Origin of the sequence: Isoptericola sp. NPDC057191 (genome assembly GCF_042670225.1) — a bacterium.
GTDB lineage: Bacteria > Actinomycetota > Actinomycetes > Actinomycetales > Cellulomonadaceae > Isoptericola.
In genome coordinates this window covers 1-46,210 of record NZ_JBHUWC010000014.1, presented here as the reverse complement: position 1 = coordinate 46,210, position 46,210 = coordinate 1, and the positions used below count along the sequence as shown (strand labels likewise).

Sequence of the window (46,210 nt, the reverse complement as noted above, 5' to 3'; positions counted from 1 at the left end):
CCCACAACGTCTCGGGGATGGGTCAGGAGTGCGGCACCGTCGCGGTGATGAGGGTGCCGTCGTCGCGACGGTTGCCGGACAGCGCGCGCAGGCTCGGACGGCCCGGGCGGACCGGGCCCTGCCCGTCGAGGGCCACGCGCACGGCCTCGCCCGGCACCACCTTGACCTGCTCCCCGCGCACGGCGACCTGCGCGCCCTCGCCGGTCTCGGCAGTGAGCTCGAGCTCGTCGGCGCGGACGGTGACGCGCAGCCGCGAGCCGTGCCACGTGACCCGGAACGTCAGCTCGTCCCAGCCCTGCGGCAGGCGCGGGTCGAAGGACAGCTCGCCGTCGTGGTCCCGCATGCCGCCGAACCCGAAGGCGAGCGCCGACCAGGTGCCGCCCGCGGACGCGACGTGCACGCCGTCGGAGGCGTTGTCGTGCAGGTTGGCCAGGTCCACCAGGAGCGAGGAGACGAAGTACTCCAGCGCCAGCTCGTGGTAGCCCACCTCGGCCGCGACGATCGACTGCACCACGCCGGACAGCGTCGAGTCCCCCGTGGTCAGCGGGTCGTAGTACTCGAAGTCGGCGAGCTTCTCCTCGGCCGTGAAGTGCTGACCCTGCAGGAACAGCGCCAGCACCACGTCGGCCTGCTTGAGCACCTGGTACCGGTAGATGACCAGCGGATGGTAGTGCAGCAGGAGCGGGCGCTTCGTGACCGGTGTCGCCGCGAGGTCCCAGATCTCCCGCTCCAGGAAGTGCGAGTCCTGGGGGTGGATGCCGATGCTCTCGGCGTACGGGATCGACATGTGGTCGGCAGCGCGCGTCCACTCGGTCGTCTCGTGCACACCGAGGGACAGCCGGTCGGCGAGCTTCGCGTAGTCCTCCGGGTACTCCTCGCGCATCCGTTCCACGACGAACGCCGCGGCGCGCAGGTTGAACCGCGCCATCACGTTGGTGAACAGGTTGTCGTTCACCACGGTGGTGTACTCGTCGGGACCGGTGACGCCGTGGATGTGGAAGTTGTCGTCGCCGTTCGCGCGCCAGAAGCCGAGGTCCTCCCACATGCGCGCCGTCTCCACCAGGACGTCCACGGCCTCGCGGCGCAGGAAGTCGGTGTCGCCGGTGGCCCGCACGTACTGCACCAGGGCGAAGCTGATGTCCGCGTCGATGTGGTACTGCGCCGTGCCGGCGGCGTAGTAGGCCGAGGCCTCCTCGCCGTTGATGGTGCGCCACGGGAACAGCGCACCCTTCTGCGACAGCTCCTGCGCGCGACGGCGGGCGGCGTCGAGCATCTGGTAGCGGAAGCGCAGCGCGTTGCGGGCGTACCGGGGGCTCGTGTAGGTGAGGAACGGGAGCACGTAGACCTCCGTGTCCCAGAAGTAGTGCCCCGAGTAGCCGCTGCCCGTCAGGCCCTTGGCGGGGACGCCCGACCCCTCCGCGCGCGCGGTCGCCTGGGCGAGCTGGAACAGGTTCCAGCGCACCGCCTGCTGGATCTCCGGGCGGCCCATGATCTCGACGTCGGACCGCGTCCAGAAGTCGTCGAGCCACGCGCGCTGCTGGTCGAGCTGCACCTGGACCCCTCCCGCGCGGACGCGGTCCAGCGTGCGGCGGCAGCGTTCGACGAGCTCTCGCGTGGGGACCCCGCGCGAGGTGTGGTAGCTCACCACCTTGGTCAGGCGGATCGGGTGCCCGGCCTTCGCGTCCACGCGGAACACGTGCTTGGCCAGGTCGTCGTCCACCTGGGTGCGCACGTCCCACTCGTCCTCGGTCTCGAGGTGGTGGTCGGCCGCGACCGCGAGCGTCATCCCGGAGTTGGTGCAGCGGTAGGACAGGACGAGGCGCTCGTCGTCGCCCCAGCGGGTCTGCGGCTGCAGCACCCGGCCTCCGAAGGCCTCCGCCTTGCGCGGGTCGAAGCCCTGCCCGAGGGACGCGGCCGGCACGTGGTACTCGTCCTGGCCGTCCTGGCGGTTGAGGATCTGCGACGAGATCGCGACAGGGGCGTCGGCGTCGAGCAGCGTGACCTCGAACGTCATCACCCCGAGGTGGCGCTCGACGAACGAGACCATGCGCTGGGAGCTCACGCGCACCCGCTTGCCCGACGGCGTGCGCCACAGGATCTCGCGCCGCAGCACGCCGTCGCGCAGGTCGAGCGCCCGCTCGTAGTCGATGAGGTCGGCCACCGGCAGGAGCAGCGGCTCGTCGTCGACGTAGAGCCGGATCACCTTGGTGTCCGGCGCGTTGACGATGGTCTGCCCCACCTTGGCGAAGCCGTACGCCTCCTCGGCGTGCCGGATGGGCCACGTCTCGTGGAAGCCGTTGACGAAGGTGCCGTGCGAGTGGGACTCGCGCCCCTCCTCGACGTTGCCGCGCATGCCGAGGTAGCCGTTGCCCACCGCGAACAGCGACTCGGTGACGCCCAGGTCCTCGGCCGAGAACTCGGCCTCCACCAGCCGCCACGGCTCGGCCGGGAAGCGCAGGCGGTCCACGGACCGCTGCTCGTCGGCGGTGCGCCTGATCATGCCTGTGCCTCCGGTCCGTCGACGGAGCGGGCGGGGGCGTCGAGCACCGACGCGTCCAGCTCGCCGAGGTCGCCCACCACGCGGTCGGCGCCGTGGGCGGTGAGGGCCTGCGCCCCGACCCCCCGGTCGACACCGAGCACCAGGCCGAACGGCCCGGCTGCTCCGGCCTGCACGCCGGACAGCGCGTCCTCCACGACGACCGCCTCGGCGGCGGGCACCCCGAGCAGCGCGGCGGCCCGCAGATAGGTGTCGGGGGCCGGCTTGCCGGCCAGGTGCTCGCGCGCCGCGACGTTGCCGTCCACGACCACGGAGAACCGGTCCGTCAGCCCGGCCGCGGCGAGCACCGCAGGCGTGTTGCGCGACGACGAGACGACGGCGACCTGCGCGCCCGCCGCGGTCACGGCGTCGAGGAAGCGCACCGAGCCGGGGTAGGGCGCGATGCCCTCGTCGGCGAACATGCGGTTGACGATCTCGTCCTTGCGGTTGCCGAGCGCGCTCACGGTGTCCTCGCCCGGGGCGTCGTCGGCCGTGCCGCGCGGCAGCTCGACGCCACGCGAGGCGAGGAACGTGGCGACCCCGTCGTAACGGGGCTTGCCGTCGATGTGCGCGAAGTAGTCCGCGGCGGTGTACGGGGCGAGGCCACGCGCCTCGCACCAGGGCGCGAAGAGGCGCTCCCACGCCCGCATGTGCACCTCGGCGGTCGGGGTGAGCACGCCGTCGAGGTCGAACAGCACGGCTCGGAGGCTGGTCACGGGCGTCCTTCGCAGGTCGGGGGCAGGTCGTACGACGACGGCTCACGGTCCGACGGGACCGGGCAGACGCCGAGGTTCAGCCTACGCAGTCGAGGGGGCCGGCCGGGACCCCTCGGGGCGCCTCGGCGAGATCTCCTCGGATCCGTCCCCGATCCGTCCCGGCCTCCTCAGACCTCCGCCCGCTCCCCGAGCGCCTCGGCCACGCGGCCGAGGTTGGCCAGCTCGGCGCGGTGGGTGTCGACGGGCTCCAGCCGGCGGCGCGGCGCGGCGAGGAGGGTCACGTCGGCGAGTCCCGCGGCGGGGAGCCCGACGCGCCGCCACGGCTCGGCGACGAGCCGCACGAGCTCCCCGAGCTGGGGGCCGGAGCACTGCGAGACGGTCGCGGGCGGCAGCCCCGCCCACAGACCGACGCCGCGCTCGGTGGCGCGCGCGAGCAGCTCCCAGGCGCGCTCGTTCCAGCCGCCGGGGCCCAGGTCGGCGAGGGCGATCCCCACGGCGTCGGCCCCGGCGAGCGCCACCGGCGGCACCCCGACCCAGGTCCCCCCGAGGTGCACCACGACGCGCGCCCCGGCGTCGTGCGCGGCGTCGACGACCGGCCGCAGGCCGTCGACGACGTCCGGCCCGGCCACGGCGCGCAGGCGCGAGAACCCGGAGAAGCTGGGCAGCACGCCCGCGTGCACCTGGCCGAGCAGCGGCTCGGTGAGCTGGAGGACCGGCGTCGCGCCGGGCACCTGCACCCGGACGGTCGCCAGGTGGGTGCGCACCGCCTCCGCCAGCGCGAGCGACAGGTCACGACGGGCGCCGGCGTCGGCGAGCACACGGTCACCGCGAGCCGACCAGAGCTCCGCCGCGAGGGTCCACGGACCGACCACCTCGACCGCGAGCGGGCCGGTGTGCCCCACCGCCGCCACCGCGAGCGCGGACAGGTCCTCCCGCAGGAGCGTCTCGGCACGTCGCAGGTCGACGCCGGGGTGGTCGGCGAGCTTCCACCCGTGCGGGCCGAGCTCGACCGGCATCTCCGCGAGCAGGGCTGCCGTGCGGCCGACCGGGTCCGCGCCCGGGCCGCGACCGGTGAGCTGGGCGAGGAACGGCACGGGGTCGACACCCGTCGGCAGGGACGCCAGGTCGTCGAGCACGGTCTGCTGGGCCACGAGCTCGTCGCGCGCGCCGCCCGGCCACGGGCCGTGCCCGGAGACGGCCGTCACAGGGCCGCCCCGGGAGTCGTCAGTTTTTTCACCACCACGTCACCTCCTCCGCCGCGTCACGCCGCGGCGGCTCGCTGCTCTCGTAAGACAGGAGCGGCCGTCGTCGGCGCTCACCAGGAGCACCGTATCGGCCGGACGAAGGAGTCCCGATGTCCGTGATCCTCGACCAGGCGCCCGCGTCACCCGCGGGCCCGGCCTCCCCGCTGCCCGCGTCGCTCCCGGCCCACCTGCCGTCGGCGGCCCGCGCGGTGGCCACGCGCGTGCACGCGAACGCGATGCCGTCGGGCGCCGAGGCGGTGCTGCGCCGCCAGCTCGCGCCCGGCTTCCGCAACCACGACGTGCTGCCGGGCTGCAACGGCGGCCCCGACGCCCTCGTCGCCACGATGCAGTGGTTCCACGACGCCTTCGACGAGCAGCACGTCGAGGTGCTGCACGCCGTGACGGAGGGCGACATGGTGGCCCTGCACGTCGCGTTCAGCGCCCTGCACTCGGGCTTCTTCCTCGGCGTGCCGCCGTCGCACCGGCGCTTCACGGTGCGCGAGATGCACCTGGTGCGCGTGGTCGACGGGCTCGAGGAGGAGCACTGGGTGACGCGCGACCAGGTGTGGTGGGAGCACGAGCTGCGCCGCTGAGCGCATCCGGCCCGGGCATCCGGCCCAGGCACCCGCCCAGGCACCCGACCCCCGGCGGCGCTCGCGGGCGGAGCGCCGTGGGAGACTGCGGGCATGCGGATCACCGTGCGCAACGCCCGTTTCCAGCAGCTGCAGACGTTGCTCACGAACCGCACCAAGCGGGGTCGCGCCGGGGAGTTCCTGGTGCAGGGCGTGCGGCCGATCACGATGGCCGTGGAGCACGGCTGGCAGGTGCGCACCCTGCTGCACGAGACGGACCGGCGACTGTCGTCCTGGGCGCAGGACCTGCTGCAGGCCACTGGCGCCGAGACGATCGCGATGGCGCCCGACCTGCTCGCGGAGCTCGCGGAGAAGGACGCCGGCGCCTCCGAGCTGCTCGCCGTCGTCGCGATGCCGGCCGACGACCTGGACCGCGTCCCCGTCGGTCCGTCCTTCCTCGGCGTGGTGTTCGACCGGCCCACGCAGCCGGGCAACGTCGGCGCCGTGGTCCGCTCCGCCGACGCGTTCGGCGCCGACGGGCTCGTCGTGACCGGGCACGCCGCCGACCCCTACGACCCGAAGTCGGTGCGGGCGTCGACCGGCTCGCTGTTCGCGCTGCCCGTGGTGCGCGCCGCCGCCCACCACGAGGTCCTCGAGTGGGTGGGGCGGCACCGCGCGGCGGGGACGCCGGTGACCGTCGTCGCGACCGACGAGGACGGCGACGCCGCGCCCGCCGACGTCGACCTCACCGGTCCGGTGCTGCTGGCCGTCGGCAACGAGACCGCCGGGCTGTCGAAGGGGTGGCGGGAGGCCGCCGACGTCACGGTCGCCATCCCGATGGCCGGTTCCGCGAGCTCCCTCAACGCGTCCAACGCGGCGTCCATCGTGCTGTACGAGGCGCACCGCCAACGGCTCGCGCGCGCCTGACCGGACGGCGCCGAGGCACCCGGGTCGCGCGGCACCCGGGTCGCGAGGCGGCCGGGTCAGCCGCGCCAGGCGCGTGCGACGGTGCCCTGCCCGAGCACGCGCGTCCCGCGGTAGACGACCAGCGACTGGCCTGCCGCCACGCCCCGCAGCGGGCGGCCGGTGAGCTCGACGTCGATCGACGCGGCACCGTCGGCGTCCGTCGTCGCCCGCACGCGCGCAGGGACCGGCGCGCCGTGCGCGCGCACCTGCACCTCGACGTCGTCGAGCCAGCCGGGCCCCGCGTGCTCGACGGGCGTCGTGAACCACACCGCCTTGCCGGCGGACACCCGGTCCACGCTCAGCAGCTCGGCCGGTCCGACGACCACCGTGTTCGACGACGTCTGCACGTCCACCACGTACCGTGCGCGGCCGTCGGCCGCCGGCCGGCCGAGGCCGAGGCCCCTGCGCTGCCCGACGGTGAACGCGTACGCGCCGTCGTGCTCGCCCACGACGTTCCCCGCCGTGTCGACGACCTCCCCCGGTCGCGAGCCCAGCCGGTCGCGCAGGAAGCCGGGGGTGTCGCCGTCGGCGACGAAGCAGATGTCGTACGAGTCCGGCTTCGCGCTCACCGACAGGCCGCGCCGCTCGGCCTCCGCCCGGACCTCCGCCTTGGACGCGAACCCACCGAGGGGGAACATCGCGCGCGCCAGGCGGTCGGGGCCCATGACGGCCAGCACGTACGACTGGTCCTTCTCGTCGTTGGGCGAGCGGTGGAGCTCGCGGGTCGCCGACCCGTCCGCCCCCTCGCGCGTCACGACCAGGGCGTAGTGCCCGGTGGCGACGGCGTCGAAGCCGAGGGCCGTGGCCTTGTCCAGGAGTGCCTCGAACTTGATGTGCTCGTTGCAGCGCACGCAGGGGTTGGGGGTGCGACCCGCCTCGTACTCGGCCAGGAAGTCCGCGACCACCGTCTCCTCGAACCGCTCCGAGAGGTCCCACACGTAGTACGGGATGCCGAGCACGTCCGCGGCCCGGCGCGCGTCGCCGGCGTCCTCGATGGAGCAGCAGCCGCGCGAGCCCGTGCGGAACTGGTCCCGGTTGCGGCTCAGCGCCATGTGCACGCCGACGACGTCGTGCCCCGCCTCCACGGCGAGCGCCGCGGCCACGGCCGAGTCCACGCCGCCCGACATGGCGGCCAGCACCCTCATGCCGCACCCCCCGCCCGCACCGGCGCCGGGCCCGAGACGAGCCCGGCCGCGCGGGCCCGCTGCACCACCTGGGGCAACGCCGCGACGAGCCGGTCGACGTCGTCGGGCGTCGACGTCGCGCCGAGGGAGAACCGCAGCGCGCCGCGCGCCTCCAGCTCCGGCACACCCATCGCGAGCAGCACGTGCGACGGCTGCGGCACGCCCGCCTGGCAGGCCGAGCCTGTCGAGGCCTGCACGCCGGCCGAGTCCAGCAGGTACAGCAGCGAGTCGCCCTCGGCGCCCGGGAAGGTGAAGTGGGCGTTGCCGGGCAGGCGGGCCGCGGCCCCGTCGGGGGTCGCCGGGTCGGGGCCGCGCAGCACGGCCTCGGGGTCGGCGGCGCGGACACCCGCGACCAGCGTGTCGCGCAGCGCCGCGAGCCGCACCGCGCGCTCCGGCCGCTGCTCGACCGCCTCGGCCAGCGCGACGGCGAAGGAGCGGATCGCCGGCACGTCGAGCGTGCCGGACCGCACCCCGCGCTCCTGACCGCCACCGTGCACCACCGCCTCCAGCGGCAGGTCCCGGCGGGCCAGCAGCGCGCCGACGCCCAGGGGGCCGCCGATCTTGTGGCCCGTGACCGTCATGGCGTCCACGCCCGAGGCCGCGAAGTCGACCTCCGTCTGGCCCACCGCCTGCACGGCGTCGGTGTGCACCGGCACCCCGTGCTGGTGCGCGAGCCGCACGACGTCGCGCACGGGCTGCAGGGTGCCCACCTCGTTGTTGGCCCACATGACCGAGACGAGGGCGACCTCGTCCGCGTGCTCGGCGAGCTCGGCGCGCAGCGCCACGAGGTCCACGCGGCCCTCGCCGTCCACCGGCAGCAGCACGATCTCCGCGCCCGCGTGCCCGGCGAGCCAGAACGCGGGGTCCAGGACGGCGTGGTGCTCGACGGCGGACACGAGCACCCGGCAGCGGCGCGGGTCCTGTCGGCGCCGGCCCCAGAAGATGCCCTTGATCGCGAGGTTGTCCGCCTCCGTGCCGCCCGCGGTGAAGATCACCTCGCTGGGGCGCGCACCGAGGGACGCCCCCACGGACTCGCGCGACTCCTCGACCGTCCGCCGCGCCGCCCGGCCTGCCGAGTGGAGCGAGCTCGCGTTGCCCGTGCGGCCCGCCTCCGCGACGTACGCCTCGAGCGCCGCGCGGGACATGGGCGTCGTGGCGGCGTGGTCGAGGTAGGCGCCGGCCGGCGCCTCGGGGGTGGTCACGGTCCCCCAGTCTACGAACTGTCCCGCACGGCAACGAGCGTGCTGACTTCGTCCTCATTCGGGCGGAATGAGGACCAAGTCAGCACGCTCGTTGCCTCAGGGGCGGTCAGCGTCAGCGGTGGCGCGGCCACGGGAACGGCCCCGGGCCGTCCCAGCCGCCGCTCCCCTTCCCGCCGCCGTTCCCGTGACCGTTCCCGTGGCCGTTCCCGTGCCCGTTCCCCTGGCCCGGGTGCTCGCCGCGGCCGGCGCGGTAGACCTGCACCGTGGCCGGGCGGGGGCCGCGCCACGCACCGGCCGGCGCGGCCTCGCCCTCGGCGAGGTAGTCCGGGAAGTAAGAGTTCGGCGCGTCGAAGGTGCCGTCCTCGCCGGGGTGCTGGACGTTGACGTAGACCATCTGGTCGCGCGAGTCGACCACCGGTCCGCACGTCTCCGCGTCGCGCGGCACGGACAGGAACTGCTCCACCCGGCCGCGCTGGCGCCCGGTCAGCGTCACCTTGAACAGCCCGTCGCACTTCTGGATGGTCGACGGCGCGCCGTCCGTGGAGATCCACAGGTTGCCATCCGCGTCGAACGCGAGGTTGTCCGGGCAGGAGATCGGCGAGACCTGGTCGGCCGGGAAGCCCGAGAAGTACGTCGACCCGTTCACCGACGGGTCGCCCGCCACGAGCAGCAGGTTCCAGGTGAACGTGGTGGACGTCTGGTCGCCGCGGTCCTCGATGATCTCGACCACGTGGCCGTCGCGGTTCGTGGTGCGGGGGTTGGGCTCGGTGGCGCCCTCCTTGCCCGCCTTGCCGCGGTCGGAGTTGTTGGTGCACGCCACGTAGATGCGGCCGGTGAGCGGGTTGGGCTCCACGTCCTCGGGGCGGTCCATCTTCGTGGCGCCGACGGCGTCCGCGGCGAGGCGCGTGAAGACCAGCACCTCCTCGACCGTCATGCCGGCCACGCGGGACTGCCCGTCCTGGACCAGCGGGACCCACTCGCCCGTGCCGTCGAAGCCGCCGTCGGACGGGACCGCGCCCGTGCCGTCGATCTCGGACACCGGGGAGTCGCCGGTGAACCGCGCCACGTACAGGTCGCCCTCGGACAGCAGCGTCTTGTTGTGACGGCGCGCCCAGCGGCTGCTGCCGGAGCGGAAGCGGTCCTTCGAGACGAACTTGTAGACGTAGTCGAAGCGCTCGTCGTCGCCCATGTACGCCACCGCGTGGCCGCGCTTCGAGAGGATGACGTTGGCGCCCTCGTGCTTGAGCCGGCCCATCGCCGTGTGCTTCACCGGCGCCTCGTCGGGCTCGTACGGGTCCACCTCCACGACCCAGCCGAAGCGGTGGCTCTCGTACTCGTAGCCCGGGTTGCGGCCGTCGAAGCGCGGGTCGTCGAGCTCCCACCCGTAGCTGGTCGCGGCGTCCTTCAGGCCGTACCGCGCGTCGCGCGGGTCCTTGCCGTTGACGCGGAAGTTCGCGTTGTAGTTCTCCTCGCCGGACACGACGGTGCCCCACGGAGTCGTGCCGCCCGCGCAGTTGTTGAGGGTGCCGCGCACGCGGGTACCCGTCGGGTCCTCGACCGTCTTGAGGAGGTAGGAGCCGGCCGCCGGGCCGTCGACCCGGAACTCGGTGTCCACGGTGATGCGGCGGTTGAAGCGGCTGATCCGCGAGTACGTCCACGGCGACCCCTCGCGGTCGCGGCGCACCTCGACCACGGACATGCCCCAGGCGGCGCGCTCGATGGCGCGGCGGGTGGCGGCGTCGTACGACGCGTCGAACATGATGCCCGCGTTGGTGTACTCGTGGTTGCTCACCAGCAGGCCGCGCTTGCCGCGGTGCGTCTTCCCGGGGCGGACGTCGTCGGGGTCGGCCGGCAGGATGTCCAGGTAGTCGACGTTGTAGCCGAACTGCTTGGCCTGCTGCTCCGGCGTCTGGTGCGCGGCGTCGAACGCGCGGCCGCCGGGCAGGATCGGGTCGCCCCAGCGGATGATCGGCGACCACTCGTAGCCGTCCGGGACGACGAAGGCGTCGACCGCGGCGTCCTGCGGGGTGATCGCGCCGAAGGCGAGGCCCTTGCCGGCCCCACGGCCCGTGGCGGTGGCGGCGCTCGCGCCCGGCGCCCCGGCCACCTGGGCGCCGACGACGACGGTGGCGGCCGCGGCGGCCAGGCCGCCCAGCATGACGCGCCGGGACAGCGCCCGGGAGGCGACGTCGCGGAAGTACTCGTTCGCGGACTCGTTCGGTGCCGGGTGCGAGCACGCGTCGGCGCACTTGAGCCGGCAGGTGACGGCGCTGCGCTTGCCGCGCGCGTAGTGGGGGCTGTGAGGCGTGGCCGCGAGCTCCAGCAGCGGGCGCGACTCGGGGGCGATCGTCATCGGGCACTCCTGAGGGTGTGCAGTGCAGGACAGGGGGTGACCTGCCCGAACGTAGGGAGCACCGATGGCGCGCGGCCGTCGTGACACCGTCCCTCAGGTGAACAGCAGGTGACGCCCAGGACCCGGCGTCAGCCCAGCGACGCGACCCACTCGGACGTGCCGTCGTCGAAGCCCTGCTCCTTCCAGATCGGCACCTCGGCCTTCAGCTCCTCGACCAGGTCCGAGGCCGTGGTGAACGCGGCCTGCCGGTGCCCCGCGGCGACGGCCGCGACGACGGCGACGTCACCGACGGCGAGGTCGCCGGTCCGGTGCACGACGGCGGCCCGCACGCGGTCACCCGTCGCCGCGGCCGTCCGCCGCGCGACGCGCTCGGCCACGGCGCGCAGCACCGTGGCGGCGTCCGGGTGCGCCTCGTAGTGCAGGCGGTCCACGCGACGTTCCTGACCTGCCGCACCGTCGTGGTCGCGCACGTAGCCGGTGAACGTCGCGACCGCGCCGCACGCGTCGTCGCGCACCAGCGTGCTCAGCTCGGCGACCAGCGTGTCGAGCGGGGTGTCGACGACGTCCGCGCGCAGCACCACGGCGTCGGGCCCGGCGCCGTCGCCGGCGGGGGTGGCGGAGACCGTCGCGGAACCCGTCGCCGCCGAGACCGCGGGGACGGGATGGTCGCCACCGGCGAGCTGGTCGACGGCGTGCGGGAGGATGTCGGCGAGCGCGTCGAGGCCGTCGACCACGCCGCCGACGGAGCCGGGCAGGTTCACCACCAGCGTGCGGCCGGCCACGCCTGCGACGCCGCGGGACAGGGCGGCCGCCGGCACGGCGCGCTTCGCGGGGTCGACCGGGGCGAGCGAGCGCGCCCGGACGAGCTCGGCGATGCCCGGGACCTCACGGTCCAGGACGGCGAGCGTGGCCTCCGGCGTGCGGTCGCGCGGGCCGAGACCGGTGCCGCCGCTGGTGACGACCAGGTGCGGCGTCTGCTGCGGTGCCGCGGCGAGCAGCGCCGCGATCGCCTCGCGCACCGGCTCGCCGTCGGGCACGACGACGGGAGGCGACGTGCGCCAGCCGCGCGCCTCGAACCAGGCCACCGCGGCGGGCCCGGAGCGGTCCTCGTACTCCCCCGCCGCCGCGCGGTCCGACGCGACGACGACGGCGACGCGGCGCTCCGGCCGCGCCTCGCCGTGCTCGCCCTCGTGCCTGTGCCCGTGCGTCCCGCTCATGCGCCCTCCCCGTCCGGCGTGGCGGCTGCGCGCGTCCAGTCGCCCGACTTGCCGCCCGACTTGGCCACGACCTGCACGTCCGTGAGCACGGCCGCCTTGTCGACCGCCTTGATCATGTCGTAGAGCGTCAGCCCCGCGACGGTGACGGCGGTGAGCGCCTCCATCTCGACGCCCGTGCGACCGGTGGTGCGCACGGTCGCGGCGATCTCGACCGCGCCCGAGCCGTCGGCGGTCGGCACGACGTCGATCTCGACGCCGGAGATCGGCAGCGGGTGGCACAGGGGCACGAGGTCGGGCGTGCGCTTGGCGCCGAGGATCCCCGCGATGCGGGCGGTGGCGATCGCCTCCCCCTTGGGCAGGTCGCCCGTCGCGATGCGCGCGACCACGTCCGGCCGCGTGCGCAGGACGGCGGTCGCCGTCGCCTCGCGCCGGGTGACGTCCTTGGCGGACACGTCGACCATGTGGGCCGCGCCGTCGGCGCGGTAGTGGGACAGGCCCTGGTCCGGGGTGGTCGGGTCGGTCAACGGAGCTCCTGGTAGTCGACGGGGTCACCGGCCGCGAGGCGGGAGACCCCGGGCGGCACGTGCACGAGGATCGTCGCGGCGGCGAGATGGGTCAGCAGGTGCGAGCCGGGGCCGCCGCTCATCCGGACCCGGCCCTCGGCGTCGAGCACGCCGCGCCGGACCTGGTGCAGCGCCGGGGGCGAGTCGAGGGGTTCGGCGAGCGGCGCGCGGCCGGCGGGGCGGCGCGCGGGCGTCGCGCCGGTCGCGGCGGCCAGCAGCGGCCGCAGGAACAGCTCGAACGACACGTACGCGCTCACCGGGTTGCCCGGGAAGGCCACGAGCGGCACCTGCACCCCCGCGGAGCTGTCAGCACCAGGTGAGGGCATACCCGCACGTGGCTCTGACAACTCTCCGAGGGTGACGGTGCCGAGGCCCTGCGGCCCGCCCGGCTGGACGGCGACGTGCCCGAACCAGGCCCCGGTGAGCGTCTGGCGCACCACCTCGTACGCCCCCGCCGACACGCCGCCGGTCGTCACGACGAGGGTGACGTCGTGCGGGGCGTCCGCGAGGACGCGGAGCAGCGCGTCGGGGCGGTCCGGCACGACCCGCGTGGTGACCCGCGCGCCGGCCTGCGCCAGCGCGGCGGTGAGGGCGGCGCCGTTGGCGTCGTGCACCTGGGCGGGGCCGAGGGTCGCGCCGGCGGGCGCGAGCTCCGAGCCGGTGGAGACGAGCAGGACGTGCGGGGGCGCCGCGACGTCGACGGCCGGGACGCCGGCCGCCACGAGCGCGCCGAGCTGTGGCGGGCCGAGCGGCGTCCCGGCCGCCAGGAGCACGTCGCCCTGCGCGACGTCGGACCCCGCGGTCCGCACGAACGTGCCGGGCGCCACGGGGACGTCGAACCGCACCGTGGCGGCCGTCCCCGGGTCCGGGAAGCGGGGCGGGTCGGCGGCCTCGATCTTCACGACGGCGTCGGCGCCGGCGGGGACCGGCGCACCGGTCATCACGGGGGCCGCGGTGCCCGGCTCCAGGGGCGGCGGCTGCGTCCCGGCGGGGACGGGCGCCACGACCGGGAGGATCACCGGGCCGGACGCGGCGACGGCGAGGTCGGCCGAGCGCACCGCGTAGCCGTCCATCTGCGCGTTGTCGAAGCCCGGCAGAGCGACCGCCGCCACGGCGTCCCGCGCCAGCACGCGGGGGGCCAGCGCGGCGGCCGTCGCCGTCTGCGCCAGCAGCGTCGCGACGTCCACCCGCACCGTGTCCCGCTCGCGCGCCGCCGCCAGCGCGGGCTCGACCAGCGCGGCCACCGCCGCGGCGTGGTCGGCCACGGACCGCCGCGCGCGCATCCCGTCCTCCTGCACGGACGTCAGCCTATGGTCTCCCCGAACACACCCGCAGATGCGGGACTATGCTGCGTCCTGTGCCGCACATGCGAGTCTCCGAAGCCTCCGTCTATCTCGGCGTCAGCGACGACACCGTGCGCCGCTGGATCGACCGCGGCCTGCTCGGCTCCACCACGGACGCGTCGGGACGCAAGGTCGTCGACGGCTACGAGGTCGCCATGGTGGCGCGCGAGCACGCCACCGTGCCGGCGCTGCCGGGCGGCATGAAGAGCTCCGCGCGCAACCGCTTCGTCGGGCTCGTCACCGACCTGCAGGTGGACACGGTGATGGCCCAGGTCGAGCTGCAGTGCGGCCCGTTCCGCGTGGTGTCGCTCATGAGCAGCGAGGCCGTGCGCGACCTCGGGCTGGAGCGCGGCTCCGTCGCGGTCGCGGTCATCAAGTCGACGACCGTCGTCATCGAGGCCGAAGCATGACCGGCCCGGGACGGGCGATCAGCCTGCGCCGGCCCGCAGCGGCCGGGGTCGCGATCCTGTCGACGGCGGCAGCGGTGGCGGCGCTCGCAGGCTGCGGCGCCCAGCCCGGGGACGACGAGGCAGCGGCGCCGGGCGGCGGAACGACGACGCTCACCGTGTTCGCCGCGGCGTCGCTCAAGGCCTCCTTCGAGGACCTCGCCGAGCAGTTCGAGGCCACGCACGACGGCGTGGACGTGCAGCTCAGCTTCGCCGGGTCGTCCGACCTGGTCGCCCAGATCCAGCAGGGGGCACCGGCGGACGTGTTCGCGTCCGCCGACACGGCGAACATGGACAAGCTGGCGGCCGACGACCTCGTGAGCGAGCCCCGGGACTTCGCCACCAACACCCTGGAGATCGCCGTGCCGCCGGGCAACCCAGCCGGCGTCGAGGACCTCGCCGACCTCGCGGACCCGGACGTGAAGCTCGTGCTGTGCGCACCCGCGGTGCCCTGCGGGGCCGCGTCCGCGAAGGTCGCCGACGCCGCGGGCCTCGACCTGCGGCCGGTCAGCGAGGAGCAGAGCGTCACCGACGTGCTCGGCAAGGTGATCGCGGGCGAGGCGGACGCCGGGCTCGTCTACGTCACCGACGTCGCCGCCGCGGGTGACGACGTCGAGGGTGTCGAGCTCCCGGAGTCGTCCAGCGCCGTGAACACCTACCCGATCGCCCCGGTGGCCGACACGGACCAGGCGCGGCTCGCGCACGACTTCGTCGACCTCGTGCTCTCCGACGACGGGCAGCAGACCCTGGCCGGCTACGGCTTCGCCGCGCCCTGACGGTCATGCCGACCACCCGCGCCCCGCGCACCCGCCGCCCCGAGACCGCCGTCGGCCTGCCGCGCTGGGCCTTCGTGCCCGCCGCGCTGGGCGGCCTGTTCGTGGTGCTCCCGCTGGTCGCGATGGCCACGCGGGTGGACTGGTCGGGCTACTGGTCGCTGATCACGAGCGAGTCGGCGCGGGCGGCGCTGGTGCTGAGCCTGCAGACGTCCGCCGCGAGCACCGCCGTGTGCCTCGTGCTCGGGGTCCCGATGGCGCTGGTGCTGGCGCGCTGCCGCTTCCCCGGGATCGACCTGCTCCGCTCGCTGGTGATGGTGCCGCTGGTGCTGCCGCCCGTGGTGGGCGGCATCGCCCTGCTCTACACGTTCGGGCGCCGCGGGCTGCTGGGCGAGACGCTCCAGGTGGCCGGCCTGCAGATCGCGTTCTCGACCACCGCGGTGGTGCTCGCGCAGACGTTCGTCGCGCTGCCCTTCCTGGTCACGAGCCTGGAGGGCGCGCTGCGCACGGGAGGCGCCCGGTACGAGGCGGTCGCGGCGTCCCTCGGCGCCCGCCCGACGACGGTGCTGCGCCGCGTGACCCTCCCCCTGGCGTGGCCGGGCCTGCTGTCGGGGGCGGTGCTCTCGTTCGCCCGGGCCCTCGGCGAGTTCGGCGCCACGATCACGTTCGCCGGCAGCCTCCAGGGCGTCACGCGCACCCTGCCGCTGGAGATCTACCTGCAGCGCGAGACCGACCCGGACGCCGCGGTCGCGCTGTCGCTGCTGCTCGTCGTCGTCGCCGTCCTCGTCATCGCCGCCACGCGACGCGAGCGGGGTGTCCGGTGACGCTCACCCTCGCCGCCACGCTGCCCGACCGCGGGTTCGACGTGCAGCTCGACGTGGCCGAGGGCCGCACCCTCGCCCTGCTCGGCCCGAACGGCGCGGGGAAGTCCACCGCGCTCGGGCTCGTCGCCGGGACGCTGTGCCCGCACGACGGGCACGTCACCCTGGACGGACGCCCGCTGGTGCGCGCCCAGGGCGGCCGCACCCGCACGTGGGTACCCCCGCACGCACGCCAGGTCGCGCTGCTCGCGCAGGAGGCCCTGCTGTTCCCGCACCTGTCCGTGCGGCAGAACGTCGCGTTCGGCCCACGCTCCCGAGGCGTGCGACGTCGCGACGCCGACGCCGCCGCGGGCCGGTGGCTGGAGCAGGTCGGCCTCGCGCACCTGGCCGACCGCCCGCCGTCGACCCTCTCGGGCGGGCAGGCGCAGCGGGTGGCCGTCGCCCGCGCGCTCGCGGCCGAGCCGCGGGTGCTGCTGCTCGACGAGCCCATGGCGGCCCTCGACGTGGACGTCACGCCCGAGCTGCGGCAGGCGCTCCAGCGGCTCCTCGCCGGGCGGACGGCGGTCCTCACCACCCACGACGTGCTGGACGCCCTGCTGCTCGCCGACGAGGTCGCGGTGATCGAGGACGGACGTGTCGCCGAGCGCGGCCCGACGACGCAGGTGCTGAGCCGGCCACGCAGCGCCTTCGCGGCGCGGATCGCCGGGCTGAACCTGCTCACCGGGACGTGGACCGGCGACGGCGTCCGCACGCCCGCGGGCGAGGTGGCGCACGGCCGCACGCCGGGAGATGCGCTGGTCCCGGGCGCACCGACGATCGCCGTCTTCCGCCCCGCCGCCGTCTCCGTCTACCTCGAGGAGCGGCACGGCTCGCCGCGCAACACCTTCCGCGGCACCGTGACCTCCCTGGAGCCGCGTGGCGACCTCGTGCGCGTGCGCACCGACCACCTCGCCGCCGACGTCACGCCGCAGGCCGCCGCCGAGCTCGCCCTCGTCCCCGGCACGCCGGTGTGGCTGTCCGTCAAGGCGGCGGAGGTGGACGTCTACCTCGGGTGACGCGCCGGTACCCCGCGCGCGGCCGGGTGGTCAGGACGGCGTCCCGAGGGGGGCATCCTGCTTCAGGTCCGCACCGAGCGCGGCGCACCGCTGCACCAGCGTGCGACCGTCGGCGAACTCGATCCCTTGCGCGAGGAGGTCGCTGGCATGAGCGGGGCCGCGCCATTCGAACAGCGCTCAGGACAGGGACGCGATCTCGTCGGATCGAGCAGGCTGCTGGGGCGATCGTCGTGTGGAGCCGTCACGTCAGCGTGCTGTTCTGATCGCGACACCCGCACGCGGGGCGTTCAGTCCTCTCCCTGACGAACGGAGACGAGGATCCACGTCTCGTCCTCCTCGGACGTGACCGCGACCGATACTTCCCGGCCCATGTTCGTAGCGACGAAGTCCGGTTCGCCGGTGTAGGGCCCGAGATCGAGAACACGGGCGTCAGCGCCGGCCCGCACACGAAGCCACGCCGCGTCGTGAGTACCGGTCGCGCTGACGCTGAGGAGGAACTCGCCCGCCGACGACAGCAGACCGGTCGAGGTGACGACCCGAGTCCACGCGGTGTCGACAGCCGACGGATCGGGATCGTCGTCGGCGATGCGGACGGTCGGGACCGCCGAGGCTGACGAGAATTCCCGCCAGACGTCACGCACCTCGTCGACGGTGCCCTCCGTTCCGAGAACCTCGAATCCGGCACGTCGAACAATCTCGTAGGGGTCGGTCACGGACCTAACCTTCCGGGTAGTAGTAGTGGTGCTTCCCACCGATCTGTTGGTAACGCTCGGGGTCCGTCCCCCACCCGAAGTTCACGCCGTCTCTCGACGGGTCGCTCTTCGGCTGTCCGGCGTGGAAATGCGGCGCGGGAGCGTTCGGGTCGTTCGTGTGATGACCGACGCGCGACCGCACGTCCAGGCTCACGCTCAGGCCCCTGCCCAAGTTCATGCCCGGTCCCCCCGCAGGTCAGTCACCAGTTCTCGCCCTCTACCGCCCCGAAAGAGAGTAACCAGCGCCGCGGCTGATCCACCACGGAGAGACCTGCCCGTCGACCCCGGTCAGCGCCTACGCCGGGGGCGCGAGCTCCAGCCGGTACCCGCGCTTCACGACCGTCTTGATGAGGTCACGGCGCCCGGCAGCCTCGCGCAGCCGCGCGACGGTCACCTCGACGGCGTGGGGGTCGCGGGAGGTGCCGGGCAGGACGTCGAGCACGCGCTCGCGCGGCACGACGTCGCCGCCCGCGGACGCGAGGAGCCGCAGCACCTCGACCCCCGTGGGCGACAGCGGCAGCACCTGCTGGTCCAGGACGGCGACGCGGGCGCGGATGACGAGCGGTCCGGCGACGGTGGCGAGCGCGACGGACTCCAGGTGCTCGTAGTGCCCCACGATCGACCGCACGAGGGCGCCGAGGCGGCCACGCTCGGGCTGGAGCGTCGGGATCCCGCGTGACTCGAGGGGTCGCGCGGTGACCGGCCCGACGGCAGCGGCGACCATCGACCCGTCGGCGAACCGGGCCACGACCTCGTCGCGCAGCCCCTGTGCCTCCACCGCGCGCAACCACGCCTCCGCGCCGGGCGCGGACGTGAACGCCACCGCGTCGATCTCACCGGCCGCGGCGGCCCGGACCGAGGACTCGACGGCGCCGGGGTCCGGCGGCGGGCCCCAGCGGTACACGACCAGCGCGGAGACCCGGCCGCCCGCCTTCTCGAAGACGGCGTCGAGGCCGTCCGCGCCGGCCCCGTGGTGCTGGATGGCGACGTGCAGCCCGCTCACGCCCTCGCTGAGCAGCACCTCGGCGACCTCGGCCGACGTCTCCGACTCCGCCACCCAGTCGGCCTGCAGCCCTGCCGCCTGGATGGCACCGCGCGCCTTGGGGCCGCGCGCGACGAGGCGCGAACGGCCGAGGACGGCGAGGAGGTCGTCGGCCAGGCCGTGGGCGTCGGCGGCCTCGATCCAGGCGCGGAAGCCGACACCGGTGGTCGCGACGACCACGTCCGGCGGATCGGCGACGAGGGCCCGCGTGGCGGCGATCAGGGAGTCGTCGTCCACGTGCGGCACCATGCTCAGCGCGGGGGCGTGCCGGACGGCGGCGCCGCGACGCTCGAGCGCGGCGGCCAGCTCGCCCGACCTCCGGTCGGCGGTGACGAGCACCGTGCAGCCCGCCATCACCTGGCCCAGCGCGGGCCGGGGCCTGTGCTGCTCGGCGTCCTCAGCCACCGACCCGTCCTGCGGCTCCTGCGTCACGCGCGACCTCCAGCAGCTTCTCGTCCGCCACGTCGCCGATCACGACCACGGCCGGCGCGCGGACCCCGACCTCCTCGGCACGCTTGGCGGCCAGGTCGAGGGCGACACGCGTGACCCGCTGGTCGGGCAGCGAACCTCGCTCCACGATAGCGACGGGGGTACCCGGTGCAGCGCCGGCGTCCAGCAGGCGGGCCACGATCCCGGGGAGGGCTGCCACGCCCATGAGCACGACGAGCGTCGCGGCGCGGGAGGTCACGCACGCGACCGACACGTCGTCGAGGTGTGCCTCGCCGTCGCGCGTGTGCCCGGTGACGACGTGGAACGCCGTCGTCGTCCCGCGGTGCGTGAGGGGGACGCCGGCGAGCGCGGGCACGGCGAGCGCCGACGACACCCCGGGCACCACCTCGACCGGCACCCCGGCGGCGCGGCACGCCGCGACCTCCTCGCCGCCCCGCCCGAAGACGAACGGGTCGCCGCCCTTGAGCCGCACGACGTGCGCGCCGGCCAGCGCCCGCGCCACGAGCAGCGCGTCGATCTCCGCCTGCGGCAGCGTGTGCCGCCGCGGCGTCTTGCCGACGTCGACGACCTCGACGCGTGGGTCCAGGTCGTCGAGCACCTCGCGCGGCACGAGGCGGTCCGTGACGACGACGTCGGCCGCGGCCAGCGCCCGCCAGGCCCGGTAGGTGAGCAGGTCCGCAGCGCCTGGGCCGGCGCCCACGAGGGTGACGCGCCCGACGCCGGCGGCCCGGGGCGTCGTCATCCGATCCCCACGTGGACCACGCCGTCGCGGACGGCGACCGGGTACGACGCGAGGTCGCCCGCGAGCCCCGCGCGCGGCTCCTTGCCCGCCGCGTCCAGGCAGCGACCGGTGTGCAGCTCGAAGACCTGCTTGTACACCGGCGACGCCACCGTGGGTGTGCCGCGGCGTGTGCCGACGAGACCGCGCGCCATGACGTTCGCGCCGGAGTACGGGTCGAGCTGCTGGACGGCGCAGACCGTCCCGTCGACGAGGCGGAACAGCGCCACCTGCCGCTCCGCGCCGTCGGACCCGGTGACCAGGGCGGCGGCGCCGCGCTCGGGGACCAGCGCGTCCAGCGGGCAGACGGCGGTCCAGCCGGGGCCGTCGGTGGTCGCGGGCTCGGTCGTGATCGGCAGGGTGGTCATGCGCGCACCTCCAGGGTGGGGCCGGCGACGAGGACGGGGCTGGTGAGGGCGGAGACGAGCCCGGGGTCGACCGGTCCGGCCTCCCCCGCCGCGATCTCGTCGGCGGTGGCGGGCCGCTTCTGCCCGCGCTCGGGCACGTAGGCGAGCGCCGGGTCGGGCGTCGTCGGGGCGTTGACGAAGGAACCGAACCGCGCCAGCTTCTCCGGGTCCTCCAGGACGGCCTTCCACTCGTCCTCATACCCCTCGACGTGCTGTGCCATCGCGGCGTCGAGGTCGGCGCCGAGGCCGAGGGAATCCTCGATCACGACCGCGCGGATCGCGTCGAGGCCGCCCTCGTACTCCTCGACCCAGGGGGCGGTGCGCTGGAGCCGGTCGGCCGTGCGGATGTACAGCATGAGGAAGCGGTCGATGGTGCGGATCAGCTCCGCGGACGTGAGGTCCTCCGCGAGCAGCTGCGCGTGCTTGGGCGTCTGCCCGCCGTTGCCGCCCACGTACACGTTCCAGCCCTTGTCGGTGGCGATGACGCCGACGTCCTTGCCGCGCGCCTCGGCGCACTCGCGGGCGCAGCCGGAGACGCCGAGCTTGAGCTTGTGCGGCGAGCGCAGGCCGCGGTACCGCAGCTCGAGCTCGACGGCCATGCCCACCGAGTCCTGCACGCCGAACCGGCACCACGTGGACCCGACGCACGACTTCACGGTGCGCAGCGACTTGCCGTACGCGTGCCCGGACTCGAACCCGGCGTCCACGAGCCGCCGCCAGATCTCGGGCAGCTGCTCCACGCGGGCGCCGAACATGTCGATCCGCTGCCCGCCGGTGATCTTCGTGTAGAGCCCGAAGTCCTGGGCGACCTGCCCAACGACGATGAGGCCCTCGGGCGTGACCTCGCCCCCCGGCATGCGCGGGACGACGGAGTACGTGCCGTCCTTCTGCATGTTGGCGAGCATGTGGTCGTTCGTGTCCTGGAGCGCGGCCTGCTCCCCCGCGAGGATGTGCCCGTTGCCGAGGCTGGCCAGGATCGACGCGACCGTCGGCCGGCAGATGTCGCACCCGCGGCCGGCGTCGCTGGCGCCCTCGGGCACCCGCCCGAACCGGTCGATGATGGCGCTGAAGGTGTGCAGGTCGGCCACCCGGACCGCGTCGAACAGCTGTGCGCGGGAGAGGTCGAAGTGCTCGCACAGCGCGTTGCTCACCTCGACGCCGGCCTTGGTCAGCTCCGTCTTCGTCAGCTTGGTGACCAGCGGCAGGCAGGCGCCGCACGTGGTGCCGGCGCGGGTGCACGCCTTGACGCCGGCGACGTCCGTGCAGGCGTGCTCGGTCACGGCGGCGCGGATCGCACCCGCCGACACGTTGTTGCAGGAGCAGACGTTCGCCTCGTCGGGGAGCTCGAGCGCCGGGGCACCGCCGGTGCCCTCCGGCAGCAGGAACGCCGACGGGTCGCCCGGGAGCTCGGCGCCCAGCATCGGCCGCAGCGACGCGTACGGCGCCGCGTCCCCGACGAACACGCCGCCCAGCAGGGTGCGCGCGTCGTCGGCCATGACGAGCTTCTTGTAGACGCCGGCCAGCGGGTCGGCCCACACGATCTCGACGGACTTCTCGCTGCGGCCGTGCGCGTCACCGAAGCTCGCGACGTCAACCCCGGACAGCTTGAGCTTGGTGGCGGTGTCCGCCCCGGGGAAGGTCGCCTCCCCGCCGAGCAGCCGGTCGGCCACCACCTCCGCCATCGTGTTGCCGGGCGCCACCAGTCCGAGGCACCGGCCCTCGATGCACGCGACCTCGCCGATCGCCCACACGTGCTCGTCCGCGGTGCGGCAGCTCAGGTCGACGACGGCGCCGCCGCGCTCGCCGACCTCCAGCCCGGCCGCCCGGGCCAGCTCGTCGCGCGGCCGCACGCCCGTGGCCATCACGACGACGTCCACGTCGAGGCGGCCGCCGTCGGCGAAGTCCATCCGTCCCACGTGCCCGGTGCGGCGGTGCGGGCGAATCGCCTTGGTCGCGGTGTCCGTGCGGACCGAGATGCCCTTGTCGTTGATGAGCCGCTTGAGCGCGTGCCCGCCGCCCAGGTCGATCTGCACGTCCATGAGGTGCGTGCCGAACTGGATCACGGTCGCCTGCGCTCCGAGCGCCTTGAGCGCGCCCGCGGCCTCCAGGCCGAGCAGCCCGCCGCCGACGACGGCGCCGCGCACGGGGCGCTCGACCGTGCCGCCGCGCGTCTCGACGCGGCCCGCCTCGCGCTTGGCCTCGACCCAGCCGCGCAGCGCCGCGACGTCGTCAATGGTGCGGTACACGAACACGCCGGGCAGGTCGTTGCCGTCGATCGGGGGCATCGCGGCGCTCGAGCCCGTGGCGAGCACGAGCTCGTCGTAGGCGTGCACCCGGCCCAGGCGGTCGGTGACGGTCCGGGCCGCGCGGTCGATCGTCGTCACCGCGCAGTCGCGGTGCAGCTCGACGAGCGGGTCGTCCCACAGGGCGGGGTCGCCGAGCGCGAGCTCCTCGGCGTCGCGGACCTCGAAGTACCGGGTGAGGCCCACGCGGTCGTACGGCTTGCGCGGCTCCTCGGCGAAGACGCTGACGCGCCACGCGCCCGCGTCGTCACGGGCGCGCAGCGCCTCGACGAACCGGTGGGCGACCATGCCGCCGCCGACGACGACCACGTGCCGCCGGCTGTCCTGCCGCGGCGTGCTGGGGGGCTGCTCGCTGCTCATGCCCTGACGCTAGGAAGCCGCCGTGTCGCCGTCGTCAGGCAGCGGTTACCTCACGGGAACATCTGCCTCACGCGCGAAACATGCCGCGCGAGAGGACGCCCGCACCTGCGTTCCTCGGTGGAGTCGTCAGCTGCCCGGGACAACCTCCAGCAGGCCTTCGTCCGACGTCGGGACCTCGAAGCCGTCGTGGTACGCCGCCGCCACCTCGGGGGCCAGGACGACGTCGTGCGGGTGCTCGGCGGCCCGCGCGGCGACGCGCGCGAGGGCGACGTCGCGCGGGGTGTCGACGAGGACGACCAGAGCCTCGGCGCCGTGTGCCGCGCCGAGCGCCCGGTACTCCTCGCGCGACGCGCGAGACCAGAACGACGAGTCCACGACGACGTCCCGGCCGGCCGCCAGCAGGCTCTCGACCTGCGCGCGCAGCGCGTCCGCCACCCCGCGCGCCACGTCGTCCGGCAGCGGGTGCACCGCGCCGTGCCCCGCCTCCCACGCCAGCTCGTCGACGGAGGCGACGGCGTAGCCGTCCGCGGCGTAACGGCGCGCGTGCGTGGACTTGCCCGCGCCGGCGGGCCCGCACAGCAGGACGAGGTTCGGCACGGTCGTGACGCTACCCTCGCTGTCCATGCCGACGACGGAGCCGACGACGAGCCCGACGACGAGCCCGACGACGAGCCCGACGACGCAGCTCGACCCGCGCACCACGGTGAACCCTCAGGTCCGCGCCGTCGCCCGCTGGCTCGGCCGCCTCAACGCCCGGTACCCGTGGAACCACAACGACCACTTCCACGGGTGGATCCTGCGACGGCTGCCGCGCCGCAGGCGCCGCGCGCTCGATGTCGGCTGCGGCACGGGCACGCTGATCGATCGGCTGCGCCGCGCCGGGGCCACCGTCGTCGGGATCGACGCGGACGCCGCGATGGCCGAGGCGAGCGCCGCGAGGTTCGCGGACGACCCGGGCGTGAGCGTGCGGCACGGGCGGTTCGAGGACGTCCCCGCCGACGGCTCGTTCGACGTCGTGACGATGGTCGCGTCGCTGCACCACATGGACCTCTAGCCCGCCCTGCGGCACGCCGCCGGTGTCCTGGCGCCTGGCGGGCGGCTGCTCGTCGTCGGGCTCGCGCGCCTCGGCGCCCGGCGCGACCTCGCCGTCGACCTCCTCTCGGCGTTCACCAACCCCCTCGTCGGCATGATCAGGCACGCGCGACCCGGCCGGGCCGCGCCCGACGCCGACGACGACGGCCCGCTCATGCCCGTGCGCACGGCGGACGAGACGTACGGCGAGGTCCGCGAGACCGCCCGACGCGTGCTGCCGGGCGCGCGGTACCGGCAGCGCCTGTTCTTCCGCTACACGCTCGAGTGGACCCGGCCGGCGGGGCCCTCGTCGTCCCGCGGCTGCCCGTCGAGACCCTCTCCTTCATGGGCGCCGGAGGACGCCAGGGCCGTCCCGGCGCTGCCGCACGACCTGGGCACCTGACGCGTCACCGGCCGCCCCTCCGATCAGAACGTGGGGTCGCCGTCGTCACCTTCGGCGTGGGTGGCGGGTTCGACTGGTATCGCGCCACTCGTCGTGGCGGCCTCGTGTGGTCGCTCGTCGGTGGGAGGTTCGAGCGAGGCCTGGTGGGCGAGGTGGTCGGCCTCGGTGGCCCAGGCGTCGAGCTGGACCAGGGTGTGGTCGGCGGTGCCAGGGCTGGTGAGGTACGTGCGGCCGCGGGGTGAGGTCCAGGCCAGGACGCCGGCCCCGAGCTGTTCGACGTGCCAGCGGGACTCGTGCTTGAGGGTGTGGTGCTTGCGGCACAGCGAGGCGAGGTTGCCCGCGTCGGTGGCCCCGCCGTCTGCCCATGCGGTGGTGTGGTCGATGTCGCAGCGGCGTGCGGGCACGCGGCAGCCGGGGAAGCGGCAGGTCAGGTCGCGCTGGGTGAGGAAGGCGCGCAGTTCGGCGGGCACGACGTAGCTGCGCCGGTCCACGGTGAGCATCGCCCCGGTGACCGGGTCCGTCAGCACCCGCCGCAGAGTGGGGGCGCGCGCGACGAGGTGGCGTGCCGTCTCCGCGTCGATCGGGGTCGTGCCGTCCAGCAGGCCTGATCCCTCGCCCGCACCGGTCAAGGTGCTGACCGGCACGGTCACGTGGACCACCGGCCGGACGGTGCGGGCCAGGACGGCCAACGGGTCGGGTGGCAGGGCAGGTGGCAGGTCAGGTGACAGGTCAGGTGGCGGGCCCGGGTTGACCGATGGTGCGTGCCGGGGAGCAGGGTCCCGGCCTGGCGGGCCACCCGGGTCGCCCGCGTGGTGCGAGCCGCTCATGTCGCTGCCGTCGAGCACGAGCGCGGTCAACGTGGCGGCGCGCAGCTGCCCGACCCCGCGCGGGTCGCCAGCCCCCTTCGCTCGCGTGGCGGTGCAGGTCAGGCGGTCGTGCACGGCGCGGGCTACCGGGGTGGGCAGGTGCGCGGCCAGCCAGGACATCCCGTCGGCGCCGTCGTCCACCCACACGTCGGCCTTGAGCTGCGCGGCCTCCCGCCGCACCTCGGCAGGAACCGGGTGCAGCCGGTCGCGCGTGGCGCGGGCCAGCACGCGGAACCGGGCCGCCGTCATACCCGGTGCTCGGCCCAGCACCGCCCGCTCCACCTGAGCGGCTGCCGCAGCAGGCAGGTCCGCGACCGCGTCCGCCAGCCTGGCCGCGTGCTGGTACGAGATCGCCCCCGCGCACAGCGCGTCCAACGTCGCCGTCGCCTTGACCGCCAGGACGTCCGCATCGGCGAGCCACCCCTGCGCGACGTGCTCGCTCACCCCCAGCGAGCACGCCACCTCTGCCACCAGAGCCCGGTGCGCGACCGAACCCCGACGCTCCTCCGACGCCGAGACCACCCGCTCCACCTCGAGGTCCAGCATCGCTCCCTCGTGCGTCGAGGCGAGCACCTCGGCCAGCGCGACCGTGCGCCGACCCGCCGCCGCGTTCACCGCGACCTGCTCGTCTGCCGCGCGATCCAGCGCAGCATCCAGCGCAACATCCAGCCGCGAGGCTGCTGCGGGTCGGCGCGTCGTCATCACCCCAGCCTAGCGACGTTCGAACACGTGTTCTAGAGCCTCGGTCGGGACCTGTGGACAACGCGGGTCAGGTCGCCACCGAGACACGTTGCACCGCCGCCAGCCAGTCCACCAGCCCGCACACGGCGTCCTTGCAGCTGCCGCAACCGGTGGTGGCGCGGGTCGCGCGGGCGACGTCGTCGACCGTCTCCGCGCCGTCGGCGACGCACGACGCGATGTCGTGCTTCGTGACGCCGTTGCACCGGCAGACGGTCGCGTCGTCGGGCATGTGCTCCGGGCTGGTCGCGGGCGCCGGCGCTCCCATGACGGGGGTGAGCAGCAGGTAGGCCGGGTCGGCCGGCACCGGGGTGCGACGCGTGTACGCCGCGGTCAGGTCGGCGGCCACCCGGGCGTCGCCGACGCACGTCGCCCCGACCAGGACGCCGTCCGCGACGACGGCCTCGACGTAGCGGCCGGCCACGGGGTCGGCCAGGCGGACCGTCCGCTGCCCGGGCCGGTGGTCGCGCCGCGTCCCGGACACCCCCATCGACACCACGCTCAGCGGGCCCGCCTTGACCTTCACGACGTCGGTGCCGCGCGTCTCGATGCCGCGGTCCGTGGCGGCCCGCGAGGACAGCAGCGCACCGAGCCGCACCGCCATCGACGGCTGGGTGCCGTCGAGAGGCAGCCGCAGGTGCTCGCGCGGCGCAGGAGCCGGCGCGCGCGCCGCCACCACCGGGGCCGGGGACGACGCCGCCGCCCGGGCCACGAGGTGCTCGGCGAGGCGACGCGCCTGGTCCCAGCCCTCAGCGACCAGGCCACGGGAGCCCTCGGGCGGCTGGGCGCAGTCGCCGACGGCGAAGATCCGCGGGTCGCTGACGCTCGCCAGGTCGGGGCCGACGACGATGCCGTGGTCGACGGCGAGCCCCGCGTCTGCGGCGAGGCCGGTCTCGGGCACGGTGCCGCAGGCCAGCACGACGAGGCCGGCGGCGACCACCTCCCCGGGCTCGCGCACGTCCCCGGCCAGCCGCACGCCGACGACGTGCCCGCCGACGACGAGCGCCTCGCTCGGCCGCACCCTCGTGCGCACCGTGACCCCAGCCGCCTCGAGCCCGTCCGCCAGCACGGCGCCGGCCTCGACGTCGAGCTGGCGCTCCATCGGCGACGCCCCCGGGTGCACGAGGGTGACCAGGAGCCCGCGCCCCGCGAGCCCGTGCGCCGCCTCGACGCCGAGGACGCCCCCGCCCACGACCACGGCGCGTGGGGCGTTGACGGTGGCGGCGACGATCTCGCGGGCGTCGTCCAGCGTGCGCAGCGCGTGCACCCCGGCCGGCATCCCGCCTCCCGCCGCCGCGAGGCCCGCGACGGACGGCACCCGCGGCGCGGACCCGGTGGCCAGGACCAGCACGTCGTAGGGGTGCCGGGCGCCGTCCGCGGTGAGCACCACCCGGGCGCGGCGGTCCACGGCCACCGCCGCGAGGTCGCGGCGGACCGTGGTGCGGGCGACGTCGGGCAGCGGCATCGCGATCGCGGCGACGTCGGTGCGTCCCGCGACGACGTCGGACAGCAGCACGCGGTTGTACGGCTCGTAGGGCTCGGCGCCGAGGACGGTGACGTCGAGCGCCTCGTCGACGTCCCGGCGTGCGAGCTCGTCCGCGAGCCGGGCGCCGACCATGCCGAGGCCGACGACCACGACGCGCTGCGGCACCCGCAGCGAGGTGTCGGACGGGTTCATGCGGGAACCTCCTGCGACTCGTGCGAGCGCGAGGCGTCGCGACCGGTGGGCTCCGGGACGCCCGGGGCGGGCGTGACCTCCACGGCGCAGACCTTGAACTCCGGCATGGCGGAGACGGGGTCGACCGCGTCGGTCGTGATGCGGTTGACGCTGCCCGCGCCGCTCCAGTGGAAGGGCATGAAGACGGTGTCCGGGCGCACGGCGTCGGTCCAGCGGGCGGTGGCCTCGACGGTGCCGCGCGCCGACGTCAGGCACGCCCGCGCCCCGTCGGCGACACCGACCCGCAGGCCCAGCTGGGGGTGCAGCTCCACGTAGGGCTCCGGCACGAGCCGTTCCAGCTCGGGGACGCGGTGCGTCTGGGCGCCGGACTGGTAGTGCTGCAGCACCCGGCCGGTCACGAGGTAGGTGGGGGCGTCCGCGCGCACGTCGTCGCTGGGGCCGACGTGGTCCACCACGACCGCGCGCGCCCGGCCGTCCGGCGTCCCGAAGCCGTCCAGGAACATCCGCGGCGTGCCGGGGTGCTCGCCCTCCCCGCCGTCGGGTGCCGGGCACGGCCAGTACAGCCCGGCCTGCCCCGCCCGCTCGGCGGCGTCCAGGCGGGCGTGGCTCAGGCCGGAGTAGTCGGCGGGGCCGCCCGCCGAGGCCCGGGCGAGCTCGTCGAAGACCTCGGCCGGGTCGGTGCCGAGGTGGACCGTCGAGCCGAGCCGGCGCGCCAGCTCGGCCAGGATCCACAGCTCGGACCGCGCCTCGCCCGGCGCCGTGGTGGCCTGCCGCCGCCGGATCACGCGCCCCTCGAGGTTCGTCATCGTGCCCTCCTCCTCCGCCCACTGGGTGACGGGGAGGACGACGTCGGCCAGCAGCGCCGTCTCGGACGGCACGGTGTCGCACACCACGAGGAGGTCGAGCGCGGCCAGCCGCTCGCGCACCCGGTCGGCGTCCGGCGCGGAGACCACGACGTTCGAGCCGTGGACGAACAGCGCGCGCGGCCCGCCCGGGGTGCCGAGCGAGCGCAGCAGCGCCACGGCGGGCCGGCCCGGCCCGGGCAGCGTCTCGGGCGCCACGCCCCACACCGCGGCGACGTGGGCGCGGGCGACCGGGTCGTCGATCTTGCGGTAGCCGGGGAGCTGGTCGGACTTCTGGCCGTGCTCCCGGCCGCCCTGGCCGTTGCCCTGCCCGGTCAGGCAGCCGTAGCCGGACCCGACGCGCCCCACGAGGCCGAGCGCGAGCGCGAGGTTGATCGCCGCCGTCACCGTCGCAGTGCCCTGCGTGGACTGCTCGACGCCGCGGCCCGTGAGCAGGTAGGCCCCACGGCCGCCGCGCCCCGGCGACGCCGCCGCGAGCAGCCGGGCGACGTGCCGCAGCTCCTCGGCCGGCACGCCGCAGACGGTCTCCGCCCGCTCGGGCCACCACGCCGCGACCGAGCGCGCGACGTCGTCGAAGCCGGTGGTGCGGGCCGCGAGGTACTCCCGGTCGGCCAGCCCCTCGGCGAGGACGACGTGCAGCAGGGCGAGCAGCACCACGAGGTCGGTGCCGGGCACGGGCTGCAGGTGCACGCCCTGCGCGTCGTCCGCGAGCCGGGCCGTGGCCGAGCGCCGCGGGTCGACGACGACGAGCCCGCCGGCTGCCCGCGCGCCCGCCAGGTGCTGCACGAACGGGGGCATGGTCTCGGCGACGTTGGAGCCGAGCAGCACGATCGCGTCCGCTCCCGCGAGGTCGGTCACCGGGAAGGGCATCCCCCGGTCCACGCCGAAGGCCCGGTTGCCCGCCGCGGCCGCCGACGCCATGCAGAACCGGCCGTTGTAGTCGATCAACGGGGTCCGCAGCACGGTGCGCGCGAACTTGCCCAGCGCGTACGCCTTCTCGTTGGTCAGGCCGCCGCCGCCGAAGACGGCGACGCCTGCGGGGCCGTGCTCGGCCTGGATCGCCGTCACCCGGGCGGCGACCAGCCCGAGCGCGTCGTCCCAGGTGGCGGGGGTCAGCACGCCGTCGGCGCCCCTGACGAGGGGCGTCGTGACACGGTCGGGGGCGCGCAGGACCGTGGCGCTGGTCCAGCCCTTCTGGCACAGGCCGCCACCGTTGGTGGGGAACGCGCGCGGCGTCACCGTCACCGGGAGCGACCGGGCGGGCGCCGCCGCGGCGGGCGCGAGGTCCATGCCGCACTGCAGGGCGCAGTACGGGCAGTGGCTCGCGACCGCCGCGGCGTCGGGCGTCGTCGTCATACGCGGGCCGCCGCCATCCGCGAGCCGCGCCGCGCGTAGACCGCCCAGGTGACGACCGCCATCACGACGTACGCCCCGACGAACACCCACAGCGCGGCGACGATCGAACCCGTCATCGAGGTCGACAGCGCGAACCCGCGCGGGATGAGGAACCCGCCGAACGCGCCGACCGCACCCGCGATGCCGATGCACCCGGCGGCGGCCTTCGCCGTCGCCGCCAGGTCGCGCGCGCCGCCCGCCACCCGGAACGCCGCCGGGATCATCCGGTACACCGACCCGTTGCCGACGCCCGTGGCGACGAAGAGCAGCATGAAGGAGGAGAAGAACAGGACGAAGCTGTGGCCGCCCAGCGCGGTGATGGCCCCGACCGCGCCGACGATCATCACGGCGTAGCAGGTCACGGTCACGACGGCGCCCCCGACCCGGTCGGCGAGGATGCCGCCCAGCGGCCGCGCCACCGAGCCGACCAGGGCACCCATGAACGCCAGCGACAGCGTCACGTCCGGGAACTGGCCCGCGAGCAGCGTGGGGAACGCTCCCGAGAACCCGATGAACGAGCCGAAGGTGCCGATGTAGAGGAACGAGATGATCCAGGTGTGCGGCTCGCGGACCGCGACGGCGAACTGCCGGGGGTCGGACCTGGCGGCCGACAGGTTGTCCATGAACCGCCACGCGAGGAGCACGGCCAGGACGATGAAGGGGACGAACATCAGCCCGGCCCGCTCCAGCGCCACCCCGGCGCCTGCCGTGATGACCAGCGGCACCGCGAGCTGGACGGCCGCCGTCCCGATGTTGCCGCCGGCCGCGTTCCAGCCGAGCGCCGCGCCCTTCTCCTTCTCCGGGAAGAAGAACGAGATGTTCGCCATCGACGACGCGAAGTTGCCGCCGCCGAAGCCTGCGAGCGCGGCTACGAAGAGCATCACGCCGAACGACGTCTCCGGCCGCTGCACCACGAACGCCAGGGCGAGCGTCGGGATCAGGAGCAGGGTGGCGGAGACCATCGTCCAGTTGCGGCCGCCGAAGACCGGCACGGCGAGCGTGTACGGGATGCGCAGCGTGGCGCCGACCAGGGACGGCACGGCGATGAGCCAGAACAGCTGGTCGGTGGTGAAGGTGAAGCCGGCCGCGGGCAGCTGCGGCACGACGATCGACCACACGGCCCACACGCAGAAGCCGAGGAACTCGGAGAAGACGGACAGGGCCAGGTTGCGCCGGGCGACGCGGCGCCCGCCGCCGGCCCAGAAGGCCGGGTCCTCCGGCCGCCAGTCGTCGATCCAGCGGCCCGGGCGGGAGCGCGACCCGGTGGCGGTGCCCCCGGGCGCGGCGTCGTGGGCCGGGACGGCCGTGGTCGGAGCAGCCATCGCGTGTCCTCCTGTGCGCGGGCCCGACGACGCGGGCGGTGGGTAGGTGCCGCCGGCGCGTCGTCGGGCCGGTACCCCGACGCTAGGAAGAGGGTGTTTCGACGCTGGTCGTGGAGGCGTGAAATACACGTGAGCACGAACGCACAGGGACCACCGAGGGCCTGTGAGCCCCGGGCGTCCGGGGAGGGGCCCCGGCGGTCAGCTCGCGCCGCGTGACGACCGTGCGGCGGCGACCAGCTCCTTGGCACGGACGTCGGGCAGGTAGCAGCGCACCAGCGCGAGACCGACGAGCGGCAGGGTGCCCGGCTCCGGCACGACGAGGCTGAGGGAGACGCTGCGTGGCTGGAACTTCAGCTTGAACCGGTGCAGCGAGTCGAACCCGTAGAGCGGTTCGAGGGTGGCGGCGAGCCGGTCCAGCACGACGTCGACGCCGCTCGGCGCTCGCGCGTCGTCCCCGGCGCCCTGGGCGAGCGGGCTGCCGGACAACGACGCCTCGAGCGCCCCCTCGTCGCGGAACGTCGTGAGGGCCGACGCGATGAGCAGCTCCATGGTGTAGCGGAACGAGCCGGGCGCCCGGCGCATGACGTCCAGGGTCCAGCCCACGACGTCGCCACCCGGCGCGTGCACGGGCAGCCAGCTCGTCACGCCGTGCACCTGGCCGTCACCGTCGACGGCGAGGCCGACGCGCACGTCGCGGTCGAGCGCCTCGCGCACTCCGCCGAGCGTGAACGCCATCTCGGGCAGGTCGCTGTCGCCGAGCCACGCCTCGGAGATCTTCCGTACCTGCGCGAGCGTCTCCGGCGGTTCGTCGGCGAGCGTGACCATCCGGTGCTCGACGCCCTGCTTCGCCGCCTGGTTGAGCGCGGTCCGCACGTCCTGCCACTTCTTGCCGCGGAACTCGAGGCCGGGCAGGTCGATCACCGCCTCCTCGGCCACCCGGACGACGGTCCACCCGCGGTCGGCGGCGAGGGCCGCGACCTCGGGACCGCAGGAGAAGAAGCAGGACCCGACGCCCGCGGCCGCGGCCGCGTCGACGAAGGTGTCGACGAGCTCGGCGCGACCGGCGGGGCCCGCGCCCACCGGGTCGGTGAGCGCGACGGCGACCCCCGCGTGCAGCTGGAACGCCACGTAGCCGTCGTGGTCGTCGGGCGACCAGCGTTCGTTCCCCTCCCACGTCGTCATCCAGGCGAGCCGCTGCCCGGCCCCGAGGCGTCGCAGCACCTGGCGCGCGTCGTCCTGGTCGAGACGCGTCCCGGCGGCAGGGCCACGGCGGCGGCGGGCTCGGAAGGAGGACCGGCGGACGAGGAGCAGGGCGAGCGCGCCCCCGTCCAGCGCGAGGGAGAGCACGTAGAGCGGCACGTCGTCCGGGAGGCCCGGGGTGTCGAGCACCAGCCCGCCGACGAGCAGGAGGGTCTCCGTGAGAGCACCCAGGGCGGTGAGGACGATCGCGACGCGCCACCAGGATCGGCGACCGCGCAGCAGCCCGAGGGCGAGCACGACGTCGACCGTGACGGCGACGATCCCGGTGGGCCAGTCGTCGCTCCCGACCGTCCCGAGCGGCCCCGCCGTCGAGCCGGAGGTGAAGCCCGCCAGCACCACCAGCAGCGCCGAGACCGCGAAGTACCCCGCGGCGGCGCCGCGGTCGCGCTGCCGCCGGCCGGTGGGGGTGCGCGAGCCCAGCCGCGGTCCCAGCACGGGCCTGGCGACCGCCAGCCCGGTCAGCCACCCGATCAGGTGCTCCACGTCCGCGATCCCGCCCCACACGGCGAGCGCCACGAGGACGTAGACCGCGATCGCCCCGGAGACGCGGGTGCGCCACGGCGCCGGCAGCGACAGGGCGGTGACGGTGGCGGCGCCCACGACGCCGGCGCTGAACCCGACGTCGAGCTCGCCGCCGACGCGCACGGCCCACGCCCAGCCGGTGCGGGCGAGGAGGGCGAGCAGGAGGGAGGTGCCGACCACGCCGACGACCTGGCAGGTGCAGGCGGCGAGCGCGGCGCGGCGCGTCCCGAGCCGGTGCTCGGCCCACCCGACGAGGAGCAGGAACACGCCCGCCACGGGCAGGTACTCCCACGGGCTCAGGGCGAAGAACGACCCCGTGACCGGCGTCCACCACCGCCCGTCGGCGAGCGCGGGGGCGCCGAACGCCACGTCGTCGAACCAGGGGTGCTCGGCGAACGGGCTCCACAGGGCGCCGGTCACGATGCCGAGGACGAGCATCGTGCCCACGACCGCGAGGGTGAAGGGGATCCGGCGGGTCAGCCGGACCGCAGCGAGGCTGCTCGACGCCATGCACGGCCTCCCGAGTCGCGCGGGTGTGTGCTCGCAACGTAGCCCGGGACCGCCCGTGAGGCACGACACAGGCTCGGTCCGTGCGGATCCCGCACGACAGGGTTTTACGACGTGCGGTGCCTCATGCCGGGGCAGATGATGCGAGCAGCGACCCGTCAGCCACGGCACCCAGGAGCACGCATGTCGAGCACCCGCCCGCACGCCAGCACCGTCGGATCGGCACCCCCGACCGGGGCGGCCGAGTCCCTCCTCCGGCTCGGCAAGCACCTGCGGCGGGGGGAGGTCTCGGACGACCTGCGCCAGCTGTTCCTCAAGGGCGGCCGGGAGGGCGACGTCTTCTACCGCGACCGCTGGTCGCACGACAAGGTGGTGCGGTCCACCCACGGCGTGAACTGCACGGGCTCGTGCTCGTGGAAGGTGTACGTCAAGGACGGCATCATCACGTGGGAGACGCAGCAGACCGACTACCCGTCCGTGGGCCCCGACTCCCCGGAGTACGAGCCGCGCGGGTGCCCCCGCGGGGCGGCGTTCTCCTGGTACACCTACTCCCCCACGCGGGTGCGCTACCCGTACGTGCGCGGCGTGCTGCTGCAGGCGTACCGCGAGGCCAAGGCGGCCGTCGGCGGGGACCCGGTGCTCGCGTGGCAGCGGGTGACGTCCGACCCCGGGACGGCGCGGGCGTACAAGTCGGCGCGGGGCAAGGGCGGCCTGGTCCGGGCGACGTGGGACGAGGCGGCGGAGATCGTCGCGGCGGCGCACGTGCACACGATCAAGGCGCACGGCCCGGACCGGATCGCGGGCTTCTCCCCGATCCCGGCGATGTCGATGGTGTCGCACGGGGTCGGCGCGCGGTTCGTGCAGATGCTGGGCGGCACCATGCTGTCGTTCTACGACTGGTACGCGGACCTGCCGGTCGCGTCTCCGCAGGTGTTCGGCGACCAGACGGACGTGCCCGAGTCGGCGGACTGGTGGAACTCCTCCTACCTCATCATGTGGGGCTCCAACATCCCGGTGACCCGCACCCCCGACGCGCACTTCATGGCCGAGTCGCGTTACCGCGGCACGAAGGTCGTGTCGGTCTCCCCCGACTACGCCGACAACACGAAGTTCGCCGACCAGTGGCTGGCGCCGCAGCCGGGCACGGACGGTGCGCTGGCCCTGGCGATGGGGCACGTCATCATGCGCGAGTTCCTCGTGGACCGCCGGACGCCCCGGTTCGCGGACTACCTGAAGCGGTTCGCGGACGCACCCTTCCTGGTGCGGCTGGACGAGCGCGACGCCGGGTCGGGCGAGCGGGCGTACGTGCCGGGCAAGTTCCTCACCGCCGGCGACCTGGACGACGCGACCCTGCCGGGGGCGTCCACCTCGGCGAACGCGCAGTTCCGCACGGTGCTGCTGGACGCGGACGGCCGCGTCGTCGCGCCGAACGGCACGCTCGCCGACCGGTACGGCGAGGCCGGCGAGGGACGGTGGAACCTCGACCTGGGCGACGTGGACCCGCTGCTGTCCGTGGCGGACGCGCCGTCGTCGGCCGAAGCACCCGGCACCGCGGCGGTGCTGCTGCCGCGGTTCGACGTCGTGCCCGACGCCTCGGGCGCGGACCCGGCGCGCGCCGCGCACCTCGGCGGCGCGGGGGTCCTGACCCGCGGCGTGCCGACCCGGCGCGTCGGCGGCCACCTGGTCACGACCGTCTTCGACCTGCTCCTGGCGCAGTACGGCGTGGAGCGCCGCGAGCTCGGCCTGCCGGGCGAGTGGCCGACCGGCTACGACGACGCGTCCAGCCCCGGCACGCCGGCGTGGCAGGAGGAGATCACGGGCGTGCGGGCGGACACCGCCGCGCAGATCGGGCGGGAGTTCGCGCAGAACGCCGAGGACTCCGGCGGCCGGTCCATGATCATCATGGGCGCGGGGGCGAACCACTGGTTCCACTCCGACACGATCTACCGCGCGTTCCTCACCCTCACGACGATCACCGGCTGCCAGGGCGTCAACGGCGGCGGCTGGGCGCACTACGTCGGGCAGGAGAAGTGCCGGCCCATCACCGGGTGGGCGCAGTACGCGGGCGGCCTCGACTGGGTGCGCCCGCCGCGCCAGATGATCGGCACGGGCTGGTTCTACCTGGCCACGGACCAGTGGCGGTACGACGGGATGCCTGCCGACGCGCTCGCGTCGCCGCTCGCGCCGGGACGGCTGGCGGGCCGCACGACGGCGGACTCCCTGGTCGAGTCGGCGCAGCGCGGCTGGATGCCGAGCTACCCGACCTTCGACCGCAACCCGCTGGACCTGGTGGACGAGGCCCGCGCCGCGGGCAAGGACCCGCAGCAGCACGTCGTCGACGAGCTCAAGCAGGGCACGCTCAGGTTCGCCTGCGAGGACCCGGACGACCCGGCGAACTTCCCCCGGGTGCTCACGGTGTGGCGGGCGAACATCCTGGGCTCCTCCGGCAAGGGCAACGAGTACTTCCTCAAGCACCTGCTGGGCACCGACTCGGCGGTGTTCGCCGCGGAGAACGCCCCCGACCGGCGGCCGCGCTCGATGACGTGGCGGGACGAGGCCCCGCGCGGGAAGCTCGACCTGCTGGTCACGATGGACTTCCGCATGACCAGCACCACGCTGTACTCCGACGTCGTACTGCCGGCGGCGACCTGGTACGAGAAGCACGACCTGTCCAGCACGGACATGCACCCCTTCGTGCACTCCTTCAACCCGGCGATCGCGCCGCCGTGGCAGACCCGCACCGACTTCGACACCTTCCACACCCTGGCGCGGCGCGTGTCCGAGCTGGCGGAGACCCACCTCGGCGTGCGCGAGGACCTGGTCGCCACACCGCTGCTGCACGACACCCCGGACGAGCTGGCGATGCCGCACGGGACGGTCACGGACTCCGGCGTCCCCGTCACCGAGCGTGAGCTGGTGCCCGGCGTGACGATGCCGCGGCTGCAGGTGGTGCAGCGCGACTACCCCGCCTTCGCGGCGCGCATGGCCGCCCTGGGGCCGCTCACCGACACCAAGGGCATGGTCACGAAGGGCGTGGCCTACCTGCCGGACGAGGAGGTGCGGCGCCTCGGGGAGCGCAACGGCGTCGTGCAGGACGGCCCCGCGGCCGGCCGACCGCGCCTGGACCAGGACACGCACGCGTGCGAGACCATCCTGGCGCTGTCGGGCACGACGAACGGGCGGCTGGCCGTCCAGGGCTTCGAGAACCTGGAGAAGCGCACCGGCCGCCGTCTGGCCGACCTGGCGCTCGACGAGCAGGGCAAGCGCGTGACGTTCCCCGACGTGCAGTCGCGGCCCACCACGGTGATCACGTCGCCGGAGTGGTCGGGCTCGGAGCACGGCGGACGGCGGTACACGGCGTTCGCGGTCAACGTGGAGCGGCTCAAGCCCTGGCACACCCTGACGGGCCGCCAGCACTTCTACCTCGACCACGACTGGATGATCGAGCTCGGCGAGCAGCTGCCCACCTACCGGCCGCCGCTGGACCTGCACCGGCTGTACGGGGACTCGCCCGTGCCCGGCAGTACCGCGGACGGCACGAGCACCGGCGGCAGCGCCGACCAGGTCGCGGTCGCGGTGCGGTACCTGACGCCGCACTCCAAGTGGTCGATCCACTCGGAGTACCAGGACAACCTGTTCATGCTGTCGCTCTCGCGGGGCGGCCCGAACGTGTGGATGAGCCCTCAGGACGCCGAGAAGATCGGCGTCCGGGACAACGAGTGGATCGAGGCGGTGAACCGCAACGGCGTCGTCGTCGCCCGTGCCGTCGTCTCCCACCGGATGCCCGAGGGCACCGTCTACATGCACCACGCCACCGACCGCACCGTCGACGTGCCGCTCTCCGAGGCGTCGGGGCTGCGGGGCGGCATCCACAACTCGCTGACGCGGATCCTGCTCAAACCCACCCACCTGGCGGGCGGGTACGGGCAGTTCACGTTCGCGTTCAACTACCTCGGCCCCACGGGCAACCAGCGGGACGAGGTCACCGTGATCCGGCGCCGTTCCCAGGAGGTGCGTTACTCGTGAAGGTCATGGCGCAGATGTCGATGGTGATGAACCTCGACAAGTGCATCGGCTGCCACACCTGCTCGGTCACCTGCAAGCAGGCGTGGACGAACCGCACCGGCACCGAGTACGTCTGGTTCAACAACGTCGAGACCCGCCCCGGGCTGGGCTACCCGCGCACCTACGAGGACCAGGAGACCTGGCAGGGCGGCTGGGTGCGCACCAAGCGCGGCAAGCTCAAGCTCCGTGCCGGGGGCCGGGCCAAGAAGCTCGCGTCGATCTTCCACAACCCGAAGCTGCCGTCGATCCACGACTACTACGAGCCGTGGACGTACGAGTACGACATGCTGCTCAACGCCCCGCAGGGCCCGAACACCCCCGTCGCGAAGCCGAAGTCGCTGCTCACGGGCGACGACATGAGCATCCAGTGGTCGGCCAACTGGGACGACGACCTCGGCGGCTCGACGGCCACGATGCAGGACGACCCGATCCTCAAGCACATGAGCGAGCACGTGGCCACGGAGCTCGAGCAGACGTTCATGTTCTACCTGCCGCGCATCTGCGAGCACTGCCTCAACCCGTCGTGCGTCGCCTCCTGCCCGTCGGGCGCGATGTACAAGCGGGTCGAGGACGGCATCGTGCTCGTGGACCAGGACCAGTGCCGCGGCTGGCGCATGTGCGTCACGGGCTGCCCGTACAAGAAGGTGTACTTCAACCACAAGACCGGCAAGGCCGAGAAGTGCACGCTGTGCTACCCGCGCATCGAGGTCGGGCTGCCCACCGTCTGCTCGGAGACGTGCGTCGGTCGGCTGCGCTACCTCGGCCTGGTGCTGTACGACGCCGACAAGGTCGGCGCGGCGGCGGCCATCGAGGACGAGCACGACCTGCTGGCCGCGCAGCGCTCCGTCTTCCTCGACCCGCACGACCCCGAGGTGGTCGCCGCGGCCCGCCGCGAGGGCATCCCGGACGACTGGGTCGCGGCCGCCCAGCGCTCGCCGATCTGGAAGCTCATCCACGACTACGAGGTGGCGCTGCCGCTGCACCCGGAGTACCGCACCCTGCCGATGGTCTGGTACATCCCCCCGCTGTCGCCGGTGGTCGACGTGGTGGCCAGCTCGGGCAACGACGGCGAGGACGGCCGCACCCTGTTCGCCGCCATCTCCCGGCTGCGCATCCCGCTGGAGTACCTCGCGGGGCTGTTCACGGCCGGCGACACCGCGCCCGTGGAGCGGGTGCTGCGCAGGCTCGCCGCGATGCGGTCGGGCATGCGCGAGGTCAACCTGGGCCGCGAGTTCCCCGAGGAGCACGCCGCCGCCGTGGGCATGACGGGCGAGCAGGTGCAAGAGATGTACCGGCTGCTGGCCATCGCGAAGTACGAGGAGCGGTACGTCATCCCCACCGCGCACACCGAGGTGGCGCGCGAGCTGGAGGAGATGGCCTGCTCCCTCGACTTCGAGGGCGGGCCGGGCATGGGCGGCGCCGGGCCGTTCGGGACGTCGTCGGGCACCCCCGTCCCCGTCGCCGTGGAGAACTTCCACGCCCTCGCCGCCCGTCAGACCGCGGACTCGCCGTACGGGCCGTCCACGCCCGGACGCGTGAACCTGCTCAACTGGGACGGCAACGGCCGTCCGGACGGGCTGTTCCCGCCCGACGACGACGGCGGCGGCCAGCGCCCCGGCGACCCGGGCACCCTGCCCGGGGGGCGCCAGGACGCGGCGGACGACTCCTCCGACGGCTTCACCGGGGGTGCCCGATGATCCTCGCGTTCCTGCCCAGGCCCGGGGTGCGCGCGCGCCGGCTCGACCCGCTCGCGCCCGTGCCGCTGCCCGACGCGGACCGCGCCGTCGCGCACATGGCCGCGAGCCTGCTGCTCGCCTACCCCGACGACGCGACGCGCGCGGCCGCCCGCACCGTGCGCGAGGCCGTCGGCGGGCTGCCCGAGCCCGTCCGGGACCGGCTCTCCGGCCTCGCCACGACCCTGCTGGACGGCGACCCCGACGCGCTGCAGGCCGACTACGTCGCCACGTTCGACCTCAAGCGGCGGTGCGCGATGTACCTGTCGTACTACGCGGCCGGGGACACCCGGAAGCGCGGCGCCGCCCTGGTCCGGTTCGTCGAGGCCTACCGCGCCGCCGGGTTCGAGACCACGGGCGACGAGCTGCCGGACTACCTGCCCACGGTGCTCGAGCTGTCCGCCCGCGGCGGCCCGGACGGGGCGAGGATCGCCGCCGCGCTGCTGACCGCGCACCGCGACGGCCTGGAGGTGCTGCGCTCGGCCCTGGCCGCTCAGCGCTCACCGTGGACGGCCGCCGTCGAGGCCGTGTGCCTCACGCTGCCTCCCGTCGACGCCGCCACCGCGGAGCGGGTCGCCGACCTGGTGGCGGCCGGACCACCGGCGGAGCTGGTCGGACTGAGCGGGTACGGGGACGAGGGAGAGGACCTGCCATGGGCCTGACGGATGCGACGGCCGACAAGATCATCCTGTGGGTCGTGCTGCCCTACGTGACGTTCGCGGTGCTCGTCGTGGGATCGATCTGGCGGTACCGGTACGACAAGTTCGGCTGGACCACGCGCTCCAGCGAGCTGTACGAGAAGCGCCTGCTGCGCTACGGCTCGCCCCTGTTCCACTTCGGGCTGCTGTTCGTGGTCCTCGGGCACTTCCTGGGCCTGGTGATCCCCAAGTCGTGGACAGAGGCGGTCGGCGTCAGCGAGAGCTTCTACCACTTCATCGCCACGTCCATGGGCTCGCTCGCGGCTCTCGTGGCCGTCGCCGGCCTGCTGATCCTCATCTACCGCCGCCGCTCGACGGGTCCGGTGTTCCTCGCGACCACGCGCACGGACAAGCTCATGTACGTGTTCCTCGCCGGGTCGCTCCTGTCGGGCGCGTGGGCGACCGTCCAGACCCAGCTGCTCGCCGGCGGGCACGGCTACGACTACCGCGAGACCATCTCGCCGTGGTTCCGCTCGCTCTGGTACCTGCAGCCCGAGCCGGTGCTCATGGCGGGCGTGCCCGCCGCGTTCCAGGTGCACATCGTGACCGCGATGCTCCTGTTCGCGCTGTGGCCGTTCACGCGGCTGGTGCACGCGTTCTCGGCGCCCGTGCAGTACCCGTTCCGGCCCTACGTCGTCTACCGCTCCCGCGAGGCGTCCGTGACGTCGCGCGCCCCGCGGCGCGGCTGGGACCCGACGACGACCCCGCCCCGCTGACCCCCTGACACCCCGGACGACCCGTCCGCCTCGAAGGAGGAACCATGACCTCGGCAGCGACACCCGGACCGACCGACGCCCCGGCGACCACCGCCGTGCAGGGCAACACGACCCAGCTCGCCCTCGCCACGGCCGGGTTCGCGATCTGCTTCTGGGCGTGGGCCCTGCTCGGCCCGCTGGGCAACAGCTACGGGCAGCTGTACCACCTGTCCGACTTCGAGGTGTCCGTGCTCGTGGCGGTCCCCGTCATCGTCGGGTCGCTCGGGCGCATCCCGATCGGTGCCCTCACGGACCGCTTCGGCGCCAAGGTGATGTTCCCCCTGTGCAGCGCGCTGACCATCGTGCCGGTCCTGTTCATCGGCTTCGTCGCCAACAGCCTGCCCTGGCTGCTGATCGGCGGGTTCTTCCTGGGCCTCGGTGGCACGACCTTCGCGATCGGTGTGCCCTTCGTGAACAACTGGTACCCGCCGGCCCGCCGCGGCACCGCGATCGGCATCTTCGGCGCCGGCATGGGCGGCACGGCGATCGCCTCCTTCTCCACCGTGCCGATCCGGGACGCGTGGGGCGACGGGGCGCCGTTCGTCATCGTGTCGGTGTTCCTGGCGGTCTTCGCCCTGGTGTCCCGGGCCATGCTCCGCGACTCCCCGGCCTGGACGCCCGGCTCGGGCGGCGGCATGCTGGCCCGCACGTGGGCGACGGTCAAGATCCCCGCCACGCTGCAGCTGTCCTGGCTGTACGCCATCGGATTCGGCGGTTTCGTCGCCTTCTCCGTGTACCTGCCGACGTTCCTGCAGAACGCCTACGACCTGAGCGCCAGCGACGCGTCCTTCCGCACCGCGGGCTTCGTGGTGCTCGCGGTGATCTGCCGCCCGATCGGCGGCATCCTGTCGGACCGGCTCGGCGGCGTCCCCGTGTCCATCGTCTGCTTCTCGGTGGTCACCGTGTTCGCGGCGATCGTCATCTTCCAGCCCGCGCTGGTCCCGGGCGCGACGATCGCGTTCCTCGGGATGGCTGCCGCGCTCGGTGCCTCGTCGGGCGCCACGTTCGCCCTCGTGGCGAAGATGGCGCCGGCCGGGACGGTGGGCGCCGTGACGGGCGTCGTGGGTGCCGCCGGCGGCCTCGGCGGGTTCATCCCCCCGCTGATCATGGGCGCCGTGTACGGCGCGAACGGGGACTACGGCATCGGTTTCGCGCTGCTCGCGCTCACCGCGCTGCTCACGCTGCTGTTCACCCTCGGCCCGGTGCGCAAGCGCGTGCGGGCGAACGCCGGATGAGCGCACGGGCGAAACACTTTCGGCCTAGCGTGACGACATGAGCACCGGGAGCACGCTGCGGAGCCTGGCCGAGCACGTCGGCGCCGTCCTGGCCCGCGTGGAACCGCTGCCCGCCCAGGAGGCGGCGCTCGCGGACCTCGCGCTCGAGCCGCCGGGGCGCACGCTCGGTGCCGACGTCCGCGCGGCCGCGCTGGTGCCCCCGTTCGACGCCGCGGCCATGGACGGCTACGCCGTCCGCCTCGCCGACCTGCCGGCCGACGGCGCGCCGGCGACGCTGCGGGTGGTCGGCGACCGCCGCCCGGGCTCGCCCGTGGCCGCGGAGCCGGTGGGAGCGGTGCGCATCATGACCGGGGCCCCGGTGCCCGCCTGGGCCGACGCCGTCGTGCCCGTCGAACGGACGTCGACCGGTCGGTTCGTCGCGGGCGGCCCGACGTCGGAGCTCGAGGTCACCCTGGCCCGCCAGGACCGGGCGCACGTACGGCGCCGCGGCGAGGACGTGCGCCCCGGCGACCTGCTCGGCCGCGCCGGCGACGCCGTGACCCCGGCGCTGGTGGCCGTGGCCGCGTCGGCCGGCCTGGCCACCCTGCCCGTGCGGCGGCGGCCGCGCGTCGCGGTGCTGTCCACGGGCTCAGAGCTGGTGGCGACCGGCACCCCCGTGAGCCCCGGCCGCATCCCTGACTCCAACTCGCTGCTGCTGGCGTCGCTGGCTCGCGCCGCAGGGGCCGACGTCGTCCGTGTGGGTGCCGTCCCGGACGACGCGGAGGCGCTGCGCGCCACCCTCGACAGCGTGGTGAGCGGACGGTCGGCCCACCAGACGTCGACGGACGGGGCGACCCTCCCGCGCACAGCGCCGGAGGGTGCCCTCGGCCTGGACCTGCTCGTGACGACGGGCGGCGTGTCGGCGGGGGCGTCGGACGTCGTTCGGGCGGTGCTCGACGCCGCCGACGAGCGCCTGTCCGACGTCGACGTCGCAGCCGTCGCGCTGCGCCCCGGCCGCCCGCAGGCGCTCGCCCGCTGGCGGGGCGTGCCCTGGGTGGCTCTGCCCGGGAACCCGGTGAGCGCGTTCGTCTCCTTCGCGCTGTTCGTGGGTCCGGCCGTCGCGGTACTCGCGGGTCGCGAGCCCCGGCGGGCCGTCCCCCGGCCCGCTGCCGGGGCGTGGCCGAGCCCGCCCGGGCGCACGCACGTCGTGCCGGTGCGGACGCTGCCGTCGGGCGAGGTGGAGCGCGCCGTCGCGCCCGCCGACGAGCGGCGGGGCGCCGTCGGCGGGCACGCGACCTCCACCCTGCTCGGCGCCGACGGCCTGGCGCTGGTGCCGCCGGACATCGAGAAGGTCGAGGCCGGCGACCTCGTCGACGTCCTTCCCCTCGACCTGCCCTTCGGCCTGCACTGAGGGCAAGGACCTGACATGACGAGCGCCTCCGGTCCGACGCCATCCGGTCCGACGCGATCCGGTCCGACGCGAGAGCCCCCGGGCTCCTACGACGCCGTCGTCCTGGCCGGCGGGCGGGCGACACGGCTCGGAGGCGTGCCCAAGCCGACGGTCGTGCTCGACGGCGACACCCTGCTCGACCGCGCGCTGGCCGCGACGCGCGACGCGGAGCACACCGTCGTCGTCGGGCCGGACCTGCCGCTGCCGCCCGGCCGCGACGTGCTCGTCGCCCGCGAGGACCCGCCGTTCGGCGGGCCGGTGGCGGGGCTCGACGCCGGGCTGCGCGCGCTCGAGCGTGCTCGGCGGCACGAGCACCCGGCTGGTCGGCGGCAGGCGGACGGTGCCGCGCCGGCGTGGGTGCTGGTGCTCGCCGTAGACGTGCCGCGCGCCACCGAGGCGGTGCCCCTGCTGCGGGCCGCCGTGACCCATACCGCCCACGCCGCCCAGGCTGCCGTCGACCCGGGCACGTCGGCCACCGACGGCGCCTACCTGGTCCGCGACGGGCGTGCGCAGTGGCTGGTCGGCCTCTATCGTCACGAGGCCCTGCGCGGGGCGCTGGACGCTCTCGCCGGCACGGACGGTCTGTCCGGCCTGCCGGTCCGGCGCCTGGTGGGGCTGCTGCGGTGCGTCGAGGTCCCCGACGCGGAGGCCGTCAGCGCGGACGTCGACACCTGGGACGACGTGCGACGCCTTACGGTAGGACTCCACGACGTCGTGGCCGAGCCCGCCGCGACGGCCACCGCATCCGAGCACGCGCCGCCGCAAGAGCGGGCATGACGCTGGGGAGGAACCCGATGACCGACCAGACGCCCCGCGCCGCCGAGCCCGGCTCCAGCACGCTGGACCGCTGGGTCGACGCCCTGGAGGTGGAGCTCGGGCTGCCGCCGCGCAGCGTGGACGTCGGAGCCGTGCTCGACCTCGCCCGCGACGCCGCCCACCAGGTCGCGCGCCCCGCAGCCCCGGTCACGACCTACGCCGTGGGGTACGCGGCCGGGCTCGCGGCCGCGCGCGGCGACGGCTCCGACGCCCTGGAGCGCGCGACGGCGGCCGCGCTGTCCTGGCAGGACCCGGGGCCGGGCGGCGCCGGCGAGAGCTCGAGGAGCTGATCGGATGACGACCGTCTCCCTCGGGATGCCGCGGCTGCCCGCCGCGGGGGTACCCGACGTCCGCCTCCCCGCCGACCGGCCTGCCACGGGCGGCCTGCTGGACCGGTTCGGGCGGGTCGCCACCGACCTGCGCGTGTCGCTCACCGACCGCTGCAACCTGCGTTGCACCTACTGCATGCCGGCGGAGGGCCTCCCCACGCTGCCGAAGGACTCGGTGATGACGCGCGAGGAGATCGTGCGGCTCGTCGGGATCGCGACGAGCGAGCTGGGGGTGCGGCAGGTGCGGTTCACCGGTGGCGAGCCGCTGCTGCGGCGCGACCTCGTCGAGATCGTGGCCGAGTGCGCCGCGCTCCCCCACCGGCCGGAACTGAGCCTCACGACCAACGCCGTCGGCCTGGACTCCCGCGCCGCCGCCCTGCGGGAGGCCGGGCTGGACCGGGTCAACATCTCGCTCGACACCCTCGACCCGGACACCTTCGCCACGCTCGCCCGCCGGCCGTTCCTGGCCCGCACGCTCGCGGGGATCGACGCCGCGGCTCGCGAGTTCGACCTCGTGAAGATCAACGCGGTCCTGGTCCGCGGCGTCAACCTCGACCACGCAGCGGAGCTCCTGTCGTGGTGCCTCGAGCGCGGTTTCGAGCTGCGGTTCATCGAGCAGATGCCGCTGGACGCCGACCACGCGTGGGACCGTGCGGCGATGGTCACCGCGGCGGAGGTGCGCGAGCAGCTCGGCACCCGCTTCGCCCTCGAGCCGGACGAGGAGCCGCGCGACGGCGCTCCCGCCGAGCGGTTCGTCGTGCGGGACCTCGACGGGGCCCCGCACGGCCGCCGCCGGGGGCGCGTCGGCATCATCGCGTCGGTCACGGAGCCGTTCTGCGACGACTGCCGCCGCACCCGCCTCACCGCCGAGGGCGGGGTGCGCGACTGCCTGTTCGCGCACACCGAGACCGACCTGCTGGGCCCGCTGCGCGCGGGGGCGGACGACGCCGTCCTGGCCGACCTGTGGCGCGGGGCCATGTGGGCCAAGCAGGCCGGGCACGGCATGAGCGACTCCGGCTCCGGCACCGACCTCGACAGCTCGGGCTTCACCCAGCCCGAGCGCACCATGAGCGCCATCGGAGGATGACTCTGTGACCGACCAGCTGACGGACGTGACGACCGACGCGCAGGGCGGGGCGAAGGCCGTCAGCCTGCGCTACTTCGCCGCGGCGCGCGCCGCCCTCGGCCGCGCGGAGGAGACGCTCGCCGTGCCGCCGGGCGCGACCGTCGGCGACGTCGTCGCCCGCCTGACCGCGACCGACCCCGAGGCGGGGCCGGTGCTCGCCCGGTGCAGCGTGCTGCTCGACGGCCGCCGGGCCGCGCCGTCCGACGTCGTGCCTGACGGCGCCAGCCTCGACCTGCTGCCGCCCTTCGCGGGCGGCTGACCCCGGACTGGCATCGTCCGTGCTGACTTGATCCTCAAAACTGCGGAACGAGGATCA

At 74.8% G+C, this 46,210-nt stretch carries 38 protein-coding genes; 18 read left to right on the top strand and 20 right to left on the bottom strand.

From position 1 onward, the window contains the following. Positions 1–22 precede the first annotated feature (22 nt). The 3 genes from ACFT55_RS04320 to ACFT55_RS04310 form a co-directional block, all read right to left on the bottom strand. Positions 23–2,500 (bottom strand): glycoside hydrolase family 65 protein, encoded by a 2,478-nt coding sequence (locus ACFT55_RS04320; protein WP_380241857.1) that lies wholly within the window; start codon positions 2,498–2,500, stop codon positions 23–25. Continuing rightward, a complete protein-coding gene (locus tag ACFT55_RS04315) occupies positions 2,497–3,252 on the bottom strand; it encodes an HAD family hydrolase (RefSeq protein WP_380241855.1) in 756 nt (251 codons plus the stop codon). Before ACFT55_RS04315 ends, ACFT55_RS04320 begins: the two co-directional genes overlap by 4 nt. Before the next feature lie 167 nt (positions 3,253–3,419). Next, positions 3,420–4,457 (bottom strand): hypothetical protein, encoded by a 1,038-nt coding sequence (locus tag ACFT55_RS04310; RefSeq protein ID WP_380241853.1) that lies wholly within the window; start codon positions 4,455–4,457, stop codon positions 3,420–3,422. Between the two features lie 149 nt (positions 4,458–4,606). Between ACFT55_RS04310 and ACFT55_RS04305 the strand changes: the two genes are divergently transcribed. Further along, positions 4,607–5,089 carry an ester cyclase gene (locus ACFT55_RS04305; RefSeq protein ID WP_380241851.1) on the top strand — a complete coding sequence of 161 codons (483 nt, stop codon included), beginning with the start codon at positions 4,607–4,609 and terminating at the stop codon, positions 5,087–5,089. A 93-nt stretch (positions 5,090–5,182) separates the two neighbouring features. Next, entirely contained in the window at positions 5,183–5,995 is an 813-nt protein-coding gene (locus tag ACFT55_RS04300) for a TrmH family RNA methyltransferase (RefSeq protein ID WP_380241849.1), read from the top strand. A gap of 56 nt (positions 5,996–6,051) precedes the next feature. Here ACFT55_RS04300 and mnmA read toward each other — a convergent pair whose 3' ends face one another. From mnmA to glp, 6 genes are all read right to left on the bottom strand, one after another. Further along, positions 6,052–7,179: a tRNA 2-thiouridine(34) synthase MnmA gene (mnmA, locus tag ACFT55_RS04295; protein WP_380241847.1), complete on the bottom strand. Its 1,128-nt coding sequence runs from the start codon at positions 7,177–7,179 to the stop codon at positions 6,052–6,054. Continuing rightward, positions 7,176–8,363 carry a cysteine desulfurase family protein gene (locus tag ACFT55_RS04290; RefSeq protein ID WP_380241861.1) on the bottom strand — a complete coding sequence of 396 codons (1,188 nt, stop codon included), beginning with the start codon at positions 8,361–8,363 and terminating at the stop codon, positions 7,176–7,178. The genes mnmA and ACFT55_RS04290 overlap by 4 nt, the downstream gene beginning before the upstream one ends. Before the next feature lie 169 nt (positions 8,364–8,532). Then, the gene (locus tag ACFT55_RS04285; RefSeq protein WP_380241845.1) at positions 8,533–10,773 is read right to left on the bottom strand and encodes a PhoX family protein; all 2,241 of its coding nucleotides are present in this window, start codon (positions 10,771–10,773) and stop codon (positions 8,533–8,535) included. A 128-nt stretch (positions 10,774–10,901) separates the two neighbouring features. Beyond that, entirely contained in the window at positions 10,902–11,990 is a 1,089-nt protein-coding gene (locus tag ACFT55_RS04280) for a molybdenum cofactor biosynthesis protein MoaE (protein ID WP_380241843.1), read from the bottom strand. Then, on the bottom strand, positions 11,987–12,514 hold the full coding sequence (gene moaC, locus ACFT55_RS04275) for a cyclic pyranopterin monophosphate synthase MoaC (protein WP_380241841.1): 528 nt from the start codon (positions 12,512–12,514) through the stop codon (positions 11,987–11,989). The genes ACFT55_RS04280 and moaC overlap by 4 nt, the downstream gene beginning before the upstream one ends. Then, the gene (gene glp, locus ACFT55_RS04270; RefSeq protein WP_380241839.1) at positions 12,511–13,851 is read right to left on the bottom strand and encodes a gephyrin-like molybdotransferase Glp; all 1,341 of its coding nucleotides are present in this window, start codon (positions 13,849–13,851) and stop codon (positions 12,511–12,513) included. Before glp ends, moaC begins: the two co-directional genes overlap by 4 nt. A 59-nt stretch (positions 13,852–13,910) precedes the next feature. On the opposite strand from glp, the gene ACFT55_RS04265 reads away from it, so the two are divergent. The 4 genes from ACFT55_RS04265 to ACFT55_RS04250 are packed head-to-tail and all read left to right on the top strand — an operon-like array spanning position 13,911 to position 16,991. Next, complete coding sequence (locus ACFT55_RS04265; RefSeq protein WP_380241837.1) at positions 13,911–14,306, top strand: molybdopterin-binding protein; 396 nt, start codon at positions 13,911–13,913, stop codon at positions 14,304–14,306. Continuing rightward, the gene (modA, locus tag ACFT55_RS04260) at positions 14,303–15,118 is read left to right on the top strand and encodes a molybdate ABC transporter substrate-binding protein (RefSeq protein WP_380241835.1); all 816 of its coding nucleotides are present in this window, start codon (positions 14,303–14,305) and stop codon (positions 15,116–15,118) included. The genes ACFT55_RS04265 and modA overlap by 4 nt, the downstream gene beginning before the upstream one ends. Before the next feature lie 5 nt (positions 15,119–15,123). Further along, the gene (locus tag ACFT55_RS04255) at positions 15,124–15,939 is read left to right on the top strand and encodes an ABC transporter permease (RefSeq protein WP_380241833.1); all 816 of its coding nucleotides are present in this window, start codon (positions 15,124–15,126) and stop codon (positions 15,937–15,939) included. After that, positions 15,936–16,991: a sulfate/molybdate ABC transporter ATP-binding protein gene (locus tag ACFT55_RS04250; RefSeq protein ID WP_380241831.1), complete on the top strand. Its 1,056-nt coding sequence runs from the start codon at positions 15,936–15,938 to the stop codon at positions 16,989–16,991. The genes ACFT55_RS04255 and ACFT55_RS04250 overlap by 4 nt, the downstream gene beginning before the upstream one ends. 287 nt (positions 16,992–17,278) lie before the next feature. On the opposite strand, the gene ACFT55_RS04245 is transcribed toward ACFT55_RS04250, so the two are convergent. The 6 genes from ACFT55_RS04245 to ACFT55_RS04220 all read right to left on the bottom strand — a co-directional run bounded on the left by ACFT55_RS04245 (position 17,279) and on the right by ACFT55_RS04220 (position 23,680). After that, entirely contained in the window at positions 17,279–17,704 is a 426-nt protein-coding gene (locus ACFT55_RS04245; RefSeq protein WP_380241828.1) for a hypothetical protein, read from the bottom strand. Positions 17,705–18,038: 334 nt separating this feature from the next. Further along, positions 18,039–19,139, bottom strand: coding sequence for a uroporphyrinogen-III synthase (locus ACFT55_RS04240; protein ID WP_380241859.1), 1,101 nt, complete (start codon positions 19,137–19,139; stop codon positions 18,039–18,041). A gap of 43 nt (positions 19,140–19,182) precedes the next feature. Then, entirely contained in the window at positions 19,183–19,977 is a 795-nt protein-coding gene (gene cobA / locus ACFT55_RS04235; protein WP_380241826.1) for a uroporphyrinogen-III C-methyltransferase, read from the bottom strand. Further along, positions 19,974–20,381, bottom strand: coding sequence for a nitrite reductase small subunit NirD (nirD, locus tag ACFT55_RS04230; RefSeq protein WP_380241824.1), 408 nt, complete (start codon positions 20,379–20,381; stop codon positions 19,974–19,976). The genes cobA and nirD overlap by 4 nt, the downstream gene beginning before the upstream one ends. After that, complete coding sequence (nirB, locus tag ACFT55_RS04225; protein ID WP_380241822.1) at positions 20,378–23,083, bottom strand: nitrite reductase large subunit NirB; 2,706 nt, start codon at positions 23,081–23,083, stop codon at positions 20,378–20,380. Before nirB ends, nirD begins: the two co-directional genes overlap by 4 nt. A gap of 126 nt (positions 23,084–23,209) precedes the next feature. Continuing rightward, entirely contained in the window at positions 23,210–23,680 is a 471-nt protein-coding gene (locus ACFT55_RS04220) for an AAA family ATPase (protein WP_380241820.1), read from the bottom strand. Positions 23,681–23,705: 25 nt separating this feature from the next. Between ACFT55_RS04220 and ACFT55_RS04215 the strand changes: the two genes are divergently transcribed. Next, positions 23,706–24,137 carry a class I SAM-dependent methyltransferase gene (locus tag ACFT55_RS04215; protein ID WP_380241818.1) on the top strand — a complete coding sequence of 144 codons (432 nt, stop codon included), beginning with the start codon at positions 23,706–23,708 and terminating at the stop codon, positions 24,135–24,137. Positions 24,138–24,269: 132 nt separating this feature from the next. Beyond that, on the top strand, positions 24,270–24,557 hold the full coding sequence (locus tag ACFT55_RS04210; RefSeq protein WP_380241816.1) for a hypothetical protein: 288 nt from the start codon (positions 24,270–24,272) through the stop codon (positions 24,555–24,557). Between the two features lie 23 nt (positions 24,558–24,580). Here ACFT55_RS04210 and ACFT55_RS04205 read toward each other — a convergent pair whose 3' ends face one another. The 5 genes from ACFT55_RS04205 to ACFT55_RS04185 all read right to left on the bottom strand — a co-directional run bounded on the left by ACFT55_RS04205 (position 24,581) and on the right by ACFT55_RS04185 (position 33,711). After that, a complete protein-coding gene (locus ACFT55_RS04205; RefSeq protein WP_380241814.1) occupies positions 24,581–26,125 on the bottom strand; it encodes a DUF222 domain-containing protein in 1,545 nt (514 codons plus the stop codon). 67 nt (positions 26,126–26,192) lie between these two features. Continuing rightward, entirely contained in the window at positions 26,193–27,839 is a 1,647-nt protein-coding gene (locus tag ACFT55_RS04200; RefSeq protein ID WP_380241812.1) for an FAD-dependent oxidoreductase, read from the bottom strand. Next, positions 27,836–30,058 (bottom strand): molybdopterin oxidoreductase family protein, encoded by a 2,223-nt coding sequence (locus ACFT55_RS04195; protein ID WP_380241810.1) that lies wholly within the window; start codon positions 30,056–30,058, stop codon positions 27,836–27,838. The genes ACFT55_RS04200 and ACFT55_RS04195 overlap by 4 nt, the downstream gene beginning before the upstream one ends. Continuing rightward, complete coding sequence (locus ACFT55_RS04190; RefSeq protein ID WP_380241808.1) at positions 30,055–31,419, bottom strand: MFS transporter; 1,365 nt, start codon at positions 31,417–31,419, stop codon at positions 30,055–30,057. Before ACFT55_RS04190 ends, ACFT55_RS04195 begins: the two co-directional genes overlap by 4 nt. A gap of 198 nt (positions 31,420–31,617) precedes the next feature. Next, positions 31,618–33,711, bottom strand: coding sequence for a bifunctional lysylphosphatidylglycerol flippase/synthetase MprF (locus ACFT55_RS04185; RefSeq protein WP_380241806.1), 2,094 nt, complete (start codon positions 33,709–33,711; stop codon positions 31,618–31,620). Between the two features lie 180 nt (positions 33,712–33,891). Here ACFT55_RS04185 and ACFT55_RS04180 point away from each other — a divergent pair, with 180 nt between their 5' ends. The 10 genes from ACFT55_RS04180 to ACFT55_RS04135 are packed head-to-tail and all read left to right on the top strand — an operon-like array spanning position 33,892 to position 46,153. Beyond that, complete coding sequence (locus tag ACFT55_RS04180; protein ID WP_380241803.1) at positions 33,892–37,734, top strand: nitrate reductase subunit alpha; 3,843 nt, start codon at positions 33,892–33,894, stop codon at positions 37,732–37,734. Further along, positions 37,731–39,470: a nitrate reductase subunit beta gene (gene narH, locus ACFT55_RS04175; protein ID WP_380241801.1), complete on the top strand. Its 1,740-nt coding sequence runs from the start codon at positions 37,731–37,733 to the stop codon at positions 39,468–39,470. The genes ACFT55_RS04180 and narH overlap by 4 nt, the downstream gene beginning before the upstream one ends. Beyond that, on the top strand, positions 39,467–40,168 hold the full coding sequence (gene narJ, locus ACFT55_RS04170) for a nitrate reductase molybdenum cofactor assembly chaperone (protein WP_380241799.1): 702 nt from the start codon (positions 39,467–39,469) through the stop codon (positions 40,166–40,168). The genes narH and narJ overlap by 4 nt, the downstream gene beginning before the upstream one ends. Then, entirely contained in the window at positions 40,159–40,920 is a 762-nt protein-coding gene (gene narI / locus ACFT55_RS04165) for a respiratory nitrate reductase subunit gamma (RefSeq protein ID WP_380241797.1), read from the top strand. The genes narJ and narI overlap by 10 nt, the downstream gene beginning before the upstream one ends. 44 nt (positions 40,921–40,964) lie before the next feature. Beyond that, positions 40,965–42,194, top strand: a complete 1,230-nt coding sequence (locus ACFT55_RS04160; RefSeq protein ID WP_380241794.1) for a nitrate/nitrite transporter — start codon at positions 40,965–40,967, stop codon at positions 42,192–42,194. Positions 42,195–42,231: 37 nt separating this feature from the next. Beyond that, positions 42,232–43,584 (top strand): molybdopterin molybdotransferase MoeA, encoded by a 1,353-nt coding sequence (locus tag ACFT55_RS04155; RefSeq protein WP_380241792.1) that lies wholly within the window; start codon positions 42,232–42,234, stop codon positions 43,582–43,584. A 15-nt stretch (positions 43,585–43,599) separates the two neighbouring features. Then, a complete protein-coding gene (locus ACFT55_RS04150; RefSeq protein ID WP_380241790.1) occupies positions 43,600–44,400 on the top strand; it encodes a molybdenum cofactor guanylyltransferase in 801 nt (266 codons plus the stop codon). Positions 44,401–44,417: 17 nt separating this feature from the next. Next, positions 44,418–44,729: a DUF6457 domain-containing protein gene (locus tag ACFT55_RS04145; RefSeq protein ID WP_380241788.1), complete on the top strand. Its 312-nt coding sequence runs from the start codon at positions 44,418–44,420 to the stop codon at positions 44,727–44,729. A gap of 4 nt (positions 44,730–44,733) precedes the next feature. Next, a complete protein-coding gene (gene moaA, locus ACFT55_RS04140; protein ID WP_380241786.1) occupies positions 44,734–45,855 on the top strand; it encodes a GTP 3',8-cyclase MoaA in 1,122 nt (373 codons plus the stop codon). A gap of 4 nt (positions 45,856–45,859) precedes the next feature. Beyond that, a complete protein-coding gene (locus ACFT55_RS04135; RefSeq protein ID WP_380241784.1) occupies positions 45,860–46,153 on the top strand; it encodes a MoaD/ThiS family protein in 294 nt (97 codons plus the stop codon). Positions 46,154–46,210 lie beyond the last annotated feature (57 nt).

Coding starts and splice junctions, on each gene's coding strand:
- nirD (WP_380241824.1), bottom strand. CDS start 20,381: ATGACCACCCTGCCGATCACGACCGAGCCCGCGACCACCGACGGCCCC.
- ACFT55_RS04255 (WP_380241833.1), top strand. CDS start 15,124: ATGCCGACCACCCGCGCCCCGCGCACCCGCCGCCCCGAGACCGCCGTC.
- ACFT55_RS04155 (WP_380241792.1), top strand. CDS start 42,232: ATGAGCACCGGGAGCACGCTGCGGAGCCTGGCCGAGCACGTCGGCGCC.
- ACFT55_RS04145 (WP_380241788.1), top strand. CDS start 44,418: ATGACCGACCAGACGCCCCGCGCCGCCGAGCCCGGCTCCAGCACGCTG.
- ACFT55_RS04300 (WP_380241849.1), top strand. CDS start 5,183: ATGCGGATCACCGTGCGCAACGCCCGTTTCCAGCAGCTGCAGACGTTG.
- ACFT55_RS04205 (WP_380241814.1), bottom strand. CDS start 26,125: ATGACGACGCGCCGACCCGCAGCAGCCTCGCGGCTGGATGTTGCGCTG.
- cobA (WP_380241826.1), bottom strand. CDS start 19,977: ATGACGACGCCCCGGGCCGCCGGCGTCGGGCGCGTCACCCTCGTGGGC.
- ACFT55_RS04195 (WP_380241810.1), bottom strand. CDS start 30,058: ATGACGACGACGCCCGACGCCGCGGCGGTCGCGAGCCACTGCCCGTAC.
- ACFT55_RS04150 (WP_380241790.1), top strand. CDS start 43,600: ATGACGAGCGCCTCCGGTCCGACGCCATCCGGTCCGACGCGATCCGGT.
- ACFT55_RS04240 (WP_380241859.1), bottom strand. CDS start 19,139: ATGGCGGGCTGCACGGTGCTCGTCACCGCCGACCGGAGGTCGGGCGAG.
- ACFT55_RS04190 (WP_380241808.1), bottom strand. CDS start 31,419: ATGGCTGCTCCGACCACGGCCGTCCCGGCCCACGACGCCGCGCCCGGG.
- ACFT55_RS04180 (WP_380241803.1), top strand. CDS start 33,892: ATGTCGAGCACCCGCCCGCACGCCAGCACCGTCGGATCGGCACCCCCG.
- ACFT55_RS04185 (WP_380241806.1), bottom strand. CDS start 33,711: ATGGCGTCGAGCAGCCTCGCTGCGGTCCGGCTGACCCGCCGGATCCCC.
- nirB (WP_380241822.1), bottom strand. CDS start 23,083: ATGAGCAGCGAGCAGCCCCCCAGCACGCCGCGGCAGGACAGCCGGCGG.
- narJ (WP_380241799.1), top strand. CDS start 39,467: ATGATCCTCGCGTTCCTGCCCAGGCCCGGGGTGCGCGCGCGCCGGCTC.
- ACFT55_RS04305 (WP_380241851.1), top strand. CDS start 4,607: ATGTCCGTGATCCTCGACCAGGCGCCCGCGTCACCCGCGGGCCCGGCC.
- ACFT55_RS04215 (WP_380241818.1), top strand. CDS start 23,706: ATGCCGACGACGGAGCCGACGACGAGCCCGACGACGAGCCCGACGACG.
- ACFT55_RS04290 (WP_380241861.1), bottom strand. CDS start 8,363: ATGTCCCGCGCGGCGCTCGAGGCGTACGTCGCGGAGGCGGGCCGCACG.
- narI (WP_380241797.1), top strand. CDS start 40,159: ATGGGCCTGACGGATGCGACGGCCGACAAGATCATCCTGTGGGTCGTG.
- ACFT55_RS04280 (WP_380241843.1), bottom strand. CDS start 11,990: ATGAGCGGGACGCACGGGCACAGGCACGAGGGCGAGCACGGCGAGGCG.
- ACFT55_RS04160 (WP_380241794.1), top strand. CDS start 40,965: ATGACCTCGGCAGCGACACCCGGACCGACCGACGCCCCGGCGACCACC.
- mnmA (WP_380241847.1), bottom strand. CDS start 7,179: ATGAGGGTGCTGGCCGCCATGTCGGGCGGCGTGGACTCGGCCGTGGCC.
- ACFT55_RS04200 (WP_380241812.1), bottom strand. CDS start 27,839: ATGAACCCGTCCGACACCTCGCTGCGGGTGCCGCAGCGCGTCGTGGTC.
- ACFT55_RS04320 (WP_380241857.1), bottom strand. CDS start 2,500: ATGATCAGGCGCACCGCCGACGAGCAGCGGTCCGTGGACCGCCTGCGC.
- moaA (WP_380241786.1), top strand. CDS start 44,734: ATGACGACCGTCTCCCTCGGGATGCCGCGGCTGCCCGCCGCGGGGGTA.
- modA (WP_380241835.1), top strand. CDS start 14,303: ATGACCGGCCCGGGACGGGCGATCAGCCTGCGCCGGCCCGCAGCGGCC.
- ACFT55_RS04210 (WP_380241816.1), top strand. CDS start 24,270: ATGATCAGGCACGCGCGACCCGGCCGGGCCGCGCCCGACGCCGACGAC.
- ACFT55_RS04285 (WP_380241845.1), bottom strand. CDS start 10,773: ATGACGATCGCCCCCGAGTCGCGCCCGCTGCTGGAGCTCGCGGCCACG.